Here is a 51,937-nt window from a genome sequence, read left to right as displayed (position 1 = left end):
ATATTAACATTATTTATTGTTTAAATAAAACCTCAAATCCACATGATCCTATACTATTATTTCAATATCTATCTCAGATTTACTTGGATAACTATTTATTTGACATAACATATCTATATTTTCTACTGTGCGAGTTTTTGATCAGTGCTATTATCTATTTTTTAGCACCCTCTACTATTCCTTTAGCAGTCGAAACCTTAAATATTGTTTTCAGGAATATCTCAAAATCAAGCTTGAATGATTTCTTTTCCACATATTCACCATCATATTGAGCTTTGATTGCATCAGACAGTTCATCTCTACCATTAATTTGTGCCAGTCCTGTTAAACCTGGCTTTATATTATTGGCACCATACTTATCTCGCTCATCAATTAAATCAGTTTGATTCCATAATGCCGGTCTAGGACCAATGATACTCATTTCCCCCCTAAAGATATTTATAATCTGAGGTAGTTCATCCAGACTATATTTCCTAAGAAATCTTCCCGCTTTTGTTATAAACACTTCTGGATTTTGTAACAAATGTGTAGGCATATCACTTGGGCTATCAGTTTTCATTGTCCTAAATTTCAATATAAAAAATTCTTTCTTATATAATCCAATTCGCTTTTGCTTAAACAGCACTGGTCCTTTTGAATTCATTTTTATCCATAATGCGATTATCACAAAGAAAGGCCACAAAAATAGCATTGCAACTACCGAAAATAAAATATCTATTAATCGATTTAATACAGTGTGCATTAGTTATATCTCCTTGCCTAAATTATCCCATATAAAAGAAGAGTGATTCTTAATCACCCAGCCATACCTTCCGCTAAATTCTTACCTACTTGTAATTGCGCCTCAAAGGCAGCTCTATATTGACTAATAATATCAGTGCTATAGCCATTAGCCTTTAGTTGTTGTTCGGCATCAGCAACTATGCTATTAAAGCTTGCTGTAAAAGAGGATAATTGTGCAAGCCCTTTTGCCTTAATACTTGCTCTCGAAGCTTCATCTTTTGCAGATACATACTCCATTGCAATACTTACTAAAGTTGATTCACTTTGAGATTTCAGTGCATTCAGTTTTGCTTCAGTAGCACTTGTAATACTCTCGTACGACACTTTGCCTATATCACTTGAACCGCCGGCTTGGGATGGTTTCATTGAAGCCGCTGGCTTTGGCTCTACGTTACCTTCAGAAGTACTATTTTGTTCTTGATAGGCCTTCGAAGATGCTGTAATTGTTTTAGCCTTCTGATCCCATTCTATGACGTTGCCTACTGATTCAGATAGGAAACGAAGTGGAACATATAACGTTCCATCTAGAATGTAACTAGATTGACTTGTAGGAAGCGTTTTGGCAGCACCATTAAAAGAAAATCTTGCTTCTACAGGTTGTAGATTTGTACTCTTCGACGATGTATTCTGACTAGTTCCTACATTCATTAGATACTCTTTAATCACTACCAATTCAGTACTCGTTGGTTCCGCTACTGTAACCTTGAGATTCTTTGCATCCCAACTCACACTCTTTTGAAGTGCATAAGACATGAATCGTAGCGGAACATAGGTTGTATTGTTATACATGAATACTAACTGCCCTGATGGCGGAGTCATGCTAACGCCGTCAAATACCATTTTTACATTCATGTTCTGTACTTTGATTGAGCCAGACTGAACAACAGGCACTGCCACAGATGCAGCTGAGGCTGATAAAGGCGCAAATGCTGTTAATGGAGCTGCTCCAATCAGCATTAGCAGTAGTAACGCTGTTGCGGGTATTCTTACTTTGGCCATTACTGTTCACTCCCTTGTTGTAAAGCCTCTTCTTCTTCAATAACCTGATCCTTGGTTTTGCCTTCACTCACACCATACTTCTTCGCTATTTGGGACAGCTCATTGTATTGTTCATCTGAAACTTTACCAAGAATAATACTGCGAGCTTCACGTTTCTCTTCAATGGTTAAGCCACCCGATGCAAGTTCCTGCAATCGTTTGATATCAGCTACACTAAGTTGGCCTAATACAATAGATGCTACATCTGCCTTTTCTTTCACCGTTACATTTTCTTGTATGTGTTTAGCTTTATCCGTAGAAACCTGAGCCGAATATCCATCCAGATTCTTATCTTTAGCAGGAGGCACTGTACTGGTTGGCTTAGTCGTTGGTGAAGCAATGGATTGAGTTGACTTTGGAGTAGCTTGCTCACTTGGACTAGTGGAAGCTTCTTCTGTAGCTGCCGGTTTGGCACTCTCCGAGACAACGCCTGGTGTAGGTTCAGCAGTTGCGGTCTCTAATGGAGCACTATCAGTACTTACAGGTGTCGAAGTTGGATCGGCAATTGCGACTTGATCAGTAACTGGAGCAGTATCATCAGACTCCAAGTCCAAGCCTCCAGCCATTGAACTCATCAGTCTATCTACTGCATAATTAGCAGCGAATAATCCTCCAACCGCTAATACTATAACTACCGACAGAGACCATACCAGTATTTTTTTCCATTTTTTGTTAAACATAGTAATCCTCCGTAACGTATTTGTTAGCTAATCGCGGCTTGGGCAACGGGCTGCATCGGAACAATCTGATTGATCACTTCACGGATCGCGCTTGGCTCGTCAGTCAAGACACGCTCCAAACGTTTGAATTCCAGTTCGAGCTGGTTCTGACTGATTACATTCGGTTTACCAATGAAAATACGGTCATGCTGGGTAGAACCCAGATTCTCTTCGTCCGTCAGTAGTTCCTCGTACAATTTCTCCCCTTCTCTTATTCCCGAGAAGGTTATATCGATATCCGTATAAGGTTCATAACCGGATAAAGTAATTAAGTCTTCTGCCAATGTCAGAATCTTTACCGGTGCACCCATGTCTAACACGAATACTTCGCCGCCCTTGGCATACGATCCCGATTGAATGACCAACTGAACCGCCTCTGGAATCGTCATGAAATAACGCACCATCTCTGGATGCGTAACTGTAACTGGCCCACCAGCAGCTATCTGCTTCTTGAACGCCGGGATTACACTACCACGGCTACCTAAGACATTCCCGAATCGTACAGCAGAGAATTTAGTCTGGCTCGTGGTGTTCAAGCTCTGTACATACATTTCTGCAATTCGCTTGGTTGCTCCCATAACACTTGTGGGGTTAACAGCTTTGTCTGAGGAAATCATAACGAACCGTTCTGCTCCGAATCGATCCGCACAATCCGCTACATTCCGGGTACCGAATACGTTATTCTTGATGGCTTCAGATGGATTGCGCTCCATCAAGGGAACGTGCTTATGTGCTGCCGCATGAAAGACAACATGCGGTCTGTAGTTGCGAAATACGTCCATCATCCGATTGCGGTCCTGAACATCTGCGATTACAGTAATAATCTCCAGCTCGGGAAAGCTCTGGCGCAGCTCCATCTCAATCGTATAAATACTATTCTCACCATGTCCTAGCAGCAATAGCTTGTCTGGAGCAAATGGAGATACTTGCCGGCACAGCTCGGAGCCGATCGAACCTCCTGCACCGGTAACCATAACCGTCTTCTTATGTACGTAACCGAGGATGCCGTTCAGATCGGCTATGATCGGTTCCCGTCCAAGCAAATCTTCTACACTGACATCTCTTAGTTTCTTAACGGATATCTTGCCAGCGATCAGATCGTTCAGTGCTGGAATGATCTTCAGTTTGGCTCCGGTTGTCTTAGCCAGATTAATAATATCCGAAATTTCCGTTCTGGACACGGACGGCATAGCAATGATAATCTCATGAATATCTTTCTCTTTGACAAGCCGGGGAATGTCATATCTGTTGCCCAATACGGGCAGCCCCAGGATGGACATATGGTATTTGTTCTGGTTGTCATCGATGAATCCAATCAACTTGGTCTGAGCAAAAGAAGGCCCCATCATTTCCTTGGCAATCAGCATCCCGCAATCTCCGGCACCTACGATGAGAGCGTGTGTCTCGGTATCTTTGGAGCTAATCCGTTCATACCGAAAAAATCTCCACAGAAAACGGGTACCGCCTACCAACACCAGGATGGTTTCCATGGTCCGGACACCTACCCCAAGAGGAACACGTGCAGGGAGAATTAACAAAGCGACAGCATAAGAAATTACCGCGCCTACAACAATAGCCTTAAGAATAGATACTATTTCTCCGATACTGGCATATTGCCACATCCGCCGATATAGACCGAAATAGACCAAGCTAGCACCTATAGCAATGGTCGAGATGAGCCCGAACTGGAGCATTTGTACCATATACTCATGAGGAATGCCGTCATAGAACCTGAACATATACGATGTTGTAATACTGAACCAGATGATCACCAGATCGATGAGGAATAACATGAATACCCTGGATTTCGCTGTCATTTTTAGTGCCTCCAAAAATAACATATTTCTTCATACTTGAAAGTCAATTCCCGTAGTAATAGTAGTAATATCCTTCACTGGCTTTGCGCTTCACATTGTTCAATACAACACCGAGCATCTTCGCACCTACACGATCTAGGTTGGCCTTAGCCTTGACAGCAATCTCCCGCTTCACCTTGCCATAGCTGACCACCATAATGACTCCATCACTCTTGGAAGCGACAATTTGCGCATCCGTAACAGCCAAGAGCGGCGGAGTATCAAATAAAATCATATCATAACGTTGGCGCAGTTCCTCTAACACAGCACTCATCCGGTTGGAGGACATCATTTCTGCCGGATTAGGAGGGATTGGACCTGATGTCATAATGAAGAGGTTAGCTACACCCGACTCCTGAACAACTTCTTCCAGATCAGCTTGCTGTGACAGTAACGAAGACAATCCAAAGCGATTACTTAATGAAAAGGTCTTATGGGCTGTCGGTTTACGCATATCCCCATCGATTAACAGTACTTTCTTATCTGCTTGGGCATAGGCCGCTGCAAGGTTAGCCGTGACTGTAGATTTCCCCTCTTCAGGGCCGGAGGAGGTAACCATAATAATCTGAATCTGCTTATCCACCGATGAGAAGTCAATATTTGTACGTAGTGCCCGGAAGGCTTCAGATACAGGTGAACGCGGATTCGTCACGGTAATCAGATGGCGTTGTTTACTTGGCTGCTGTGACATGTTCGAGTTCCCCTGCCTTTCTGTTCAGCGTCTGAGCTTGAGATTCAGTTGCTTTGGTCTCTTCTTGTCCAAGTCTGGTAATCATCGCGATTGTTGGCAGACCCAGATACTTCTCAATATCTTCTTCAGTCTTCAAGGTATCATCCATATATTCCAGCAGGAAGGCGATACCCAGACCAATCATCAAAGAAACGATAAATGCAATGGCCAGGTTCATTACCACATTAGGTTCTACAGGTCCCGGAGCTACCGGAGGATCAACCTTGGCTTCGTTCAGTATGGATACGTTCTGAACATTGAACAAAGATGGAATTTCCTGCTTGAACACAAGTGAAATGGCATTTACGATTTCTGCGGCTCTCTGGTACGAATTATCTCGAACGACAAGTGTCATCACCTGCGTATTATTGACGGAACTCACGTTGACCTTTTTGAGCAAATCTTCCGCAGTAACATTGAATTGCGGGTAGTTCTTGGCTACGACATCCAATATAGCTGGTGTCTTGATAATTTCCTTGTACGTGTTGATCAATTGAATATTAGTGTTGATCTGATTCAGATCAAGCTGCCCTACCGTAGACTGCGTAGGTGTCTGATTGACGATAATTTTGGTTGATGCTTCATATACCGGATTCTTGATATACAAGCTGTATACTCCGGCAAGAATACAAACTACAACCACGATGCTTACAATCATCCACAGTCTCTTCCTGACAATCTGGAAATAATCGCGAAGATCCAATTCTTGTGCTGACAAGTGAAATTCCCTCCAAGCTGATTCTGTAATATTCCATCCTATACACAATGAACTTGTGAATCCGGTACGCGTTCAACACTAAAGTTAACCTAAAAGATGTAGGCGTACTTAGTCTCTTATTCGCAAGTTCAGTGTATATAAGCTAAAAAAGTGCCCCCTCTCACCTATACGAGAGGAGGCTCTCCACTTGCTTATTGTTGATTCTTACTTGAAGTTAATTGTACGATAGATGATTACAGCTGCTTCTGCGCGGGTAGCTGTGTTGTTCGGGTTGAACTTACCAGCATTTCCGATTACCAGGTTGTGGCTGGCTGCAAAAGCTACTCCGTCTTTCAGGGAAGCTGCGATCTTCGCTGCATCCGAGAATTTAGTCAGAGACGAAGCATCTCCTGCAGTAGCTCCAGAGTTAACCGACTTAACTGCACGGGCAATCATAGTTGCCATTTCAGCACGGGTAATTGTAGCATTCGGATCGAACTGGGAAGCACTACGGCCAGTTACGATACCCTTCTCAGCAGCAACCGCTACATAAGGAGCGTACCAAGCTGTGGAAGCTACATCGTTGAAGCTTTCAGTTGCTGTGCTGTTCTCCAGGTTCAGAGCACGAATCAGCATCTTCGAGAATTCAGCGCGGGTAACGTTGCTCTTCGGAGCGAACTTGCTGGCGCCAACACCTTCAATTGCGCCTTTAGCAGCTACAACTTGAATTTGTCTTCCAGCCCATGCTTGTACACTTGCAATGTCACTGAAGTTCACTTTGTTCTCCAGTACTGCATAAGAAGAGAAGGTATCACGTGGTTCAACGATGAATTCACCGTCAACTACGCCACCTTGGAATTGAAGGTCTTTGTAAACGATCTTGGTTACGGACAGCAATTCCTTGTCAAGGGAAGCTGCATTCACCAAAGGAAGCTTAATAGCCAAAGGCTGTTTGAAAGTTGTTGTCTTCACGCCACCAACAGTCAGATCGAAAGTGTAGACTTTCGAAGCCAATTTCAAGCTTGTCAATGAAGTTACTGTAGTGTCAGCTTCATTCGTAACCGTCAATGTTACTGCATCGCTGAACTGGGATACCGGAATCGTAACAGTCAAGCCATTGAAGGTTACTGCAATGTTAGCGATGCCTTTTGCCTTAGCCGCTTCAATGATAGCTTTGGACAGTGGAACTTCTACAGTCTTAGCATTCACTGTACCAAGGTTCAAAGTGAGTGTAAGGCCAGTCTTTCCAGGGTTCGCAGCAAGCAGTGCGTCGAAAGCTTTGATCACATCGGCGTCAACCAATTTCAATGTTGCTTTGTCGCCCACAACACTTACCAAACCAGAAACGTCATACACACCCGGAGTAGTTGTCGGATTAGTGATTACGCCACCGCCAGTACCTCCGCCGCCAGTGCTTCCACCGCCAGTAGTCAATGGATAAGCACTCAGGTAAGCCAGAGCAAGGGCTTTTGCTGCAGGTCCAGCAGATTTGATCTCTGTATTCACATTGTCAAAAGTTTGCACGAGGTCATCCGCAGTGATGCCCAGGTTATATACCGCACCACTAACTGTCAATGCACCCGTGCCAATTCTGTGTTCAAGAACCTTGTATACAGCATCCTTAACCAGAGTTTTCCGTGAAGCAGGATTTTTGTAGATGTTAATCAGATCTGTAGTCGACTTGCCGTTCAGCAATGCGCGAAGTTCTGCTTCCACGCCGTTAGAAGCGAAGAAAAAATCAAGAATGTCGTCGAAGCTCAGCTCTGTTACTCCAGCTGCAGTGGCAATTTTGTTGAACAAGGCAACGTTATCCTTGTCGGAACGAATATTCTTCAGTACGTCGGTATTATTCGCATACACATCGTAAACTACGCTGGAAACGCTTTGGAACAGTTTTAAGGAAGTTGCTTTTTCATCAGGGCTCAGTTCAACCTTAAGTTGAATCTTACCCAAAACCGGAGCAAAGATGCTTTCAAACTTATCTTGTTTAAGGCCCGCTACTTCATTCTTATAGTTTTGCAAATAAGTCACATCTGTTGCGCTCAACTGTGCGTAGATTTTCTGAATCTCCGCCTTCACATAGGTATGACTAGTTGCTGCTGCTGCGGTTCCTACAAACCCGAGTTGTTTTGCCAAACCTTCGCTGCTAAAAGGAAAACCTGCAAAAGATGCTGCTGCCATGCTAACTGCTAATGATGATACTGCCAGTTTCTTCTTCAAAGTCACTTTTCATCCACCTCTTTGTATGTAGTTATAATTCTAGTACTACTGCTACTGCTAGTGTAGATAGAGTAGCAACCCTAAGTCTACACTATTCTGATAAAAAATAACAATAACCCAGTAATCCCCATTCTACCATTAATCTCTAGCAAGGTCACCCTTTACGAGAAAAAAATCCGAACAATTTATGAAGTTTGGTGTAAGACTGGGTATATTCTGCTCGAATAATCTCCTCATTGTCGATAATTCTTTGTGAATTTTGACGAAAAAAGTCGGATGATGTTTTTCCCAGTTCTTTGGATAAAACCTCGTAGGCCTCGCTCAGGCCAAAAGGGCGGTGCCGGTTATCATGTGCGTCAGAGGCGATCATATGTACAGCATTCTTCCGGCACAGGTCCAGCGACAGCTTCTGCAACTTGCTTCCGAAGGTTCCCGCCAGACTCTGGGCAGTCAACTGCCCCAATGCACCGAGCTCTATTAATCTGATTAGTCTGGAAGGATCGGCCGCAACCTCGGCATTGCGCTCCGGATGGGCAATGACAGGTACGAAGCCTTGAATAATCAGCTCATGACAAGTCTCCTCCATCGTGCGAGGTACGCGCGAAGAAGGCATTTCCAGCAAAATATACCGCGAGCCCGCCAGTGTCAGGAGTTCCCCACTCTCCAGATCATTCAGCAGTTCACTATAAAGGCGGATCTCTTGACCAGGAAGGACCTGCAGCTGATAACCGGCCTGCCGGAGTTTCTCATTCAGTTGTGCTACAGCTTGTCCTATACCTGGAGCCGGGTTCAAGTACACCCCGTTGGCATGATGAGGCGTGGCAACAACAGTGGTAATCCCATCCTTCTCAGCGTCCTGCGCCATGGCAAGAGCAGACTCCCAATCGGCAGCACCGTCGTCCATAAAGGGTAGAATGTGGCTATGGATATCTATCATATCTTTTTTATCGGCCCCTCTTGTTCATATAGTTAGAGATTGCTCAAAAAAATACAACCATTCCACTAGGAAATGATTGCTAGTTCCTGACACTCAATTGTCATCTACGCTTCCCATTCAAACAGCTTGCGGGTGACATGTGCAAGTCTTTGATCTATCTCGTGAATCTCTTCATCTCTATATAATCGATTGCGTTGATCCAGCAAACTATCAATCGTCACGCGCAGGCTCTCAATCTCCCGCTCAATCGCATCAGACTTGTAGAGACGCATCATCTCCACCAGGGAGTGCTTGTGCTGATAGACCAGCTTGCTGCCCAGTGGGGTAACTTCAGAGATTCTGCGTACTGAACCATTCTCATACACATAGACCATGGTGAAGCCCTGATATATTCGATTTACTGTTCCGCTCCCTTTGTAAGTAACGAACAGCTTGCGGATTGCGTTGTTCAGATGCGGGTTCACAATGGTACAGGACAGGGCACATACATAGATGCTGCCTCTTTGCTGAAAAGATAAATGAACCTCCTCGCCCCCCGCTTCCTCCAGGACGATCTCCTGTTCTCCACCGCCCAGAATTTTCACCCGGTGGCTGATGAAGCAGGTATCGGCAGTAAGCAGAAATTGTTTCATCTGAAATTCCGTCATTTGCAAAGTCGCCTTCACATATTCTGTAGCCAATCTCTGAGCCATGACCATCCCTCAATTCTGTGTAACAGCCTTTAGCATGATTATACAATGAAGAGCCGTGGGTTTCTCATCAGGAGGAACAGGATATACGCCGATATTTCATCTTATAGCGGGAGATACGGATAAGAGCTTCACATTACATATGTATTCCTCACTATTCTGTGAGTAATACGCGCTGATCCTATAGATTACGCATCACGCAGCTGACCTTTAGGCTTCGGAGGGTTCTTCCGGTTGTGGTTCATTTCCACCATCTTCAATCTCCGGGTCAGCTAACGGCCCCTCTTCAGAGACCTGATTATAGCGATCTATAAGCTCCCACAGTTCATCCTTGCCAAGTCCAATCTCTGAAGAAAAGGAAATGAAATTGTCCCCCGGCAGCACACCAAGCTCCTGCTTCATGATCTTGATATGCTTGGGCCAGCGGGTCTTGGGAATCTTGTCTGCTTTGGTTGCTACTACGCATAGCGGCAGGTCATAATGCTTCAGCCAGTCGAACATCATCTTGTCATTGCCGGTAGGCGGATGACGGAGATCCACAATGAGCAGAACAAGCTTCAGCGTATCACGCTCAGCCATATATTTCTCTACCATTTTGCCCCATGAGGCGCGTTGCGTCTTGGAGACCTTCGCATAACCATAGCCAGGAAAATCGACAAAATACATGCTCTCATTCACACGGTAATAGTTCATATGCTGCGTCTTGCCCGGTGTAGAGCTGGTGCGGGCCAGATTCTTGCGGTTAATCATACGGTTGATAAGGGAAGACTTCCCGACGTTGGAGCGCCCTGCCAGAGCAATCTCCGGCAAGGCGTCAACAGGGTATTGATCAGGGCCTACGGCGCTGATGATAAATTCGGCATTGTTAACTTTCATAGGACTTCCTTTCTAATGCACACTACTCGGCGCTTCACTGCTAATTTCGTTGTGGTGCTCGACAAGCGCATGCTTCAGCACTTGATCCATATGGGAGACCGGCACGAACTCCACATCACTGCGGACGCTCTCAGGGATATCTTTCAGGTCGCGTTCGTTGTCCTTCGGCAGAAGGATTTTTTTGTAACCGGCACGGTGGGCGGCTAGCGACTTTTCCTTCAATCCGCCTATCGGCAGAACCCGTCCGCGCAGCGTAATCTCGCCTGTCATCGCCACATCCTTGGAGACATAACGTTTCGTGAGTGCGGAGATGAGGGCTGTAGCAATGGTGATCCCTGCAGACGGGCCATCTTTGGGAATGGCACCTTCGGGAATATGAATGTGAATATCGTTCTTCTCGTGAAAATCGGGCGCCAGTCCCAGCTCCTCGGCCTTGGAACGTGTGTAGCTGAAAGCGGCCTGTGCCGACTCCTTCATCACATCGCCCAGCTGTCCAGTCAGGGTCAGCTTGCCGGTCCCCTGAACTACTGTGACTTCGATCAGTAGCGTATCGCCGCCAACCTCCGTCCATGCCAGTCCGGTAACCGTACCGATCTGATCCTCCAGCTCCGCCATTCCGTAGCGGTACTTCGAGGCACCCAGATAATCCTTGATCTCTGCCGGAAGAATGCTAACCTGCTCCTTCTCACCGGATACAATCTGCTTCGCGGCCTTGCGGCACAGCGCGGCAATTTGCTGTTCCAGATTACGAACCCCGGATTCACGGGTGTATTCGCGGACAATCTTCAGCAAGGTATCGTCTTCAATAGACAGCTGCGCATCCTCCAGACCGTGGTTCTCACGCTGCTTCGGCAGCAGGTAGCGGCTGGCAATCTGCAGCTTTTCCAGTTCTGTATAGCCGGGAATGTATAACATCTCCATACGGTCCAGCAGCGGACGTGGAATGTTATGCACGGTATTGGCTGTCGTCACGAACATGACATTCGACAGGTCAAACGGCAATTCGACAAAATGATCGCTGAACGTATTGTTCTGTTCCGGATCCAGTACTTCAAGCAGGGCTGCCGACGGATCGCCGCGGAAATCCGCCGCCATTTTATCGATCTCATCCAGCAGGAATACAGGATTGATGCTGCCAGCAGTCTTCATCCCTTGAATGATCCGGCCCGGCATAGCCCCGACATAAGTACGTCTATGACCGCGGATCTCGGCTTCGTCACGCACGCCGCCGAGAGAGATGCGAACGAACTTGCGGTTCAGCGAACGGGCGATGGAACGCGCGAGCGAGGTTTTGCCGACACCCGGAGGACCTACCAGACAGAGAATCGGACCCTTCAGCTTCTTGACCAGCTTCTGGACGGCCAAATACTCCAGCACACGCTCTTTCGGCTTCTCCAGACCATAATGGTCCGCATCCAGCACCTGTTCCGCCTTCAGGATATCCAGGTCATCTTCCGTTGACTCGCTCCACGGCAGACTCAGCAGCATATCGACATAATTGCGGATCACTCCGCCTTCAGCCGAGCTTGCCGGCATTTTCTCGAGCCGGTCGATCTCCTTCTCAATCTTTTCCTGCACGCGTTCAGGCAGCTGCTTCTCTTCCATCTGACTGCGTAATTCTTCGGCTTCGCCTGCCCGGCCTTCTTTGTCCCCAAGCTCCTTCTGGATCGCCTTCATCTGCTCGCGGAGATAATATTCCTTCTGGGTCTTCTCCATCTGCTTCTTCACCCGCTGGTTGATCTTGCGTTCCAGCTCCAGCACTTCACGCTCATTGTTGAGGATATCGAGCAGCTTCTCCAGACGTTTGCTAACATCGATCGTCTCCAGAATCTCCTGCTTATCCTTTATCTTCAGCGCCAAGTGGCTCGTAATGACATCCGCAAGCCGGCCAGGTTCTTCGATATCGGAGACAGCAGCCAGTGTTTCAGGTGTGACTTTTTTGGAGAGAGTGATGTAATGCTCGAACTGGTTCAGCACGGTGCGCATCAAGGCATCACTCTGCTGATCCACATCCTCTTCCTCTGGAAGCACGCGGGCCATGACCTCGTAATACTCCTCATTATCCGTATAATGAATAATCTCAGCGCGCTCCACACCCTCCACAAGCACACGGATCGTTCCGTTAGGAAGCTTCAGCATTTGCCGCACATTAGCGACTGTACCCACCCGAAAAATATCTTCTTGTCCCGGCTCCTCTATATTCACTTCCGACTGCGAGCAGAGGAGAATCAGGTTATCTTCAACCATAGCTTTTTCCAGCGCCCGAACTGACTTCTCGCGTCCCACATCCAAGTGAAGAACCATGCTGGGATATACAAGAAGACCTCTAAGCGGCAATAAAGGAAAACGACGACCTTTGGATTTGCTTTGTATCATCGCTTTCGCACCTCCCATGGTTCTCAAGTAGTGTCATATGTTTCATTCTAACAAAAGCGGCATCAAAACACCAACAGGACGCACACCGCTGCAGCTTCCAGTCCAACCGTTCCGCGCCGTCAGACCTGATTTATTATTCGCTACTTCTTCCCTGAATATGTCTTCTCTGCTCTCATGCAAAAAACAGGCCTCTGACACACATCGTTATGTGTGAAAAAGGCCTGCTGGTATATCCCCACGGTCCCGCTGAAGAGGAAAGAACTGCAGGCTTCCCCTCGCACAGAGGATCAGCCCTTCGCACTGTCACCACTGGCATCTGCTTTTAACATCGATGGCGACGCAGAGAAGGTCTCCCCGGATACGGCCGGCAGGCGCACATCCGCCGTTTCAGCCCCGAACAAGTGACGAAAAACCTCTTCAACCGTCTCCATTGGAATTACCCGCAGTGGTGCAAGGTCGGCAAACAGCGACTGCCAGTTCTCTTTTGGAATCAATACAGTAGTGGCTCCCGCCTGAAAGGCTGCTTCAACCTTGGCAATCACTCCGCCTACCGGCTTGACCCGCCCATGAATGCCAATCTCTCCGGTGATGGCTACTGTATTGTCCACTGGCAGGTGCCGGATCGCAGAAACTATAGCCACAGCCATCGCCACCCCGGCAGAAGGGCCGTCTATCGGTGTTCCCCCTGGGAAGTTAACATGAATATCATAACGGTCAGGCTCCAGATTCATCGTCCGGAGAACCGTCAGCACATTATCCACGGAGCCCTTAGCCATGCTTTTACGCCGGATGGTCCGTGATCCACCACGGGTCTCTTCTTCGTCTACTACTCCAGTCACGTTAATTCTGCCTTGCCCGTTCCTGGCCGGTTCTGCCGAGACCTCAATCTCCAGCAGTGTCCCCATGCCCGGCCCGTATACCGCAAGTCCATTGACCAGCCCAATCTGAGGCGAGGATGGAATCTTTCTTTCGGTTCGCATAGGCAGCTGACTGCTGCTGGCCACCCATTCCACTTCTGCCGCACTCAGGGTATCCCGCCCTTCCGTTAACGCAAGTCCTGCGGCCAGTTGGATCATGTTCACCGCCTCACGTCCATTAGTGGCATATTGCTGCACCACCTCAATGGCTTCGGGACTTGGCTTCAGCCCGATCTTCTGGATCGCATCCCGTCCGATCACGGCAATCTCCTCCGGCAGCAGCGGCCGGAAATAGATCTCCATGCAGCGGGAACGCAGCGCTGGTGAAATTTCATCCGGTGAGCGCGTGGTGGCACCGACCAGGCGGAAATCGGCCGGCAGGCCATTTTGAAAAATATCATGGATATACGCAGGAGTATTGCTGTCCTCGGAATTGTAATAAGCACTCTCCAGCAGCACCTTGCGGTCCTCCAGTACCTTAAGCAGCTTGTTCATCTGAATCGGATGCAGCTCGCCGATCTCATCCAGGAACAGAATCCCGCCATGCGCCTTGGTAACTGCCCCTGGCTTGGGCTGCGGCACACCGGCTACCCCCATAGCCCCGGCCCCTTGATAAATCGGGTCGTGCACCGAGCCAATAAGCGGATCGGCAATCCCACGTTCATCAAAACGGGCGGTAGTGGCATCAATCTCCGTAAATTTCGCATCACTTTTGAAGGGGGAGAGCACATTTTTCTTTGCTTCCTCCATTACCACACGTGCAGCAGCAGTTTTGCCGACGCCTGGGGGCCCATAAATAATGACATGCTGCGGGTTGGCACTGCACAAAGCTGCCTTCAGTGCACGCAGTCCGTCCTTTTGTCCGACAATATCTCCAATGCTGGCTGGGCGTGTTTTCTCCGATAGAGGCTTAGTGAGGGAGATCATCCGCATTTTCCGCAGCTTGTCGAGCTCCTTGCGCGATTCGCGGTCCACCGCCGTTTTATTGGTCTTCTGTCCCCGCAGCAGATTCCAAAAATAAACGCCGATGACCAGCGCGAAAAAGAGCTGCACAATCATCAGCAATATACTTAATTCCATAGGTCATCCTCCTGTTCGCTACAGTCTACCTGTCCTGTATTTGGCTACTACTAGGTAGTATAGCCTTTTCGGTCATTCGTAAACGCCCATAAAGGGATTTATGAAAGAATAACGAAACTGCGCTGGTCCGATAGGTAGGATGTATCTTTCTAATGGACAAGAGCGTGATGATTTGGCTGGCTGCGGTAGGGGGCAATCTGATTTTTAAAGTTTTGAGCTATGCGGATTCGGCTATGTACATCTCCTGGTGATTTAGATTTCGGTGCCCCGTACAAACCAAGAAGGAGTTTGTGGTGGAGGTGCTCTCGGGGTATCTTCATAGTCCATATTGTTCCTCCTACTCAAATAAAAACGTCCCCTCCCACCACCGGATGATCCGGGGCATGAGGGGACGTTCTTCGTCACCAGATTTGTATGCAATTCACAAATGGATGGAATGAATAATAAGTTCCGAATCGATCACTGTTCTGAGTAGCCCACTTGCACAGTTGGAGCCAGTCCTGCATGCTTGCGGCCCGGAATTTCACCGGTTTCTTCAAAATGAACGACAATGGCGTCGATTTCCTTCTTGAGCTCCGATACCAGATCTGCTTCAGGAACCTTGCGAATCATCTGGCCGTAGCGGAACAGCAGACCTTCACCGCGCGCACCCGCAATCCCGATGTCCGCTTCACGAGCTTCACCCGGGCCGTTAACCGCACAGCCTAGCACAGACACCTTGATCGGTACCTTGAGCTTGGAGATATACTCCTCCACTTCATTGGCGATAGAAAAGAGGTCAATGTCCAGCCGTCCGCAAGTTGGGCAGGAAATCAGCGTAGGAGCGTTGGAGATCAGACCGAAGGTCTTGAGCAGTTCACGGGCTACCTTCACTTCTTCAACCGGATCGGCACTGAGCGAGATCCGCACGGTACTGCCGATACCCATTGAGAGCAGCGCACCGATACCCGCCGAGCTCTTCACGGTACCGGCAAACAATGTGCCCGACTCTGTAATCCCAAGATGCAGCGGGTACGGAATGACTTCCGCTGCTTTGCGGTAAGCTTCAATCGCCATAGGCACATCAGAGGCTTTGAGGGATACGATGATATCATGGAAATCGAGTTCTTCCAGGATTCCAATATGATACAGGGCACTCTCCACCATTGCATCAGGAGTCGGATAGCCGTATTTCTCCAGGAGATGACTCTCCAGAGAACCGGCATTGACACCGATACGTATCGGAATACCCTTATCCTTACAGGCTTTAACTACAGCTTCGACTTTGTCGCGCCGGCCAATGTTCCCCGGATTGATGCGAACCTTGTCTATGCCGTTCTCAATCGCAAGCAGTGCTAGCTTATAGTTAAAATGAATATCCGCTACCAGCGGGATGTGAATCCGTTGCTTAATCTCCTTGATTGCCGCCGCAGCTTCTTCATTGTTGACCGTCACGCGCACAAGCTGACAGCCCGCTTCCTCCAGCCGCAGAATCTCGGCCACAGTTGCTTCAACATCAGCTGTTTTGGTTGTACACATGCTTTGAATAGCAACCTCATTGTTTCCCCCAATAATTACCCCGCCAACATTGACGGGACGGGTCTGGTGTCTCAAGAACATGGTTTTCTCCCCCATAACGATCAAAGCTCCACCCTCCCCGCGCCATACAGGCGGTTGTAAGGTGGAGACAATGACTTGTATTGTAAATCACTTGTATGGAAAAGGAAGGCGCTTAGGCGCTTTCCTCTTTTTTCTTATCTTTCTTCAAGCTCAGCTCAGGCAGTGACTTCTCCTGTACAACCTGCTCTGTAATGACACAGTCCTTGATGTCATCACGTGAAGGAACCTCGTACATTACATCAAGCATAATGCTCTCAATAATGGCGCGCAGTCCACGGGCTCCCGTGTTGCGTTTGATGGCTTCCTTAGCGATAGCTTCCAGAGCGAGCGGCTCAAACTTGAGTGCTACATTGTCCATCTCCAGGAGCTTGATATACTGCTTGGTGAGAGCATTCTTCGGTTCAGACAGAATACGAACCAATGTGTTCTCGTCAAGCGGTTCCAAAGTCGAGATAACCGGCAAACGGCCGACAAACTCAGGAATCAGACCGAACTTAAGCAAATCTTCCGGCAATACCATAGACAGATATTCGCCCGTCTTCAGATCTTTCTGACCTTCAACTGCTGCGTTGAAGCCGATGACTTTTTTGCCGATACGGCGTTTGATCATTTGTTCCAGGCCGTCAAAAGCACCACCCACGATGAACAGAATGTTCGTGGTATCGATCTGGATAAATTCCTGATGCGGATGCTTGCGCCCACCTTGCGGAGGAACAGAAGCCACAGTACCTTCAAGAATCTTCAGCAAGGCCTGCTGCACACCTTCACCGGAAACGTCACGGGTAATGGACGGATTCTCGGATTTACGTGCTACTTTGTCAATTTCATCAATATAGATAATGCCTCGTTCCGCTTTTTCCACATCATAATCGGCAGCCTGAATCAGCTTGAGCAGAATATTCTCGACATCCTCACCGACATACCCCGCTTCCGTGAGGGAAGTGGCATCTGCGATAGCAAAAGGAACGTTAATAATCTTAGCCATAGTCTGCGCCAAAAGTGTCTTACCGGAGCCTGTTGGACCAAGAAGCAGAATATTGCTCTTCGTCAGTTCAACATCTTCGATCTTGCTCTGGCTGTTGACACGCTTGTAGTGATTATACACGGCAACGGAGAGAGATTTCTTCGCTTGCTCCTGGCCAATAACGTATTGATCAAGAATGTCGCGGATTTCCTTCGGTTTTGGAATATCCTTCAGATCCAGCTCTTCCTCATGACCGAGCTCCTCTTCCACGATTTCCGTGCACAGCTCGATGCATTCGTCACATATATAAACGCCCGGTCCAGCTACAAGCTTGCGAACCTGCTCTTGAGATTTGCCGCAAAAAGAACATTTCAATTGCCCTTTTTCATCATTAAATTTAAACATCTAAACACCCCTTTAAGATTTGATCGGTGAAGAGAGCACCTGGTCAATAAGCCCGTATTCCTTCGCTTCTTCCGCGCTCATAAAGTTATCGCGGTCTGTATCCCGTTCGATTTTTTCAAGGGGTTGACCTGTGCGATCCACATATATTTGATTCAATTTCTGTCTCGTCTTGAGAATCCAGTCGGTATGAATCCAGATATCGGATGCCTGCCCTTGAACGCCGCCGAGCGGTTGATGAATCATCACTTCGCTGTTAGTCAGCGCATATCTCTTGCCTGGAGCCCCTGCCGTAAGCAGCAACGATCCCATACTTGCCGCCATGCCCACGCAGATCGTCGAGACATCCGGTTTGATGTATTGCATCGTATCATATATACCCATGCCGGCTGTCACAGAACCACCGGGCGAGTTGAGGTACAGGTGAATGTCTTTTTCGGGGTCATCTGCTGCCAGGAACAGTAATTGGGCAATGACCAGATTGGCGACATCATCGTCAATCGCACTGCTTAGGAAGATAATGCGGTCCTTCAGCAATCTGGAATAGATATCGTATGACCGTTCTCCCCGACTTGTTGATTCCACAACCATTGGTACCAGACTCATGCCACCAACCTCTTTTCTCTGTACAGATTAGTCTTTCCGTTTCAAAAATATTTTAACACGTTCAAGGCGCTATGTCATTTTTTCACTGCTGCAGATATCGCATTGTTCATGTGCATGCCATTATAGCGCAAATCCCATGAGAATGCCAATTCCTATGACTGTGATTATGTATTTGATATCTACCTCCGCCGATAAAAATAAGGCACGTAACAGAAATTACGCGCCTTATCTATGTTTATGGAGGCCGCCTTGCTTGGCCGTTCTAGTTGGAATGCAGTTCTCGAAAATGATTACTCAGCGCTAGCTTCTTCTTTTGCAGCTTCTTCAACTGCCGGAGCTTCAACTTCAACACTGTTCTCTACGAGGAAATCAATAGTCTTGCGCAGCGAAATTTCATCGTTCAGGCTGCTCAGGGAACCATTGGCCGCCAAGATGCTGCGGATTTCTTCAGGAGTACGTTTGAAGGATTCTGCCATGGAAGCGAGTTCCGCTGTTACTTCTTCTTCAGAAACCTCAATGTTCTCAGCCTTCGCGATTACTTCCAGCACCAGGTTGTTGCGTACGCGTTTTTCGGCGTCGCCCTTCATCTGAAGCTCAAGATCTTCACGAGTCTGGCCGGAGAAGCTAAGGAACATGTCCATGTTCATACCTTGCTGGCGAAGACGGTTATCAAAATCGCGAACCATGTTCGCTACTTCACTTGCGATCATAGCATCAGGAATTTCAACATCAGCATTTGCTGCTGCTGCGTCAACTACCGCAGTTTCACGAACGCCTTTGAGTTCTTCCTGTTTGCGGGATTCCAGCTGTGCCTTCAGATCTGCCTTGTATTCTTCAAGGGTATCGAATTCACTTACATCCTTAGCGAATTCATCGTCCAGGGCAGGAAGCTGTTTGCGTTTGATTTCATGCAGCTTCACTTTGAATACTGCTGCTTTGCCTGCAAGGTTCTCAGCATGGTAAGCCTCAGGGAACGTTACTTCAACATCCTTGAAATCTCCAGTGGACATACCTACTACCTGTTCTTCGAATCCTGGAATGAAGGAATTGCTTCCCAGTTCCAGCGAATGACGTTCAGCCTGGCCGCCTTCGAATTGCACGCCATCTACAGATCCGTCAAAGTCGATCACAGTAATGTCGCCGTTAGCTGCTGGTGCGTCTTCCACAACAACAAGCTCAGCATGACGCTCTTGCAGACGTTTCAGTTCAGCATCCAGCTCTTCTTCAGTAACTTCTGCTTTCTGAACTGGAACTTCTACGCCTTTGTACTGGCCCAAAGTCACTTCTGGCTTCACTGTAACTTTTGCTTTGAAGATGAACGGCTGGCCTTTGGCGAACTGCTCGATATCCACTTCAGGACGGTCTACAGGGAAGATGTCGGTTTCTTCAACCGCTTCACCGTAAGCTTCAGGAAGAAGAATGTCGATGGCATCCTGATATAGGCTTTCTACACCGAAACGGGATTCAAAAATCGGCCGTGGCACTTTACCTTTACGGAAACCAGGTACATTCGCTTTCTTAACTACTTTATTAAAAGCTTTGTCGAGCGCTGCAGCTACACGTTCTGCTTCTACTTCGACTTCAAGAACTCCAAGGTTCTTCTCTATTTTTTCCCAGGTTGCTTTCATATTATACTTTTCCCTCCAAAAATAGGTTACATGTTTTCTTAAAAATAATCACGTAATTCACGCACAGAATAACCATTATATTATATACAACATTGATCTATTTATCAAGTAGAGAACTCTTAACAAATCCTTTGAGAGAGCGGTATGCCCCTTCGAATTGAAAGCGCATGCTGCCTGTGATTCCGTACATGGCCCGCGTTTCCTCCTCCTGACGGGTTCCGTTCAGGCTCTCAGACACCATCTGATGCAGCGCACCTGCCCAAATATCTAGCTGCGCGTCCTCTCCCTCAAGAAGCTTGCGGTATTCATCCGAACCATAAATTGACATCATGAACTGACCCCACAGCTCCTGGGCAAAATAATACAGTGTCGGCTCATGCACCTCCGCCTGCTCAGCTACCCGTTCCAGCACCTGGGTCACCTGAGGCGGGAATTCTTCATTGGCCAGCGGTACCGTTTCGATCTCAATATAGGACAGCTCACCGGAACGCAGCAACCCGACGGTACCTTGAGCTCCGCGTCGGCGGAGTGTCTGCAGGGTCCTGAACTGCAGAAGCGGATGAACCGCGGTCTGCTCCAGCCAGCCGGTAAGCGACTCGTCAATGTGACCACCTTCGAGGTAGGACAACTGCTCCAGCGCTAGAATCGTCGCCTCCGACAAAGGCTCGTGCATTACCTTGTGCAGCAGCTTGTTAGGATAATCCGCGTCCTCTTCAAGCTTGGATTTAGCCAGTATCCGGGCCATGTCTTCTTCCTTCAGATCCTGCTCGCCCGTAGAGTTCTCCGAATTGTCATCTCCGTTATGAGCCGCATAGGGGAAGGCTGCCTCCAGCCATTCCAAAAGTGACTGCCATTCCTCGTAGTGCCGCTCTTCCTGTCCCTGGCATTGCAGCAGAAACCGCAGCAGTTCCATCGCTTCCCCGTAACGTTCACTCTCCAGCATTACCGTCAACTGAATCTGATAATAATCCAGCGTCTTCGGAAACAGTACGATATTCTCTTTGGCGGGGGAATTCGAATGATTAATGAGGGCACCTCCTTTTCTCCGAACCATGATCAATTGTAGATTATAGCATATCCCACCGCTGTTTCAAAAAAACAAGTTGAAAAAGTTATCTATATATGATAACATAATTTTTGCTTGCTTTTCAGTGTCACATCATGTCCCGGTAGCTCAGCCGGATAGAGCATGCGCCTTCTAAGCGCACGGTCGGGGGTTCGAATCCCTTCCGGGACGTCATAGAACAGCCTCCCTTCGGGGAGGCTGTTCGTGCGTCCGGGGATGAGAACCCCAAGGTTGGTTCGTTGGAGCCTATGCCCCCTGAGCACACGCTTCGCAATCAGCCGGGTTTTGGCTGCATCCTTTCCGGGACATTACACAACAGCCTCCCTTCGGGGAGGCTCAGATTGTCGAGAAACCCAGGTCATTTTTACAACCTTGGGTTTCTTTTTACGTTCAGGCAGAAGTGAAATCGGGTAAACGAGGGGATTACCCCCGCTTTTCCAGGCGATCCAGGTGGATCGCCATCTTTTTCATGTTCTGCACGGCAGCCGTCATCAGTGCCTGTTCCCTGACGTTTGGAAGTCCGCGCAAACGGCAATAGCGAAACCCATGGAGCTATTTAGCATCCGCGAAGCTTCGCTCAATCGTCTCTTTTCGTTTGCGGTATAACTTCTTACCGGACTTACTTAGCCGGTTATTCCGCACCCATTCCTTGCTGTCCTCCCACACATGCCGCGTCACCACCTTTCGGTGATTACGAGACTGCGTGCATTGACCCAGCAACGGGCAACTTTTACACCGTTCTGGATCGGAAGCATACTGCCGGTAGCCCTTGCGGTCTGTCGTTCGGTAATTCAATTCATGACTCGCTGGACAAACATACAGATTTCGCTCGGCATCAAAGGTAAACTTCCACTTTGGAAACAATCCTTGCTTGGGATGAAATCTTCGGTGAGCGATTACCGCAAAAATCTTTCGGCTTTGTAGTCCTCGGCAAATGGGCGTCGTTAAATAACCCGAATCAAGTGCAACGGCTTCAACGTTAAATTCAAATCGTTCTTGCTGGCGATCCAAACGCGACAAATACGGCACGGAATCATGGACGTTTCCGGGCGTGACATGCACATCCGTTATGAGATTGTATTTCGTATCTACGGTTCGGTGGTCCAGATAAAAGAAGCCTTCGGGTTTGCCGTCGCGAATCATGTATCCACTGTCGGGATCGGTTTTGCTCACTTTAATTTCCTTTTCTTCATTCACTTCCTCTCTGGGTTTTAGGGCTTTTTTCCATGCACCTTTCGGTCCTCGGCCACGGCAGCGTTGAGCTCGTCCACATAATCTTTTGTGTTTTGCAAAACCATTTGTTTAGTGTACTGGTGCTTATTCGCATTGGCTTTGACGTGGGTTGAGTCCGTAACAAGGACACGTCCGCCAACCATTCGGTGTGAAATCGTTTGGAGAACAATTTCATCGAAAATATCCTGGAAGATGTCCGTATCTTTAAAACGGGTCCGCCGGTTCCAGCTAATGGTCGTATGGTCTGGAACCTTCTCCGTCAATCCCAGTCCTAAAAACCAGCGGTAGGCCAAATTAGTTTGGATCTCCCGCTCCAATTGACGTTCGGAACGAATACCGTAAAAGTATCCCAGAAAAATCATCTTAAATAAGATCACCGGATCGATGGCAGGCGTCCGTTATCTGCGCAGTACAGGGGTCGAACTTTCTCATCGATAAATGAAAAATCAATATACTTATCTATTTTGCGGAGCAAGTGATCTCCGGGGACTAAATCTTCGATGGAAACAAATTCGTAGGATTGTTGTTTTTCTCGGTTGGGACGTAACATTCAACACACCATCCGTTCTATAAATAGTTACCTATATTATACAACATTAACGCGGTGTCGTTTTAAATTAATTGCATATAAATCAGGCTGTCGAGACTTTCTCGACAGCCTGAGCCTCCCTTCGGGGAGGCTATTTGTACGTGTTCCCAATTTATGTGTTATGCGGACTCCAGAGTCGCTATTTGCACAATAGCACTGTTTTCGGGGTGGTTGCGGACTGGAGAGACGTTAATCTGGCTGAGGCAGCACAAAACGGGGGAATTCCGCTCCAATAACGGCTTCTCTGTCCGCAAGTGTCTGCCAAAGGGTTTTCCCAGTAAATAGTGTCTACTGTGTCCGTAACATTGGAGATTGGAAAAGTCTTGTACCCATATAGTTGAACCGGGAGATTCGGGTTCAAAATCCAGAAACAGATGCTCAGAGCCGTTAGCAGCCTTGAGCATCTGTTGTGTAAGCCGCGAGCACCTAAGGAAAGGCCAGCTTGCCCATAATAGTCTGCCGCTCTGCACCTGTAGCGGACGGGAGATTATTCGCCACTCCGTGCATAAAATCATTGCCCAGCAAAGCGAAAATAATAGCTTCCTTCGCATCATCATTGTAGCCTAGTTCGCCTGAGGTGAGTACCTTCTGCTCCGGCAGCATTTCTTGCAGCATGTCCAGCAGTACAGCATTATGAGCGCCGCCTCCGCTGACAATGACCTCGTCTATCCGGCATAACGGGAACACGTACCGGTTGTAGCCTTCCGCTATCGTCCGCGCGGTAAAGGCTGTAGCCGTTGCTACGATATCCGCATCGGCTAGACATCGTTCTCTCGCCTTGGCGGCAAATTCCTCGGCGTAGGTTTTGCCGAATACCTCACGGCCTGTAGACTTCGGAGGCTTCAGCCCAAAGTACGGATGCTGTATCATTTCCTCTACAAGTACCCAGTCTGCTGTCCCCTGCATTGCCCAGGTTCCGCCATCATCGTAAGACCGTTCACCGCCGCTCAGCAGGTATACGACCTGATCAATGACCATATTGCCGGGTCCGGTATCAAAAGCGAACACATCTTCCGGCCCCGCTGCCGGTGGCAACGCCGTACAGTTGCCGATACCCCCAATGTTCTGCAATAATCTCCCCTTGCCGGGATCGCGGTACAGAATCAGGTCTCCGTAAGGAGCCAGCGGTGCCCCCTGCCCTCCCACCGCCATATCTGCCGGACGGAAATCTCCGACAACCATGCATCCGGTCCGTTTCGCAAGCACGGACAAATCGCCGAGCTGCAGTGTGGATCTGATAAGATAGGGGTCCTGAATATCCGGCTGCGGAATATGCCATACGGTCTGCCCATGCGAACTAATCAGGTCGATCTCCTTCATCTCCATTCCGGCATTGCGAACGGCCTCAATGGCTGCCTCAGCGAAACGTTCCGCCAGATACACGTTCATGCCGCACACCAGATCAACCGATGAATGCTGCACTGTGCACAGCTCCTTAAGCCGCTCCCTGAGTTCATCATCATATGGAGTGCTGAAATAATGCAGCAGCTTAACCTCAGCCTGTAGACCGCTTCCTTCTATAGAAACGATCGCGGCATCTATGCCGTCCAGCGAAGTGCCGGACATCAGTCCAACAACCACAGAGCTCGGCTTGTGGTTCCAGAGCGGGCCAATCATGATCCCATCCCCCAGCCAGAAGGATATTCCCCGCCAAGTGAAACGGGCAATTTGCCCTGGAACGCAATGTGTCCGAGGAGCGCTTGGGCTGCGCTCTCCAGCGCAAGCGGGCGGCTCTCATAAGTTGCGGCGTAAGCCTGAACACCCGGCATAGCCAGCAGATCGTATGGATTGCGCAGGGCTACAATCACGAGCGGCTTTCCAAGACCAAGCAGCAGCTCCACCAGCTCAATCTGCCCGGCATGAAACTGGGCATTGTACGTGCCAACGACAATCTGCACGACTTCCTCTGCACGTGCTTCCTCCAGCAGCTTTGCCGCATAAGTCCCGATTTCAGCAGCAGGAACCACACGGTCAATGCTGTCCAGCCCGTGTCTTGCGAGCATTGCCCCCAGCCCGGGTGCGGCTGAGAACGATTCATCGACAAGCGTTGCCACCACAGGGGCAGCCGTAATCACCAATGTCCTCCCAGTCTTCTTCAGGGGAAGGATAGAACTGTTATTGCGAACCAGCGTTATGCTGGCTTCACTGATACGCCGTGCCACTTCAAGATGAGCCGCAGCTCCAAGATCAGCAAGCTCCCCGCTGAAATCCGAGTTTCCTGCAGCAGCCGTAGCTCCCCCAACAGCACCAGCCTTTAGTCCGACAACCGCTCCTGTACCAGGATCATCGCTTACTGCACCTAGAGCACCATCTTTCCTCGCAGTTTCCGCGCCTGCGGCGATCACTCCCCGCTTCACCTTCAGCGCTAGCAGCCGCCGGACGGATTCATCAATCCGCGCTTCACTGATGCGGCCAGCCGTTACCGCACTGCGGATCGCCTCCATCGCTGCGAGCTGTCGGTCGGCACGGTGGCTGACCAGAACCATATCCGCGCCTGCTTCAACAGCCAGCACCGATGCCTCCACCGTTCCGTAGTGCTCGGCAATAGCATTCATCTCCATACAATCGGTCATAATGATCCCCTGATACCCCAGCTCTTCACGCAGCAGTCCGGTCAGCACCGTCTTGGATAGGGTAACCGGCAGCTTCTCGCGCTCAAGTGCCGGAAAGTAAATATGTGCCGACATCATGGCATCCACACCTTCGGCGATGGCTCTGCGGAACGGCACCAGTTCCACCTGATCCATCCGCTCCCGGCCGTGCGGGATCATTGGAAGGTCAAGATGTGAGTCAACGTCAGTATCGCCGTGACCCGGAAAATGCTTTGCTGTAGCGGCAACGCCCGCTTCTTGATAGCCGCGAATCATCGCCGCGCCATAATCAGCCGCCAATTCCGGCGACTCTCCGAAAGAACGGACTCCAATCACCGGATTCTGCGGGTTGTTGTTGACATCCAGCACAGGGGCATAGTTCAAATTAATGCCCATCGCGGCCAGCTCGCGGCCACTGATAAGTGCCGCCTGGTAGGCATCTTCCAGTGATCCGGCAGCGGCGATCGCCATCCCGCCAGGCATAAGGGCGATGCCGCCGGTAATCCGGGCAACCATCCCGCCTTCCTGGTCCATCGAAATCCAGAGTGGAGCCTTGCCCCCTTCGGCTGCAGCCTTCTGCAGATCCGCAGTCAGCAAGGCAACCTGCTCCGGCGACTCCACATTGCGGGCAAAATAAATCACACCGCCAATACCGTTGTCAGCCACAAGCTTAAGCACTTCATCCGATGCCGCAGTTCCATCGAATCCGCACATCAGCATCTGGCCGATTTTATCGTTCAGACTCATTGCGGCGACCGCCGCATCAAGACCGGTTTCCAGCCTTGCCACTTCACGCCAAACGATTGCCATCACTGCGCCTCCCCAAATTCAGTTATCTGGTTACGATTTAAGAATATAAAAGATAAGGCTGACGCATAGCCAGCCACTTAGCACTGTCACTTCGCCATTCCTCAGCAATTGCCTGCAATCCTTCCACTGTGCCGATAGAGCGGCGTACCTCCTCTCCGCCAGTCAGCAAATCAATGAAATATCTCGTCCTGCCCTCCGGCGGAGTGAGCCATTCAAAATACTCAGGATACAGCGTGCTCACCTCATGCAGCAGAGTAAGCCCTGTGTGCACCGGCTCATACCTCTGCGGGTCTGTCACGAACAAGCGCACCCCACCGCATAATTCACCCTGATGCTTCGAGAACGCCGGTGTTGCATGCAGGGGATGGAAATGCACACCGGGAAGTTCATGCTTCCGCATCGCTCCAGCAAGACAGGCGCCATCCAGCCAAGGTGCTCCAATCCACTGGAACGGAATCGTCGTCCCGCGTCCTTCCGACAGATTGGTCCCCTCAAAAAAGCAAGTGCCGCCATACACCCGCACCGTCTCGATAGTCGGCATGTTGGGCGAAGGCAGCATCCAGGGCAGCCCCGTATCCGTAAATTCCATTTCCCGGGTCCAGCCCTCCAGCGGAATCACATCCAGATCACAGTGAAGACCTTTCCTGTCATTAGCCATCCGCGCGAATTCGCCAATCGTCATTCCGGTACGGATAGGCATGGTCCATGCGCCAACCATAGATTCATAGCCTTCCTGTAAAAACCCTCCCTCGCAGCCAATGCCGCCAAGCGGGGACGGCCGGTCCAGCACAAGCAGGCTTATGCCATGCTCTGCACAGGCCTCCATAACATACAGAAGTGTCGACAGATACGTATAGAACCGTACCCCCAAATCCTGGACATCAAAAACAATGGTGTCCAAGCCCTCCAGCATATAAGAAACCGGCTTCTTATGCTCCCCATACAAGCTATAGACGGGAATGCCCAGCACAGCATCGAATTCATCCCCGAACCTTACTCCAGCCTGATGCTGGCCGTAAATCCCATGTTCACAGGCAAAAAGAGCGGTAAGCCTGGAGGAAGCAAGCCCTCTGCAAACCTCCACCGTAGAATGAAAATCCGCTGTGATGCCTGTTGGATTCGTCACCAGCCCAATCCGCCGTCCGTCCAGCAGGGGATGAGAAAAGCCTGCGGCAAGCCGGTCCGCTCCGCTGCGGACAGCCCTCCTTACAGGAGCCTGCCTTCCGCGTAAAACCTGGCCGTCACCGGAACGCTGGTCCGCTCCATTGCTTCCCTTTCTGGTCATATCAGCCTGCCTTCCGCATAGGCCGCACTTGTCTCAGGAACACCATCAGCTTCGGCATCCTCGTCAGGGTGAAGCACATTATAGGCCGCTTTATGCAGATAAACGGCAAGCATGCCATTAAACAGCGAGGCAAAACCAACAACCGTAACCACGAGCATTACACCAACGACCAGCGCTTGAAAGAAGGCACCGATGGTATAGGCAGGATAGCGGAGAAAGAGCTTGACACTCTCCCCCATGGCCTTGAAGATACCCAGCTTATTCTGGAGCACCAGCTCCAGCGTATAGAATTGGGAGACAAAGGACATTGCTACAAAATAAGTCTGAAAAATGGCTATCGTCCAGTTCACCACTCCGTCGCGGCCGCCGTAGAACCACCAGGTGGACCCTAAAATCAGCACCAGCAAGGAGCAGAACAGGCCGAACACGACGGCTGGGACAAAGCCCTTGCGGGCACCCGACAACATCTCTTTGACCGACAGCTTCTGTCCTTCCGTTCTCCGGTGATACGCATAGAATACGCCATAGAACAAAGGCATATATAGAAGCGGAATTAGGATAAACGCCAGCGCCATAGGCGTGAAAATCACCACCGGCACCAGCATGGCTGAGCTGGCCAGACTAAGCAGTGTGATAGGCACAATCTCCCTAAATGACTCCACTCCCGTGCTGACTAATACCTGATTCAGTTTCTGCATGACTTGTCTCCTCCTTCTGTGATTTGATCCGCTGCTTTACCAATCGATTCTCTCTTCCGTTGCCGGATCGAAATAACGCGCTTTGTTCAGATCGAAGATGAATTGCTTGCTGAGATTGCTGTATGCCTTGGTTTCCGGATGGACCTTCGCGGTAACGGTTCTGCTGCCTATTCTGAAGTAGACCAGATTCTCCGAGCCGAGATGCTCGACAACCTTGATATGTGCCTGCATCTGATGTTCTGTGGATACACCTGGTGCGAAATCTTCGCCATAAATATGCTCCGGGCGGATGCCAAGAATAATTTCACGCCCGTTGTAGCTCTTCAGCCCTTCCGCAGCATCTTGTGACAGAACGAATTCCGCTCCGTCAATCCGGATACGGTCTTCTTCCACCCGTGCATCAATGAAATTCATGGCCGGAGAACCAATAAAACCGGCCACGAACATATTCCGGGGGTTCGCATACAGCTCGGTTGGAGAAGCCACTTGCTGAATGACTCCTTTATTCATGACCACAATCCGTTCACCGAGCGTCATCGCCTCCACCTGATCGTGGGTCACATACACAATGGTGGCGCCGAGGCGTTTGTGCAGTTCACCCAGCTCAACCCGCATCTGAATGCGGAGCTTGGCGTCCAGATTGGACAGCGGCTCGTCGAAGAGGAATACCTGTGGATCCCGCACAATAGCCCGGCCCAGCGCCACACGCTGACGCTGGCCTCCGGACAGCTCGCGCGGCTTGCGTTCCAGCATGTCGTCAAGTCCGAGAATCGCTGCGGCCTCCTGGACCTTTTGCTCAATATAAGCCTTCGGCTTCTTCAGATTCTTCAGGCCAAAGGACAAATTCTCACGGATCGTCATATGGGGATACAGCGCGTAATCCTGAAAAACCATTGCGATATCGCGGTCCTTGGGATGAAGATTATTGACGATGCGTTCGCCGATCACAATATCCCCGCTAGTCTGCTGCTCCAGTCCTGCGATCATCCGTAGCGAGGTGGTTTTGCCGCAGCCTGAGGGGCCTACGAACACAACAAATTCTTTATCGTTAATCACAAAATCGGAACCCGCCACCGCCGTAAAGGTCTGCTTGTTCTGATCGTTAAATTGTTTGCGCACATTCCGGAATTCAACTCGTGCCATTGCTCTTCCCCTCCAAAAATAGAATTTCTGCTATAACTCAGCCTTTGACGGCTCCGATAGTAATGCCTTGCAGGAAGTAGCGCTGCAGAGAGAAGAATAAAATCAGCATCGGCAAAGCTCCTACGCTCGCCCCCGCCATAATGGCCCCAAAATCCGTCGATTCCGCGAACACGAAGGATGCCAGGCCCACCTGTATGGTCCGCATCTCCGTAGAGTTCGTAATCAGAAACGGCCAGAAGAATTCGTTCCAGGAAGCGACGAATGTGAAAATCGCCAGTACGGCAAGCCCCGGCTTCGCCAGCGGAAGGATCACCTTCCAGAAGATCCCGAATTCACTGCAGGCATCGATCCGCGCCGCATGAATCAGCGAGGTCGGCAGCGAAGACATGTACTGCTTCATAAGAAAAATGTTGCCGACCGTAATGGCCGTAGGCAGGATAATTGCGGTATAGCTGTCTCCGAGATTGAACACATTGACGATCAGAATATAGAGCGGAATCAGCGTGACCTGGGCCGGGATCATCATCGTACTGAGCAGCACCCAGAAAATCGCGTTGCTTCCGGGAAATTTCAATTTCGCAAAAGCATAGCCCGCAAGGGAAGCAAAAAATACATTGGTAACCGTCAGCACCGAGGAAATGAACAAAGAGTTGAGCAGCCAGCGCCAGGCCGCTGTTTTGGCGAAAAAACGTTCATACGGCGCAAATGAGAAGGCCTCCGGCAGCATGCTGGGACGGAAACTGGCGGTGGCCGCCGAGTCCTGCACAGAGCCGACAAGCATCCAGTACAGCGGAATAATGGTCACAATGCTCCACACGATAAGACACGCAGCCGCGATCAGCAGAAAGATGGTCTTTGATCTGGTTTTCATAACAGGTTTGCTCCTTCCGCCCTAATACTCGACGTCACTCGAGAAGTATTTAAATTGAATGACAGAGACCAGGATAATCAGAAAGGCCAGCACAAACGACTGCGCGGAAGCCAGGCCAAATTCATAGAACTGGAACGCCGTCTGGTAGATCAGATAAGCAATCGTTGTTGTCGCAAAGTTAGGTCCGCCCTGGGTCATCATATACACGGAGATAAACACCTGGAAGGAAGTAATAACTCCCGTTACGAGCAGATACAGCGTGGTCGGTTTGAGCAAAGGCCAGGTAATCCGGGTGAATTTGGTCCAGCCGCTGGCATGGTCAATGTCCGCCGCCTCATACAGCGATTTCGGAACTCCACCCATCGAGGCCAGATACAGGATGATTCCCGCTCCGTGCGAGCCCAGCCAGTTCATGAGGATCAGCGAGAACAGCGCGGTTTTGGACTGCCCCAGCCAGATCACCGGGTCCAGGCCAAACCATTCCAGAAACCGGTTCAACAGCCCGACATTCGTCGGATCAAAAATCGCCAGCCACACGATGGATATCGTTACGCCCGAGGCGACTGCAGGCAGGTACAAGGTGGCCTTGAAGAAGGTCTGCCATTTGGTTTTCATCTGATAAATCAAATAAGACAGCACAAAGGTGATGATGATATTGACGGGAACCGTGCACACCGTAAAAATGACAGTATTGCGCATCGATTTCCAGAAGGTTGCATCCTGAAACAGCCGTTCATAATTATCGAAGCCGATCCAGGTCGAGTTCATAATGTTGTACTGCTGAAAGCTCATGATCAAAGCCGATACCACCGGATATAGTGTAAACACCAGAAACAGCAGGACCGGTGCCAGGATAAACAGGTAGGCCCAGCCGTATTCACGCCATAATCTGCCGGCGGAACTGCGCACCCGGTTTGGCGCGATTGTCGTCATCCCTTATCCCTCCTCTATTCAGAGAGGACGCCCTATCCGCAATCTGAAGGACGCCCCCGATAAAAGAACTATTTGCCCAGCATTTGGCTGCCTTTACTCTTGAAGTCTTCAGCAACAGCTTCCGGCGTTTTCTCTCCGGAATACAGCGCCTGCATGTTAGGAGTGACTACCTGTTCTTTAAATTGCTTCATTTTGGCGGCAATGGCTGTATCGAGTTTCAAGGTTACAGGCATCGCCATATTCTTGGCCATGATCTCCGATGCCTTAATGGTTTCTTCTGTGCCAAGTGCTTTGCCTGCATACTGTTCTGCCTGGGATTTGCGTACGAATGGCAACACCAATTCATTGGAGGAGTTTCCGGCTTTCGCCCCGCTCAGGTAATCCAGGACAAGGAAGGTATTTTTGGCATGCTGCTCGCCTTTGTCGTTCTTTTGTTTAAAAGCAATGTAGCCTTCTGCTCCCATAGTAGTTTTCGCAGGAGCATCATCCTTATGGGGAACCGGGAGCAGGACAAAGTCGATCTTCTCACCTTTGACCGTACCGGCGTCAATATCCTTGTTGCGGTTCTGAATCATGACATCATAGTAGGGAATAGCCTTGGAGATTATAGCCGCTTGTCCGGCATAGAACATATCGGAACGTTTGGCTGGAGCAATTGCTGAAGTCTCTTTGGGTAAATAACCTTTATCCAGCAGGCCTTTGATGAAGCTCAGCGTACCCAGGATACGGTTATCGTTCCACTGGAAAGCACCTGATTCGTCCAGGACATCCGGCATATTATTGTTGCGGGACAGCATCTCAATGAAATCGAGCGAGGTTCCGTCTGTGACCAGCGGGTATTGGGTGGAGCCGTCCGGGAGTTTCTTGGTCAGCTTGGCAGCCGCCGCTTCAAACTCAGACCAGGTCCAGCCGTTCTGCTGGATGGCAGCCCAGTCAATTCCGGCTTCTTCGAGAATGCGCTTATTTCCGCCCCAGCCCCATTGGAACTGGTACAGCGGAAGGCCATACTGTTTACCGCCTATTTGTGCGAGCGCAAGTGTTCCCGGCAGGTAGTCATTTTTGATCTCATCGGTCATGAACGGGTCGAGATCCAATGCCAGTCCGGTGTTGACATAAGTGCCATCTACACTGTGAAAATACAGATCAGGAGGACTGCCGGCGTTCAGGGCAACATCGAATTTCTTCGGACCCTCTGCCCAAGACAACACTTCCGTCTTAACGGTGATGTTCGGATGTTCCTTCTGGAAATCAGCAACCAGTCCTTTGAGCTCATCCTCGTAGGTACCATGAACCGGATAGGTCCAGACCGTAATGGTGTCCTTGGCATCCGGACGGTTTGCTGCCTCCTTGCCTCCGGAGTTGCTGCAAGCGCTAATCAGCATCATGACCAGAACCAAACCCAAGCATAAACTTTTCTTCATTATTGTCTCCCCTTTGTTTTCCAGGCTATAGCCGTTTGATATGTTGTCTGCTTCTCTCCAAATAAGTAACGGACTGCTCATAATTCCGGCTCGCAACAGCAAGATATAGAATATCAATCAGATTAAGCTGGGTGATCCGGGAAGCCATCGCTCCGCTGCGGATTTCATTCTCGGTAGCGGAGGTGCACAGCGGGATGTCTGCGCTCTTGCTCAAGGTAGAGCTGCCATACTTGGCAATACTGATGACAGTCCCTCCATTTTCTTTGACAATAGAAGCGGCCCGGATGACCTCTTTGGTCTCTCCGGAGTATGAAATACACACAGCCACATCTTCTTCCGAAGCTGTGATCGCGCTCGTAAGCTGAACATGAGGGTCGGCAAAGGAAAAGCTGGTCTTATTAATCCGCAGAAACTTCTGCTGGGCATCCATCGCAATCAGATTGGAAGCGCCCACGCCGAAAAAATAGATTCGCTTGGCGCGGTCAATGGCCTCCACGGCCCGTTCTACCATGTCTTCATCCAGAATCGTCAGCGTGTCCCGGATCGATTGAATATTATTATTGGATACGTTCTGCATGATCGCCGCAATGGTATCATTCGGGCGGATTTCCTGATAGCCGATGATTGCCGGATCTCTGCCCTGCAGATCCCCCGCCACCTTGATCTTCAGATCCTGATAACCCTTGAAACCAATAGTCTTGCACAACCTTACGATGGCCGCCTGACTTGAACCACTCTTCGCTGCCAAATCCGCAATTGAGAGTTGAATCATCTCATCCGGGTTCTGCAGGATATAAGCAGCAATCTTGTGTTCAGAAGGACTTAATGCATCATACATTTCCCTTAGTCGAATTAATCCGCCGTTCATTAAATCCAAGCACCCCCTCATGTAATGGCCGACCTTACACAAACACTGCACAAATTGATGTTAGATAATATAACTTGTTCCGTTTGCTATTCTCCCAATTACTTGGAATGAATTCATTATATGAGCTGTGAAATAAAATTTCAACAACTTTTTTATTTGTGAAATTTTGTTTTACTTTACGGGCCGATTCTCATATAATTAGGAAAAAATCAAAGTGGTGAGTGATCGATGAAAGTGTACTTAGGCCTTGATGGTGGCGGCACAAAGACCGATGCATCCGCTTTGAATGAGGCGGGAGAGCTACTTGCACGCTATATCGGCGGCCCCTCCAATCCTCATAGCGCGACCTTAGGTGTAGCGCTTACAAGAGTCATGTCAGCTATTGACGGATTGCTGGAACGTTTGCAGACAGACGTAGCTGACATGACTTCGATCTGTCTTGCAGTGTCAGGTTTTTCGACAAAGGAGGAACAAGCCTGCTTAAAGAACGCTGTTCTTCAGCATTTGTTGAAGCGCGGAATATCCATCCCGGTATTCATCCAATCTGAAGGACAAATATCATTGATGGCTGCGCTGGGCAACAGCTTCGGAACACTGATTATTTCGGGGACAGGCTCGATCTGCTATGGCTACAGCCCGGATGGCTCCTGCCATCGTACAGGCGGATGGGGGCATCTTCTTGGGGATGAAGGCAGCGGCTACCGGATTGGACTCCGTGCAGTCCAGACCGTAATGCGCAGCCATGACGCTGCTCAGCCTCCTACCGTAATGACCGGTATGATTATGGAAGAATACTGTTTACAGCAGATCACTGATTTGAAGGAATATATTTATCATCCTTCTCATACCAAAGCTAAGATTGCCGCCTTCTCGAAGCTCTGTATCGGAGCGGCTGAAGCCGGGGACCCCGCCGCAACTGCCATTCTCTCTGAAGAGGCGGAAGCTCTTAGCGATACGGCGGCTGCGCTGTTGCGCCAAAACCCGGTGCTGATGACGCTTCCTGTAGTCCTCAGCGGTTCGGTCTTCAGGTATTCTCGCGTTTTTTATAGACTCTTCTGCCAGCGTCTGCTGAAATTCAGCAGTGCCCTGGAGATTGTGGATGGGAGCCACGGAGCTCCGCCGTCCACGGGGGCGGCAAGGCTGGGGAAGCTGCTGCTGGACGAAACGGACGGGAAATCGAAACATTACCACAGACAACAATAGACAGACAGGAGGACGAAACCTCATGAACGATATTTTAGCGAATTTGATGACAGAGCAGCCCAACGATAAGACCACGGATATCGACAGCCTCAGCTCTGCTGAAATTATGCAGTTGATTAACAATGAAGACCGCCTCGTCGCGGAGTGCATCCAGGGCCTGATCCCGCAGATTGCCAGAGCGGCGGATTATATTGTATACGCCTTTCGGACCGGCGGCAGACTGTTCTATGTCGGTGCCGGAACCAGCGGGAGAATCGGTATTCTGGATGCTTCGGAGTGCCCGCCCACCTACGGCACCCCTCCCTCCATGGTGCAGGGACTTATTGCCGGCGGTTTCCGGGCGGTTAAAGATCCGGTGGAAGGTGCGGAAGACAGCTTGGAATTGGGCGCACAGGACATCGACGAATGTGCTGTAACCGATAAAGATGTAGTGGTCGGAATCGCTGCCAGCGGACGCACCCCCTATGTACTGGGAGCGATGAAACGGGCTGGGGAGCTGGGAGCCGTCGTCATTGGGCTATGCAATAACACGGGTACACCAATGGCCGGGGTCGGCAAGCTGACGATTGAAGCCGTAGTAGGACCGGAGGTTGTTATGGGCTCCACGCGGATGAAATCAGGCTCGGCACAAAAAATGATCCTGAACATGCTGACGACAACCGCCATGATTAGAATCGGTAAAGTCTACCGGAATCTGATGGTCGACCTGAACCCCTCCAATGAGAAGCTGGTCTACAGGGCAAAGCGTATTATTGAGCTGGCGACCCATGCTTCTGAGGAGCAGATTGAGGCCGCGTTTACGCTTGCTGAAGGTCATGTGAAAACAGCCATTATTATGATTCTAAGTGATGTTGATGCTGGCGAAGCACGGCGGCGGCTTGCAAAAGCGGATGGATTCGTGCGTGAAGCATTGCAGTAGAAGCGCAGACGGGGGAATAACAGCAGATTGTATAGTGAACTTCTGGCGCAGCAATAAACAGCCTTCCTTCAAGGAGGGCTGTTTATTTGTCGGAAAGTGGAACTGGCAGAGCGAGGCGAGGTGCGCGGCTCCCCTCTGCCGGCATTCACTTGGATTCCATCTGTAATTTCAGCATACGCACCGTTTCGGCGTCAAAATTCATATTCTCTACAGGCTCGGTGATTTCGGTCGTATACCGGTCTACGGTAATTTTACCATGATACATTTTGCGTACGGTAATGCTGTGCTTGGCCTTAAGCAGGGATTGCGCGCCGCTCTCACCTCCGACGTAATAAGCAGAAATACTGCCTCCCGACTCCAGCTTGGAGCCGCGGCAGACGGAAAATGTCTTCAGAAACGTAATATTTCCTGAGGAAAACAACTCGCTCTGCACAATTCCATCTCTATGAATCAGAATGTCTCCATTCGATTTCAGTGTGCTGTTCTGGCATTTGCCGATATTGACCTCTACTTTGGACTCCTGCATCCGGGCCACACCGGAATGCAATTCTTCCAGCATCACGATCACTCCGCTCAGCGAAGCTTCCGTCAGGAAATCCACCAGTTGAATCGGCTTCAAAAACAGATTCAGGAAATGCAGTGTCTGGCCCAAATCCTGATGATAATTGGCCTGAACGGTTGTCAGTACCGAGAGCAGTTCCTTAATAATCTGCGGAATCTTTTGAAACTTGCTCTCTAGCAGCAGCAGCACTGCTTGTCCGAAATTCACACTTTGATTGCGGCTCTGCACCGCCTGGTTCAGCAACCAGACCGCCTTTTGCAAATTTCTAACCTCATCAATCAGCTGTTTGGAACAGTTATAGATCCGGTTGTACATTACGCCAAAGTACCCCGAATACAGGTTACTATTGACCACATTCCCTTTGACCACAATACTGCCGGTAGCTGTAATTGTAGAATTATAAATACTTCCGGCTACATACACATTACCCAGGGACTCAATAATCATATTGTCTTCGACATCCCCGCGAATCACCACATCTCCTGAGAATACGATATTGCCTGATTTGATATTCACGTTGCCGGGAACGAGGTAGGAGGTACAGATATCGAAACTTTTGATTTTGTCACCTGTGACTCTTGGCCTTCCTTCATACAGTGCCCGCACCTCGTTATTAATCAGCAGCACAGTGTTATTCCTAGCGAGCACAGTAATGTCATTCGGGGGAGGCGGGTAGAGAATTTCTCCATAGACATCATAGCCGGGAATCCCCTCAGCAATCGGAATCTTGCGGGCGATAACCTGCCCTCTGATCGCTGACGGAATACGAAGGTGGCTGCGGTAGTCTACCTGGCCTTCGATTTCATTAAATTCATTCTCAATGGTTTCGGAAAAAAACAAATCCAAACGTGCATTCTCCCCGGGTACAGCCGCTCTTCCTTTGGATGCGGGAATGGGCTGATAGGTGGGATTCTGCAGTTCTCCATGTATGCCGGAAATGTTCAGATTCTGAATGATTCCCCGCTGCTCAAAATCGACAATAATCTGATTCAGCCCCAGTTGGCCGGTTACCGTCTCCAAATCAATGGAAGCATCGACTTTAAGCACACTCGAAGAATATTGATTGTTTAGCCGCCAGCGAAATTTCTTTGGGGAATATAGAGTAAAAAAAGCCATCAGCCGGTCTTCTGAAATGGTAATTGCATACAAGGGAGGCTCAGACAGCTCCCAATCGATAATATCCTGCGACGTAACAGGGGTCGGCTCTTCAATGGCTTGTCCATTGACATGGATCACGACGGGAAGAACGGCCGAGATCACGGCTGGCGTTCCGCCCGGGAGGGGGTCCTGAACGAATATCTTGTCTGCTCTTACTAACAGACGCCCCGATAGTTCATCATCAGGAGTCCCCTCACTAATGAACGATTCTTTAACAAGAAACTCATGTTCACCATCATTAGGTGTAAGCTCCAGCGTATTGATCAACTTGTTCAGATCCTGCTCGGACATACGTTTGGGCATCTTACGCACCTCCTTATAAGGTACAACTGATGAAAGGGGGATTCGTATGGAAATGGGATTGCTTTCATTTTAGTATTATTTACAATTTTAAGCAATTAACAATTGAGCATAAACAGAAACGGATGCCCCCTTTACCCAGGTCGGCATCCGTTTCTGTATTCATTAGAACGTATAAATGAGAGATCTGCTGCCGCTTAGCGTCCCCGGCGGCGTCCGAGCCACAGCGGGAACCGGAAGATGAAATTAATCAGCAGTACCACGAACACAAGCACGGCTGCGGACTTGTCGGCAATCTGCCGCGCATCCTCAACGATGGCCTCTGACTGTACATACCACAGATGAACAGCCAGTGTCTCGCCTGGCGAGAACAGATTGAAATCCCACATCTCGCCGGAAGTGCTGAGGCCCGCAGTCAGAATAATAACAGCCGACTCCCCGAAGGCGCGTCCTGCCACCAGACAGACACCGGTCACGATAGCTGGCATGGCTACCGGCAGCACCACCTTGCGGATAACATGGAACTTGGTCATTCCCAGGGCATAGCCTGCTTCACGGATCTCTCCGGGAACGGCGCGTACCGCTTCTTCCGTAACGCGGGCCAGCATCGGCAGATTGAGCAGTGCCAGGCTGACACCGCCGCCGAGAATGGTCAGTCCGACGTTAAAGTATTCGGCAAAGATCGCGAGACCCAGCAGCCCGAATACGATGGAAGGAACCGACGATAGCGACTCCACGCAGATGCGCAGCGCTCCGGTGAACTTATTATCCGGCGCATATTCCGCCATATAAATTCCGGCCCCGACACCAATCGGAATCGAAATCAGCAGCGAAATGAACAAAATATAGAAGGAGTTGAACAGCACCGGGCCAATACCGCCGCCAGCGTCCATTTCCTCCGGCTGCTTGATCAAGAAGTCTGGTCTGAGCGATGGCACGCCTTTGCTTAGAATGGTGAAGAGCAGCCAGAAAATCAGCAGCATGACCAGAGCGCCCAGGGTGTAAAAAGCAATGGTTGCCAATTTGTTGTTACGTTGTGAACGGGCCGAATGGCGTGTTCGGGTAAAATTCATGCTGCATCCCCCCTTTTCCGGCCTAATATGCGGATGATAAGGATCAGCACAAACGAAATCAACAGCAGCAGAAAGGCCATCATGTGCAGCGCATAGTTCCAGGTGGAGTCAAATTCCACATTAGAAATCTGCATTACGATGTTACTGGTCAGTACGGATGAGGGAGTGAACAGGGTTTTGGCCAGCTGAGGCGTATTACCGATAACCATCACAACTGCCATTGTCTCTCCAACCGCACGGGTCATGCCCAGAATAATGGCCGAGATAATGCCTCTATTGGCTGCGGGCAGAACTACACGCATAATCACCTGCAGACGCGTGGAACCAAGGGCATAAGCGGCATCCCGGTATTTGCGCGGAACGGCAATGATGGCATCATCACTGATCCGGCAAATAGTAGGCAATACCATCAAAGCCAGGACAAGCGCTGCCGCAAGCAGGCCGTCTCCCAGCCCTTCCCCGCTGACTCTGCGCAGAAAAGGCAATAGCACGGTCAACCCCAGATATCCATAGACTATAGAAGGAATCCCGACAAGCAAATCCAGCACCGGCCGGATAAAGCCCTTGAGCCATTTCGGAGCGATCTCCGCACACAGCACAGCCATTCCTACCGACACGGGAACCGCAATGAGCAGTGTCAGGGCCGTCAGTGATAATGTATTAACAATAAAGGCAGCGGCGCCAAAGGCTTCCTCTTCCGGGCTCCAGTTGAATGAGAAGAAGAACTCAAGCGGCGAGAGATGAGCGAACAGAAGCAGCGCCGTTTTGCCGATGAATACAATGACAAGTCCAAGCACCAGACAAAGTGCAAGGATACTGAACAGAAAATAATAACGGAACATGGTGTTGCTGAATAAATGCCTGTTGTGGCGTTTGGTGCTTATACTGCTTTCTGCAAGACTGCTCTTCTGTGCCCGCGATGCCAGGTTCTGGACCGGTGCCCCCATACTTTCCCTCCTGTAAGCGGCCACCCCCGCATGAACTCCGGAGCTGGCCGCTGTTACCGTTCAATATATGTTCATGATTCTAAAAGACTTACCATTAACCCTTCATTGCGGAAATCGGAATGAATTTCAGCTTCTTCAGGGAACCCTGCTGGAACTTCTTGCTTTGTACATAATCGATGAATTCTTTGGTTACGCCGCTTGGCTGGCCTTTGGTCATATAATATCCGTAAGCCCAAATCTTGTAAGATCCATTGATAACATTATCTGAAGTTGCTTCAACACCGTTGAATTTCACAGCCTTAATGTCGCCACCACTTACATAGACAAGGTCGATATAGCCGATAGCGTTAGGGGTTGTAGCAACAGCAGTTTTCATATCGCCGCTTGATCCGGTTTCTTTATAGTTTTTCTCTTTCTTCGTGATATCCCCGCCAGCCAGTGCCTTAGCCTGATAGTTAACACGTGTACCGGAACCGAAGGCGCGGGTAACGACTACAATGTTGGCATCCGATCCGCCGACATCTTTCCAGTTGGTGATTTTCCCAGAGAAAATGCCTTGCAGCTGTTCGGTAGTGAGGTTATCTACACCTACATTTTTGTTAACAATGGTGGCAAAAGGAATAACGGCTACTTTGTTAGCTACTTGTCCTTCAAAAGCCTTGAAGCCGGGAACGTCCATGCTTGCATCCCAGTCGCATGCGCCGATATCGGCAATCCCTTTCTTCACAGCTTGTGGTCCAGTGACAGAACCTTTACCGGAAGCAGCGATTTTGACTTTCGGATGAAGCTTCTGGAATTCCTTGGCTGCCTGCAGCGTCAGCGGAAGCAATGCGGTGGAGCCGTTGACTGTAATTTTCCCCTTAAGTGAATCTGCAGCAGCCGCGATTCCGGCAAAAGATGCAGTTACCGCGATAACCGCGGTCAAAGCTGTAACTGTGAATTTTTTGAAAATCTTCATGAATAATTTCTCCTCTCGGCGATTCCGCCGTTATATGATGTGGGTGATGCCTCAGTCGTTTATTTGGAGAGCTGAAGTGCTTTGCCGCCCTGGATTAGGAGCACTTTGCCGTCGCTGACAACAGCAAGCTTGCTGCCATCTTTGGATACGGCTACTTCTGATACATCTTCGGACGTATGGAACAGCACTGTTTTGCTGCCGCTGGCATCAATGGAATAGATAGAAGTGCTTCCGTCCGCTGCTGTACCGGAGACGATCAGACCTGTGGATACCCCAGTTGACCATGAAGGTTCAACATCAAGAGCGATGTTCGTAATAGTTCCGTCCACTGCGATGAATTTCAGGGTGTTGGCTGCATTGCCATCCGGATCTGCACTCAGGTACACGACTCCGCCATTAGCCAGAATTTCCGGATACAACTTATTGTCCAGCGCTGTAGTCAGAGCTACAGGCTTCGCATCTTTGGTAGCGAGATCCAGCTTATACAGCTGCTCTCCGGCTTTGCTGAAATCTACAGTAAGCGAATCTTCTGTACTGTCAGCATCATTTTTGGCGACCCCGGTTACGTTAACAATGTAGACAACACTCTTGGCATCAGTAGACAGACGCAGTTCCGATTTATTCTCCACTTTATCTTCAAGCAGTGCTTTAACGGCACCAGTCTCTACCGAGATTTGAGCGATCTTCTCCTGCTTGTCACCCTGGATGAAGTAGATGGTCTTGCCATCTTGCGACCAGACCAGATCCGTCTTCACGCTGGTATCCGTTCCAAGTGTCGAGATGGCTCCGCTGGCAAGGTTGATCAGCTTCAGCTGGCCTGTCTCATCGGTGAACGCGCCCCAGTTCTGATCTACGGAAACTGCGAAATCCAGTGCGCTTTCATTGGAAGAGAAAACCTCGTAGTCGCCAGGGTATGTGCGGAATTTGAACAGCTGTGCTGTTTCGGAATCGCTTTTGTTCGCAATAATGCTTCCATTGGCACTCCAGTGCAGCGTATCAAACTGACCTTCCGGACGGGCAAAGCTCAGAATCGTCTGACCTTCAGCCTGCAGTTCTCCGCCAAGTGAAGTAACCAGCTTCGTCAGCTCTACATACGTTTTACCGTTATAATCGACAGGTGCGATGGTGAATTGTTGTGCCACACCATCTACTTGATAGCTTTTTGAGCCTGCTTGAATGACTACATTATGTAATCCCTTGCTGTCGTTCAATTGAAAGCCTCCGCTGCCTAAGATCAGCTTGGCGCCAAGCTCCCCTGCCACTTGACTTAGCGAATACAGCTTATAGCCTTTGCTGTCAATAGTGCTAAGGGTCACTGGCGTTCCGTTCACAGTCCAGGTGGTGCTGCCTTCTTTGACTGCTGAGGTCTTAACGGCGGCAGCATTAGCACTGCTGCTTGTTGCCAAAATACTTCCCGCTCCTCCTGTTACGAGAAGTGCTGAAGCCAAAGCCGCGCTGAACCATTTTCTATTTCCCAATTAGATTCACCCTTTTCCTATAGGTAACTGCTAATGTTATTTTCATCTACGAGTGTCAATTCTGTTCGAGAGGAATGTTATGGAAATATTAACTGCACAAATAAGACCGCACCTGAGCAATCAAGGTCGGCCTTAAGGTAAATTTTAGGTTAAATACGTTAATTCTCAATCCATGTTACGATAATTTCGGTACTGCCGGGATTCGAAGCCGAGCTGGTGCCTATAATAGAATAGGAATATGCATTAGGGACCTTGCCACTAATAATCATGTTTTTCCTGTCCACAATCTGTGTCCCGAGTTTCAGCGATTTGTCATTCACATACTTTTGATAGGTGCTGCCGAGTTCATCCATGCTTTCCCGGGTTTCATAGATCAGCATGGAGGACTTTTTTCCGTGGGCTGCCTCACCCTCAGTAAATGTAATACCCGCACCGGCTGGAATCGGTAAATCCCCGGGAAGATACTGTGACTTGTCTACGCCTTCTTGCGCCAAAGTGCGAAAATGCCCTTCACCCGTCTCACTTCCGGGATTGCTGCATGCACCAAGTCCTGCCGCGGCCACCCATACCAGCAAGCCCAGCACAACCTTTCTGTAGGTCATTTTCCAGCCCCTCTTCTATGGAAAGTTTATTATTAGTATATTTACTGATACCCATAATTACCCTAAACTTCCACAGATTAAAACTCCTTTTTGGTTAAACTTTAAAAAAATCTTTTCATTAGGGTTTCACTGCTGAAAAAGCAATTTACATCTGTAACGGATTGATTTAGAATAATGAGTGAGTACTCACTCATATCCATGGAATCGAGGAGATTGACATGAACCAAGTGAATCCTGTGATTGCTGTAACCCATGTCCACCGCGCATTTGGCAGCAGAGAGGTGCTGAAGGATATTACACTTCAGGTGGAGCAGGCCGAAACCTTCGGTATCCTTGGCCCTTCCGGCTCAGGTAAAACTACGCTCGTGAAGCTGCTGACCGGCATTGATGAAGTTACCTCAGGGGAAGTGAAGGTGCTGGGTACCCTTGTGCCCAAGCTCTCCCTGCTGCAGCAAATCGGCTATATGGCGCAGTCGGATGCACTTTACACCGAGCTAAGCGCCAAAGAAAATCTGGAATTCTTCGCGTCCCTTTATGGACTAAAGGGCGGAAACCGTGTCCGGCGGATCGCCGATGTGATGGAGATTGTAAATCTGCAGGAGCATCTGCGTAAACGCGTGGATCAATATTCCGGCGGAATGAAGCGGCGCCTGTCGCTGGCGATCGCCTTGTTGCATGAACCGCCGCTGCTCATTCTTGACGAGCCTACGGTGGGCATTGATCCGGTATTACGCCAGTCTATCTGGAAAGAGCTGCGTGCATTGAACGGAAAGGGTACCACTATTGTGCTGACTACCCATGTGATGGACGAAGCGGAAAAATGTGACCGGCTCGCGATGATCCGGGACGGGCAGTTGCTGGTCGTGGATTCTCCGAAGGGTCTGCTGCAATCTGCAGGCGTTGCTTCGATGGAAGACGCTTTTCTATATTATGGAGGTGCCCGGCGATGAGAGTACGCGCAATTACCCTGCGGATCCTGCAGCAATTCATTCATGATAAAAGAACCATGGCGCTCATGTTCATCGCCCCGCTACTCGTGCTCAGCCTGATGAGTCTGGTATTCAATGGAAATGCCTATGAGCCAAAGATCGGGGTCTCCGGTGGTGCGATCCCTTTCACCAGCGCGCTTGAAGCGCAGAACGCGAAGGTTGTTCTATACAAATCAGCGGACCTCGGCAAAGCCGACCTTCAGGAAAGTGAGCTGGATGCCCTCGTTACTCTAAATGGAACTTCACCCGAGGTTATTCTTGAGGGCAGCAATCCGACCGCAAACCGGGCGGTGATGATGGCTGTGTCTGCAGCCATCCAGAATTTTCATCCGGCAAATGCGGGACAAGGCCAGATGAAACCGCAGATCAGCTATCTGTACGGCGCTGAGGATATGAAGACCATTGACCGCTTTGGTCCGATTATGATTGGTGTATTTATCTTTTTCTTCGTCTTCCTGATTGCCGGTGTTTCCTTCCTGCGGGAGCGGACTACCGGAACACTGGAGCGTCTGCTCTCCACGCCCCTGAAGCGCTGGGAGATTGTGCTTGGCTACGTCTGCGGGTTCGGTATCTTCACCGTGTTCCAGGCGCTGCTGATCTCCTGGTTCTCTATCCAGGTGCTCGGCATTATGATGGCGGGGAGCTTCGGCTATGTGCTGCTGCTGACCCTCCTGCTCTCGATGTCGGCTCTGACTTTGGGCACGCTGCTCTCGGCATATGCCGCCAATGAGCTGCAGATGATCCAGTTCATTCCGCTGATTATTGTTCCGCAGATTTTTCTGAGCGGGCTGTTCCCGCTGGATACCCTTCCCCTGTGGCTGCAGCGTGTGGGACTGGCAACGCCGATCTATTACGGCTCGGAAGCGCTGACGAATATCATGATCCGCGGCAAAGGCTGGAACGCCATTGACCTTGATGTCTACGCGCTGATTGGCTTCTCCCTCCTGTTCATGCTGCTCAATGTGCTGGCTCTGCGCAAGCATCGTAAAATGTAAACTTTAATTTTCCTGTGATAGACTATATTGAAGGAAAAGTTTTGGGAGGACAACCGCATGCAAAAGAACAAAGCGGCAGAGCAGCAAGGTCAGGAAGAGTGGATCGCGGAGCTGCTGACCCTCAGTGAAGAACAAAAGATGACACCCAAGCAGCTGGCCATTCTGCAGGCGGGAATTGAGATTTTTTCCGAGAAGGGCTACGCCGCTGCCTCCACCAGTGAAATTGCCCAAAGGGCGGGAGTGGCAGAAGGTACCATATTCCGCTACTACAAGACCAAAAAAGAGCTGCTGCTGTCTATTGTAAGCCCGGCTATGGCCAAGATGATCGCACCTTTCGTGCTTCGCAATTTCGGCGGAGTGCTGGATGTTCCTTTTGAGAGCTATGAAGCGTTCCTGCGGGCCTTTATGGTGAACCGCCTGGAGTTCGCCCGCAAAAATTTTAAGATCCTGAGAATATTCGTACAGGAAATCCCCTTCCAGCCGGTTCTCCGGGAACAGTTCATTGAAAATGTTATGAACAATATACTGGAGCGGGTAACGAATATCACCGATCATTTCAAAGAAAAGGGCGAGGTGGCAGATGTCCCCACCTCTTCAATTATACGCTTCACCATCTCCTCCGTAATCGGGTATCTGTTGGCACGCCTTCTGCTGATGCCGGACAAAGACTGGGATGATGAAGCTGAGATCAACCTGACTATTGAGTTCATGCTGCATGGGATCAGCGGTCCGGCAATACGGCGTGAGAATCAATGAACAGAAAATATTGTTAAAACCAATTTTGTCAAATATCCGTCCTATTTTTTGGCACCTGTCGGCCAATCGAATTAAGCACATCGCCCGCGACCCACGGCCATCCTCTACCTGCAGATCTGCGGGCCCAGGATGGCTTTTTCTATTCCTGCTTTGAAGGCGTACGCATGTTCTGCTAATATGGAAGCTATAGTAATTCAGCAATTAAGGATATGCTAGAAGGAAGTGATCATGCGGTGAGTTTTTATGTGCCGGAACGGGTAATCAGGCTGCTGTGCGGCAAGGCAGCTTTTGAACGGGGCTCAGAGGATTATGAAGCTGGAAAGGTCCGGCTGGCCGCAGTAGAGAATTATGAGGGACTGGAATATTCGAAATATCAGGCTACTGTCTACGGACTGGAGCCTTACGATATCACGCTTACCATAGACAGCGACGGAGACGTGAACGGCAAATGCTCCTGTCCCGCGTATTCCCACGGTGGACCGTTTTGCAAGCATATTGCCGCAGTTCTGGTATCTATCCTCTATACCGAAGAAGACGTGGATGGACAATCATCTGGAATGGAGCCGGATGAAGTCCGCAGCAATCCACAAAACGTAGCTGATGACTCAAATGACCGGTTTCTTGTAAGCAGTATGCTGGGTTTGTTCGAGAACAACCGCCAACGCCCGAGCGGCGCTGGAGCTTATGTAGATGTTAGAATCCCGCTGGAGATGGAATTTATCTGCAAACCCTTTGCCTATAACTTTGGCAACCGCATGCTCGGCCTTGAACTGAAAGTAGGCCCCAAACGCCTTTACATTGTCCAGAAAATAAGAGCGTTTCTGGAACGCGTCCACCGCGGTGAACCCTTTGAATTCTCCAAGCATTTCATGTATGACCCTACCCTGCACTGCTTCAAGAAGGAAGACAATGCCGTGCTGCTGAAGCTGATCGAGATTCTTCTGAATGAACGGATCTACCAGGGCAATGCCGCGCCCTATTCCTCTTATTCAGGAAGTATGGGCGGAGAGCGGGTGCTGGCCATTCCGCCTTTTTTCTGGGAGTCACTTCTGCCTGTTCTAGGGGCATCCTCTTCTGTTCATTGGCAGGCTGGCGACACGGTCACCGCAGGCATTCCCATTGAAAACGGGCTCCCTAAGCTTAGTTTTCAATTTGATGAGGCTGAAGAAAAGGGCTACCGGCTGGACATTACAGGACTGGCACAACTTACGGTCATGGAGGATTACGGGCTTGTGCTGTCTGAAAGCAAGCTGCTGAAGCTGCCGGTGCAGGAATGCATACGTCTGTCTGAACTGAAGAGAATGCTGGCCGAGTCCAGAACCAACGGGATCGTTATCGCTCCAGGACAGATGGAAACTTTTATGGACAAAGTGATTCCCGGCCTCAAGAAGCTGGGACAGGTTCATATCGCTGCTGCCATTGCTGACCGGATTGTACAGACGCAGCTGCAAGCCAGGCTCTATCTGGACCGGGTGCGGGACCGGCTGCTGGCCGGGCTTGAATTCCAGTACGGAACGATTGTCGTCAATCCGCTGGAGGAGCAGATGCGTGACCGCGGCGATGAAGTCATCCTCATGCGGGATAGTGAAACCGAGCAGCGGATTCTGGATCTGATGGCCCATGAGTCTTTTGCCCGAACGGACAGCGGCTATATTATGAACGACGAGGAAGGGGAATATGACTTCCTGTACCATACGATTCCATTGCTGGAGCCCTTACTGCAGGTATACGCGACCACCGCCGTCAAGTTGAGGGTGCCTACCGGCACCTACATCCCCAAGGCCAGCTTAACGTGGAATGAAAAAACCGACTGGCTTGATTTCAAATTCGGTATGGACGGCATTCCCGAATCAGATATAGTACTGGTGCTGAAGTCCCTGCAGGAGAAGCGCAAATATTACCGCCTGCCGGACGGGGCGCTGCTGCCGCTGGAAACCGCCGAGTTCCAGGAAATTATCGCACTCATTAATGAGCTTGGAATGGGGACTGCCGATATCCCTGGCGCAGAATTCTCTCTGCCTTTAATCCAGGGGCTTCATTTGGATGCCGATACCGGCAAAGGAGGTACCGATGCTATCCGCATTGGACGCTCCTTCCGCCGTCTTCTGGCGAACATGCACAGTCCGGAGAATCTTGACTTTCCGCTTCCGGAGACACTGGCTCCGGTGCTGCGGGATTACCAGCAGTATGGCTTCCAGTGGCTGAAGACGCTGGCTCACTACCGTTTCGGGGGTATCCTTGCAGATGATATGGGTCTGGGTAAAACGCTGCAAAGCATCGCTTTCCTGCTCTCAGAGCTGGAAGATATCCGCAAGACCGGGCTGCCTGCGCTTATTGTTGCACCTGCCTCGCTGCTCTACAACTGGCAGAATGAACTGAAGCGCTTCGCTCCGCAGATCCAAGCGGCTATCGCCGACGGGAACCTGACCGAACGGAGCCGGACGCTGCGGAATGCGGCAGGCTGTGATGTTGTAATCACCTCCTATCCGCTGCTGCGCCGTGATGTCGAGCTGTATGTTAAGCGTTCTTTCCATACTCTCGTCCTGGATGAAGCGCAGGTCATCAAGAACCATGCAACCCAGACGGCACAGGCGGTAAAAGCATTGCAGGCGCGTTATCGCTTCGCCCTTACCGGAACCCCGGTTGAAAATGCGCTGGAGGATCTCTGGTCGATCTACGGCGTCGTGTTTCCCGGACTGTTCCCGGGCAAAAAAGCCTTTCACGATTTGCCCCGGGAGACTGTCGCCAGGCGGATCCGCCCGTTTCTGCTGCGCCGCCTGAAAAGTGATGTACTTAAAGAACTGCCGGAAAAGATCGAGTCCCTTCAGGCCTCCGAGCTGCTGCCGGAACAGAAAAAGCTGTATGTTGCCTATCTCGCCAGGCTGCGGAAGGAAGCGCTCAAGCATCTGGACAGCGATGAGTTCGGCAATGGGTTCGGCAATGGGCGAATCAAGGTGCTTGCCGGACTTACCCGTCTGCGCCAGCTGTGCTGCCACCCTGCACTTTTTGTGGATGGCTATACGGGAGGATCGGGCAAATTCGAGCAACTGCTGGAGATTATCGAGGAATGCCGCAGCTCTGGCAAGCGTATGTTGATTTTCTCGCAATTCACCGAGATGCTTGGGATGATCAGCCGCGAGCTGGGCTTGCAGGGGATTTCACATTTCTACCTGGACGGCCATACTCCTGCTTCAAAGAGGGTTGAACTGTGTGGACTTTTTAATGAAGGAGAAAGGGACCTGTTCCTCATCTCGCTCAAAGCCGGGGGGACAGGCCTGAATCTGACCGGAGCAGACACCGTCATCCTCTATGATCTGTGGTGGAATCCCGCTGTCGAGCAGCAGGCCGCAGACCGGGCACACCGGATCGGACAAAAGAAAGTAGTGCAGGTGATCCGGCTGATTGCTCAGGGCACGGTAGAAGATAAAATGTACGAGCTGCAGCAGAAGAAGAAAAATCTGATCGATGAAGTCATCGAGCCGGGTCAGGAAGCCTTATCTTCCCTAACGGAGCAGGATATCCGCGAAATTCTGATGATCTGATCCACATCAGGAACTAATCATCATTTCCTAAATAACAAAGCAGGGACCTCCTCTCGTATACCGCCGGAAGGTCCCTGTTTCTGTTCTCATTTTCTAATTTGATTTCGTATTATGCCTCCTGACTTGTTTTCTCGTGTTCCACTACACGATGTGCTCCGACCAGCTGACCAGACGATTGTTTGCCCCACACGGATATTCCAACAGTCTCCACATCTCCAGAACCGGTTGTAAACACAAACTCGAAGGCATCCAAATCAGCAAAATAATTTCTCGTCACAACTTCATCGGGTCCGATATTAATCACTTCATTTACATACAACGTTCTTGTTGTGCCAAGCACATACCCTTGAATGGTTACAGTGACAGCACCTACTGTATTTCTGCATACCATTTTCACCGTCACCAGCTGTGTGGGTCTAACCCCCAGAACCGCATTGTTCTCCAGGGGTCCAGTTGATAAAATAGCCATCTTGTCCCACTCCTCCTTTCTTGTATTCACCATTCAGTCTATGAAGCTAAGACTCTTGCAGTGTTTGATCCTAGTCGCACAATATATTCATATTCGAGCAAGCGGCTAACCGTGTGGACAGAAGACAGGCTCCATTCACCGATAGCAGCGCAAGAGCATAGAGTGTAGAAATAGATTGTTTTATGGAAGAAGGGAGATTCCATGCCCCCTCCTGGAAAGGGGAAAAAGACTGGTGCCAAAAAACAACCGGCTAATCCCAACAAACAAATTCCAAAAGGATTGGAATACACAGTGGCTGTACTGCTGCTGACCGGTAAACTGCGGGTAGATTCTATCCAGATGTATACCGATGCTTCCCTGTTCGTCAGTTTGACGGGAAAGTATAAATCCTTGGGCGATTTAAGCTCCGGCAATGCTAACAATGTTGATAAGCTGCTCAGCTTCCTGGATGATAATAGCAGCTTGACCTTGAACGAAATCATGACCGCCCTGAAGAAAAAAACCGATAACTCCTGAAGCCCGGAAAAATGACGAAAGGGAGGCGCATTGACGGATGGACAGCTTTGACGGAGAGGACTTTGCCGGCGGTATTCTGCTTGTAATCGTAATTGCCCTGCTGATTTACGGCTCGACAGACATTAAAAATCTAACGGGTGCACCCGCTGCGGATTGATCGGTTATTCTCCGGCGCCCTGATGCCTGGTTTGGCCTCACCACAAAATGGCTATTGCTTTCTTCCAAAAATTCGCTATACTGATAAAAATCAATCCACATTCGATGAACGGGAAAGTAGTGATCCAGGACCCTAGTCCCCAGCGAGCCGGGAGAGTGTAAGCCGGTACAGATCCTGTCATGAAGCGCACCCGGGAGATGGACTTCTGAACTGGCAGTAGGAAGCCCCGGCTGAAGGCCGTTAACCTGTGAGGTGGCTGAACCCGGTGTTCGGCAACGAGAGTGGTACCGCGAGCGCTTATGCCCTCGTCTCTTTTAGAGACGGGGCTTTTTTGTGTTTGCCGGACCCCTGGATTTGCAGCTGTAGTGCATTTTTTAAGGAGGGAATCCCATGTTAAGTCAACTGATTAGCAACCATTTGGAACAAAGTGTAAACCAAGTAATCCGTAGTCTCGGGGCAGAATCTGCAGAACCGGTAACCGTTGCCCTGGAGCAGCCTGCGAATGCCGATTTCGGTGATTATTCAAGCAACATTGCCATGCAATTGGCCAAAAAACTGCGCAAAGCTCCCATGACCATCGCCGGACTGATCACGGCAGAGCTTAAGCAAATGAGCATTACCGGAGGATTGTTCGAACGCATCGAGATCGCCGCTCCGGGATTTATAAATATGTATATCAACTGGCAGGAATGGGCGGGCTATTCCTTTGAGCTGCCTACGGGCAGCGGGGAAAAAGTGATTGTCGAGCATACCAGCGTCAATCCGAATAAGTCTATGCATATAGGCCACCTGAGAAACTCCTGTATCGGGGATGCGCTGGTAAGAATTTTACGGAAAACAGGGTACAACGTGGAGGTCCACAACTATGTGGATGATCTGGGCAATCAACTGGCGGATACGGTAGTGGGCTTGCTTCATGTGCCGCTGGCCGGAGAGCATGTCCGTTTCGGGGATTACTGCTGGGATATTTATGCCGCCATCAACAAGGAGTATGCACTGCAGCCGGAGAGAGTCCATAAACGGACGGACATTCTCCATGAACTGGAGGAAGGCCACGGCAATACGGCCTGGCTCGGCCAACTGGTTGCAGAACGGATCGTAAAAGAGCATGTCGCGGAGATGGACAACTTCGGAATCGGGTATGATCTCCTGGTCTGGGAGAGCAGTATTTTAAAGGGAGGCTTCTGGTCATCCGCCTTCAGTCTGCTGAAAGAGACCGCAGTATTCGTCCAAGAAACAGAGGGTAAGCTAGCAGGGTGCTGGATTCTGAAACAACCGGGGGCTGACGGGACGGAGAGCGATTCGGAGGATCATCAAAAGGACAAGGTGCTGGTGCGTTCTAACGGAATTTTGACCTACACTGCCAAGGATATTGCCTATCATCTCTGGAAATTCGGATTGCTGGACAAGGATTTCAGCTATAGCGAATTCAACTCGGGACTGTGGACAACTGGTTTAACTGGAGGTCCTATGGCTTTTGGCAAGGCGGACAGAGTGGTCAATGTCATCGACTACCGGCAGGAGTACCCTCAGGCGATGGTGAAGCAGGCACTTGAAGTACTGGGGTATGGGGAGCAGGCAGAGAAGCTGAATCATGTCAGCTACGGTGTAGTTTCACTCAGTCCGGCTTCCGCCGCTGAGCTTGGCATCGATACTTCAGAGGGCAAAAGCTCCTACGCCATGTCCGG

At 49.9% G+C, this 51,937-nt stretch carries 41 protein-coding genes, 1 tRNA gene, 1 pseudogene and 1 other annotated feature (1 of these 44 running past the window's edge); of the genes and pseudogenes, 9 read left to right on the top strand and 34 right to left on the bottom strand.

Features of this window, described 5'->3' with window-relative positions; all coding sequences use genetic code 11:
* Positions 1–154 precede the first annotated feature (154 nt).
* The 17 genes from A3842_RS04925 to A3842_RS04845 form a co-directional block, all read right to left on the bottom strand.
* Positions 155–742 (bottom strand): sugar transferase, encoded by a 588-nt coding sequence (locus A3842_RS04925; RefSeq protein WP_074100639.1) that lies wholly within the window; start codon positions 740–742, stop codon positions 155–157.
* A gap of 53 nt (positions 743–795) precedes the next feature.
* Positions 796–1,782, bottom strand: a complete 987-nt coding sequence (locus tag A3842_RS04920) for a copper amine oxidase N-terminal domain-containing protein (protein ID WP_074100638.1) — start codon at positions 1,780–1,782, stop codon at positions 796–798.
* Positions 1,782–2,501 (bottom strand): hypothetical protein, encoded by a 720-nt coding sequence (locus A3842_RS04915; RefSeq protein WP_074100637.1) that lies wholly within the window; start codon positions 2,499–2,501, stop codon positions 1,782–1,784. The genes A3842_RS04920 and A3842_RS04915 overlap by 1 nt, the downstream gene beginning before the upstream one ends.
* Positions 2,502–2,524: 23 nt before the next feature.
* Positions 2,525–4,357 (bottom strand): polysaccharide biosynthesis protein, encoded by a 1,833-nt coding sequence (locus tag A3842_RS04910; protein WP_074100636.1) that lies wholly within the window; start codon positions 4,355–4,357, stop codon positions 2,525–2,527.
* 43 nt (positions 4,358–4,400) lie between these two features.
* The gene (locus A3842_RS04905) at positions 4,401–5,087 is read right to left on the bottom strand and encodes a CpsD/CapB family tyrosine-protein kinase (protein WP_074100635.1); all 687 of its coding nucleotides are present in this window, start codon (positions 5,085–5,087) and stop codon (positions 4,401–4,403) included.
* Positions 5,068–5,844 carry a YveK family protein gene (locus A3842_RS04900; RefSeq protein ID WP_074084207.1) on the bottom strand — a complete coding sequence of 259 codons (777 nt, stop codon included), beginning with the start codon at positions 5,842–5,844 and terminating at the stop codon, positions 5,068–5,070. The genes A3842_RS04905 and A3842_RS04900 overlap by 20 nt, the downstream gene beginning before the upstream one ends.
* Positions 5,845–6,048: 204 nt before the next feature.
* Positions 6,049–8,004: an S-layer homology domain-containing protein gene (locus A3842_RS04895; RefSeq protein ID WP_143186158.1), complete on the bottom strand. Its 1,956-nt coding sequence runs from the start codon at positions 8,002–8,004 to the stop codon at positions 6,049–6,051.
* A 193-nt stretch (positions 8,005–8,197) separates the two neighbouring features.
* A complete protein-coding gene (locus A3842_RS04890) occupies positions 8,198–8,980 on the bottom strand; it encodes a tyrosine-protein phosphatase (protein ID WP_074084205.1) in 783 nt (260 codons plus the stop codon).
* 104 nt (positions 8,981–9,084) lie between these two features.
* Complete coding sequence (locus tag A3842_RS04885; protein ID WP_074084204.1) at positions 9,085–9,672, bottom strand: non-ribosomal peptide synthetase module; 588 nt, start codon at positions 9,670–9,672, stop codon at positions 9,085–9,087.
* Positions 9,673–9,879: 207 nt separating this feature from the next.
* Positions 9,880–10,545 carry a ribosome biogenesis GTP-binding protein YihA/YsxC gene (gene yihA / locus A3842_RS04880; RefSeq protein ID WP_074084203.1) on the bottom strand — a complete coding sequence of 222 codons (666 nt, stop codon included), beginning with the start codon at positions 10,543–10,545 and terminating at the stop codon, positions 9,880–9,882.
* Positions 10,546–10,557: 12 nt separating this feature from the next.
* A complete protein-coding gene (gene lon, locus A3842_RS04875) occupies positions 10,558–12,921 on the bottom strand; it encodes an endopeptidase La (protein ID WP_074100633.1) in 2,364 nt (787 codons plus the stop codon).
* A gap of 287 nt (positions 12,922–13,208) precedes the next feature.
* Positions 13,209–14,918 carry an ATP-dependent protease LonB gene (gene lonB / locus A3842_RS04870; RefSeq protein ID WP_074100632.1) on the bottom strand — a complete coding sequence of 570 codons (1,710 nt, stop codon included), beginning with the start codon at positions 14,916–14,918 and terminating at the stop codon, positions 13,209–13,211.
* A 459-nt stretch (positions 14,919–15,377) separates the two neighbouring features.
* Positions 15,378–16,517 (bottom strand): flavodoxin-dependent (E)-4-hydroxy-3-methylbut-2-enyl-diphosphate synthase, encoded by a 1,140-nt coding sequence (gene ispG, locus A3842_RS04865; protein WP_074084236.1) that lies wholly within the window; start codon positions 16,515–16,517, stop codon positions 15,378–15,380.
* 112 nt (positions 16,518–16,629) lie between these two features.
* The gene (gene clpX / locus A3842_RS04860; RefSeq protein ID WP_020430248.1) at positions 16,630–17,886 is read right to left on the bottom strand and encodes an ATP-dependent protease ATP-binding subunit ClpX; all 1,257 of its coding nucleotides are present in this window, start codon (positions 17,884–17,886) and stop codon (positions 16,630–16,632) included.
* A 12-nt stretch (positions 17,887–17,898) separates the two neighbouring features.
* The gene (gene clpP / locus A3842_RS04855; RefSeq protein ID WP_025708435.1) at positions 17,899–18,489 is read right to left on the bottom strand and encodes an ATP-dependent Clp endopeptidase proteolytic subunit ClpP; all 591 of its coding nucleotides are present in this window, start codon (positions 18,487–18,489) and stop codon (positions 17,899–17,901) included.
* A gap of 290 nt (positions 18,490–18,779) precedes the next feature.
* Positions 18,780–20,117, bottom strand: coding sequence for a trigger factor (gene tig / locus A3842_RS04850; protein WP_074084200.1), 1,338 nt, complete (start codon positions 20,115–20,117; stop codon positions 18,780–18,782).
* Between the two features lie 97 nt (positions 20,118–20,214).
* Positions 20,215–21,171: a hypothetical protein gene (locus A3842_RS04845; RefSeq protein WP_178381921.1), complete on the bottom strand. Its 957-nt coding sequence runs from the start codon at positions 21,169–21,171 to the stop codon at positions 20,215–20,217.
* 109 nt (positions 21,172–21,280) lie between these two features.
* On the opposite strand from A3842_RS04845, the gene A3842_RS04840 reads away from it, so the two are divergent.
* Positions 21,281–21,354: transfer RNA gene (locus A3842_RS04840), tRNA-Arg, on the top strand.
* A 252-nt stretch (positions 21,355–21,606) separates the two neighbouring features.
* Here the strand turns inward: A3842_RS04840 and A3842_RS31440 are convergent.
* The 10 genes and pseudogenes from A3842_RS31440 to A3842_RS04785 form a co-directional block, all read right to left on the bottom strand.
* A pseudogene (locus A3842_RS31440) lies at positions 21,607–22,966 on the bottom strand (IS1182 family transposase).
* A gap of 465 nt (positions 22,967–23,431) precedes the next feature.
* Positions 23,432–24,622, bottom strand: a complete 1,191-nt coding sequence (locus A3842_RS04825; RefSeq protein WP_074100631.1) for an anhydro-N-acetylmuramic acid kinase — start codon at positions 24,620–24,622, stop codon at positions 23,432–23,434.
* The gene (gene nagZ, locus A3842_RS04820) at positions 24,619–26,406 is read right to left on the bottom strand and encodes a beta-N-acetylhexosaminidase (RefSeq protein WP_074100630.1); all 1,788 of its coding nucleotides are present in this window, start codon (positions 26,404–26,406) and stop codon (positions 24,619–24,621) included. The genes A3842_RS04825 and nagZ overlap by 4 nt, the downstream gene beginning before the upstream one ends.
* Before the next feature lie 37 nt (positions 26,407–26,443).
* Positions 26,444–27,691 (bottom strand): exo-beta-N-acetylmuramidase NamZ family protein, encoded by a 1,248-nt coding sequence (locus tag A3842_RS04815; RefSeq protein WP_083609479.1) that lies wholly within the window; start codon positions 27,689–27,691, stop codon positions 26,444–26,446.
* A complete protein-coding gene (locus A3842_RS04810; protein ID WP_074100629.1) occupies positions 27,688–28,389 on the bottom strand; it encodes a hypothetical protein in 702 nt (233 codons plus the stop codon). The genes A3842_RS04815 and A3842_RS04810 overlap by 4 nt, the downstream gene beginning before the upstream one ends.
* Positions 28,390–28,425: 36 nt before the next feature.
* Positions 28,426–29,532, bottom strand: a complete 1,107-nt coding sequence (locus tag A3842_RS04805) for an ABC transporter ATP-binding protein (RefSeq protein ID WP_074100628.1) — start codon at positions 29,530–29,532, stop codon at positions 28,426–28,428.
* A gap of 37 nt (positions 29,533–29,569) precedes the next feature.
* Positions 29,570–30,403, bottom strand: a complete 834-nt coding sequence (locus A3842_RS04800) for a carbohydrate ABC transporter permease (RefSeq protein WP_074100627.1) — start codon at positions 30,401–30,403, stop codon at positions 29,570–29,572.
* Between the two features lie 21 nt (positions 30,404–30,424).
* A complete protein-coding gene (locus tag A3842_RS04795; RefSeq protein ID WP_074100626.1) occupies positions 30,425–31,336 on the bottom strand; it encodes a carbohydrate ABC transporter permease in 912 nt (303 codons plus the stop codon).
* A gap of 68 nt (positions 31,337–31,404) precedes the next feature.
* Positions 31,405–32,757 carry an ABC transporter substrate-binding protein gene (locus A3842_RS04790; RefSeq protein WP_074100625.1) on the bottom strand — a complete coding sequence of 451 codons (1,353 nt, stop codon included), beginning with the start codon at positions 32,755–32,757 and terminating at the stop codon, positions 31,405–31,407.
* 25 nt (positions 32,758–32,782) lie between these two features.
* Positions 32,783–33,625, bottom strand: a complete 843-nt coding sequence (locus A3842_RS04785; protein WP_074084192.1) for a MurR/RpiR family transcriptional regulator — start codon at positions 33,623–33,625, stop codon at positions 32,783–32,785.
* A gap of 228 nt (positions 33,626–33,853) precedes the next feature.
* Here A3842_RS04785 and A3842_RS04780 point away from each other — a divergent pair, with 228 nt between their 5' ends.
* Positions 33,854–34,828, top strand: a complete 975-nt coding sequence (locus A3842_RS04780) for a BadF/BadG/BcrA/BcrD ATPase family protein (protein ID WP_074100624.1) — start codon at positions 33,854–33,856, stop codon at positions 34,826–34,828.
* A gap of 22 nt (positions 34,829–34,850) precedes the next feature.
* The gene (gene murQ / locus A3842_RS04775) at positions 34,851–35,747 is read left to right on the top strand and encodes an N-acetylmuramic acid 6-phosphate etherase (RefSeq protein WP_074100623.1); all 897 of its coding nucleotides are present in this window, start codon (positions 34,851–34,853) and stop codon (positions 35,745–35,747) included.
* Between the two features lie 145 nt (positions 35,748–35,892).
* Here murQ and A3842_RS04770 read toward each other — a convergent pair whose 3' ends face one another.
* The 6 genes from A3842_RS04770 to A3842_RS04745 all read right to left on the bottom strand — a co-directional run bounded on the left by A3842_RS04770 (position 35,893) and on the right by A3842_RS04745 (position 42,825).
* Positions 35,893–37,770, bottom strand: a complete 1,878-nt coding sequence (locus A3842_RS04770) for a FapA family protein (RefSeq protein ID WP_074100622.1) — start codon at positions 37,768–37,770, stop codon at positions 35,893–35,895.
* A 194-nt stretch (positions 37,771–37,964) separates the two neighbouring features.
* Positions 37,965–38,840, bottom strand: a complete 876-nt coding sequence (gene pstA / locus A3842_RS04765) for a phosphate ABC transporter permease PstA (protein WP_074084188.1) — start codon at positions 38,838–38,840, stop codon at positions 37,965–37,967.
* The gene (pstC, locus tag A3842_RS04760; protein WP_074100621.1) at positions 38,837–39,787 is read right to left on the bottom strand and encodes a phosphate ABC transporter permease subunit PstC; all 951 of its coding nucleotides are present in this window, start codon (positions 39,785–39,787) and stop codon (positions 38,837–38,839) included. Before pstC ends, pstA begins: the two co-directional genes overlap by 4 nt.
* 94 nt (positions 39,788–39,881) lie before the next feature.
* Positions 39,882–40,745, bottom strand: coding sequence for a phosphate ABC transporter substrate-binding protein (locus A3842_RS04755; RefSeq protein ID WP_074084186.1), 864 nt, complete (start codon positions 40,743–40,745; stop codon positions 39,882–39,884).
* Between the two features lie 59 nt (positions 40,746–40,804).
* Positions 40,805–42,223, bottom strand: coding sequence for a TolB family protein (locus A3842_RS04750; RefSeq protein WP_143186157.1), 1,419 nt, complete (start codon positions 42,221–42,223; stop codon positions 40,805–40,807).
* A gap of 158 nt (positions 42,224–42,381) precedes the next feature.
* On the bottom strand, positions 42,382–42,825 hold the full coding sequence (locus A3842_RS04745; RefSeq protein ID WP_074084184.1) for a hypothetical protein: 444 nt from the start codon (positions 42,823–42,825) through the stop codon (positions 42,382–42,384).
* A gap of 218 nt (positions 42,826–43,043) precedes the next feature.
* On the opposite strand from A3842_RS04745, the gene A3842_RS04740 reads away from it, so the two are divergent.
* The 4 genes from A3842_RS04740 (at position 43,044) to A3842_RS04725 (ending at position 49,107) form a co-directional block, all read left to right on the top strand.
* On the top strand, positions 43,044–43,775 hold the full coding sequence (locus tag A3842_RS04740; RefSeq protein WP_083609478.1) for an ABC transporter ATP-binding protein: 732 nt from the start codon (positions 43,044–43,046) through the stop codon (positions 43,773–43,775).
* Complete coding sequence (locus A3842_RS04735; RefSeq protein ID WP_074100618.1) at positions 43,772–44,809, top strand: ABC transporter permease; 1,038 nt, start codon at positions 43,772–43,774, stop codon at positions 44,807–44,809. The genes A3842_RS04740 and A3842_RS04735 overlap by 4 nt, the downstream gene beginning before the upstream one ends.
* Positions 44,810–44,866: 57 nt before the next feature.
* Positions 44,867–45,565, top strand: coding sequence for a TetR/AcrR family transcriptional regulator (locus tag A3842_RS04730; protein ID WP_074100617.1), 699 nt, complete (start codon positions 44,867–44,869; stop codon positions 45,563–45,565).
* A 233-nt stretch (positions 45,566–45,798) separates the two neighbouring features.
* Positions 45,799–49,107, top strand: coding sequence for a DEAD/DEAH box helicase (locus A3842_RS04725; protein ID WP_074100616.1), 3,309 nt, complete (start codon positions 45,799–45,801; stop codon positions 49,105–49,107).
* Between the two features lie 109 nt (positions 49,108–49,216).
* On the opposite strand, the gene A3842_RS04720 is transcribed toward A3842_RS04725, so the two are convergent.
* Complete coding sequence (locus A3842_RS04720) at positions 49,217–49,576, bottom strand: hypothetical protein (protein WP_074084179.1); 360 nt, start codon at positions 49,574–49,576, stop codon at positions 49,217–49,219.
* Between the two features lie 201 nt (positions 49,577–49,777).
* Between A3842_RS04720 and A3842_RS04715 the strand changes: the two genes are divergently transcribed.
* Together A3842_RS04715 and A3842_RS04710 are read left to right on the top strand one after the other, a co-directional pair.
* Positions 49,778–50,092, top strand: coding sequence for a hypothetical protein (locus A3842_RS04715; protein ID WP_074084178.1), 315 nt, complete (start codon positions 49,778–49,780; stop codon positions 50,090–50,092).
* A 252-nt stretch (positions 50,093–50,344) separates the two neighbouring features.
* Positions 50,345–50,565, top strand: a binding site (T-box leader).
* 74 nt (positions 50,566–50,639) lie between these two features.
* Positions 50,640–51,937: the 5' portion of an arginine--tRNA ligase gene (locus A3842_RS04710; RefSeq protein WP_074100615.1), read on the top strand. It continues 565 nt past the right edge of the window; 1,298 of the gene's 1,863 nt are visible here — the first part of the coding sequence; it begins with the start codon at positions 50,640–50,642; the stop codon falls past the right edge of the window.

Source organism: Paenibacillus sp. P3E (assembly GCF_001909045.1).
Taxonomy (GTDB): Bacteria; Bacillota; Bacilli; order Paenibacillales; family Paenibacillaceae; genus Paenibacillus_AQ; species Paenibacillus_AQ helianthi.
Note: the sequence above shows the minus strand (reverse complement) of the source record. Positions and strands in the feature narration are given on the sequence as shown.

Excerpts from the sequence above, each read along its gene's own strand:
- A3842_RS04925 (WP_074100639.1), bottom strand. The coding sequence starts at position 742 with ATGCACACTGTATTAAATCGATTAATAGATATTTTATTTTCGGTAGTT.
- A3842_RS04920 (WP_074100638.1), bottom strand. The coding sequence starts at position 1,782 with ATGGCCAAAGTAAGAATACCCGCAACAGCGTTACTACTGCTAATGCTG.
- A3842_RS04915 (WP_074100637.1), bottom strand. The coding sequence starts at position 2,501 with ATGTTTAACAAAAAATGGAAAAAAATACTGGTATGGTCTCTGTCGGTA.
- A3842_RS04910 (WP_074100636.1), bottom strand. The coding sequence starts at position 4,357 with ATGACAGCGAAATCCAGGGTATTCATGTTATTCCTCATCGATCTGGTG.
- A3842_RS04905 (WP_074100635.1), bottom strand. The coding sequence starts at position 5,087 with ATGTCACAGCAGCCAAGTAAACAACGCCATCTGATTACCGTGACGAAT.
- A3842_RS04895 (WP_143186158.1), bottom strand. The coding sequence starts at position 8,004 with ATGGCAGCAGCATCTTTTGCAGGTTTTCCTTTTAGCAGCGAAGGTTTG.
- A3842_RS04890 (WP_074084205.1), bottom strand. The coding sequence starts at position 8,980 with ATGATAGATATCCATAGCCACATTCTACCCTTTATGGACGACGGTGCT.
- A3842_RS04885 (WP_074084204.1), bottom strand. The coding sequence starts at position 9,672 with ATGGCTCAGAGATTGGCTACAGAATATGTGAAGGCGACTTTGCAAATG.
- yihA (WP_074084203.1), bottom strand. The coding sequence starts at position 10,545 with ATGAAAGTTAACAATGCCGAATTTATCATCAGCGCCGTAGGCCCTGAT.
- lon (WP_074100633.1), bottom strand. The coding sequence starts at position 12,921 with ATGATACAAAGCAAATCCAAAGGTCGTCGTTTTCCTTTATTGCCGCTT.
- lonB (WP_074100632.1), bottom strand. The coding sequence starts at position 14,918 with ATGGAATTAAGTATATTGCTGATGATTGTGCAGCTCTTTTTCGCGCTG.
- ispG (WP_074084236.1), bottom strand. The coding sequence starts at position 16,517 with ATGTTCTTGAGACACCAGACCCGTCCCGTCAATGTTGGCGGGGTAATT.
- clpX (WP_020430248.1), bottom strand. The coding sequence starts at position 17,886 with ATGTTTAAATTTAATGATGAAAAAGGGCAATTGAAATGTTCTTTTTGC.
- clpP (WP_025708435.1), bottom strand. The coding sequence starts at position 18,489 with ATGAGTCTGGTACCAATGGTTGTGGAATCAACAAGTCGGGGAGAACGG.
- tig (WP_074084200.1), bottom strand. The coding sequence starts at position 20,117 with ATGAAAGCAACCTGGGAAAAAATAGAGAAGAACCTTGGAGTTCTTGAA.
- A3842_RS04845 (WP_178381921.1), bottom strand. The coding sequence starts at position 21,171 with ATGGTTCGGAGAAAAGGAGGTGCCCTCATTAATCATTCGAATTCCCCC.
- A3842_RS04825 (WP_074100631.1), bottom strand. The coding sequence starts at position 24,622 with ATGATTGGCCCGCTCTGGAACCACAAGCCGAGCTCTGTGGTTGTTGGA.
- nagZ (WP_074100630.1), bottom strand. The coding sequence starts at position 26,406 with ATGGCAATCGTTTGGCGTGAAGTGGCAAGGCTGGAAACCGGTCTTGAT.
- A3842_RS04815 (WP_083609479.1), bottom strand. The coding sequence starts at position 27,691 with ATGACCAGAAAGGGAAGCAATGGAGCGGACCAGCGTTCCGGTGACGGC.
- A3842_RS04810 (WP_074100629.1), bottom strand. The coding sequence starts at position 28,389 with ATGCAGAAACTGAATCAGGTATTAGTCAGCACGGGAGTGGAGTCATTT.
- A3842_RS04805 (WP_074100628.1), bottom strand. The coding sequence starts at position 29,532 with ATGGCACGAGTTGAATTCCGGAATGTGCGCAAACAATTTAACGATCAG.
- A3842_RS04800 (WP_074100627.1), bottom strand. The coding sequence starts at position 30,403 with ATGAAAACCAGATCAAAGACCATCTTTCTGCTGATCGCGGCTGCGTGT.
- A3842_RS04795 (WP_074100626.1), bottom strand. The coding sequence starts at position 31,336 with ATGACGACAATCGCGCCAAACCGGGTGCGCAGTTCCGCCGGCAGATTA.
- A3842_RS04790 (WP_074100625.1), bottom strand. The coding sequence starts at position 32,757 with ATGAAGAAAAGTTTATGCTTGGGTTTGGTTCTGGTCATGATGCTGATT.
- A3842_RS04785 (WP_074084192.1), bottom strand. The coding sequence starts at position 33,625 with ATGAACGGCGGATTAATTCGACTAAGGGAAATGTATGATGCATTAAGT.
- A3842_RS04780 (WP_074100624.1), top strand. The coding sequence starts at position 33,854 with ATGAAAGTGTACTTAGGCCTTGATGGTGGCGGCACAAAGACCGATGCA.
- murQ (WP_074100623.1), top strand. The coding sequence starts at position 34,851 with ATGAACGATATTTTAGCGAATTTGATGACAGAGCAGCCCAACGATAAG.
- A3842_RS04770 (WP_074100622.1), bottom strand. The coding sequence starts at position 37,770 with ATGCCCAAACGTATGTCCGAGCAGGATCTGAACAAGTTGATCAATACG.
- pstA (WP_074084188.1), bottom strand. The coding sequence starts at position 38,840 with ATGAATTTTACCCGAACACGCCATTCGGCCCGTTCACAACGTAACAAC.
- pstC (WP_074100621.1), bottom strand. The coding sequence starts at position 39,787 with ATGGGGGCACCGGTCCAGAACCTGGCATCGCGGGCACAGAAGAGCAGT.
- A3842_RS04755 (WP_074084186.1), bottom strand. The coding sequence starts at position 40,745 with ATGAAGATTTTCAAAAAATTCACAGTTACAGCTTTGACCGCGGTTATC.
- A3842_RS04745 (WP_074084184.1), bottom strand. The coding sequence starts at position 42,825 with ATGACCTACAGAAAGGTTGTGCTGGGCTTGCTGGTATGGGTGGCCGCG.
- A3842_RS04740 (WP_083609478.1), top strand. The coding sequence starts at position 43,044 with ATGAACCAAGTGAATCCTGTGATTGCTGTAACCCATGTCCACCGCGCA.
- A3842_RS04735 (WP_074100618.1), top strand. The coding sequence starts at position 43,772 with ATGAGAGTACGCGCAATTACCCTGCGGATCCTGCAGCAATTCATTCAT.
- A3842_RS04730 (WP_074100617.1), top strand. The coding sequence starts at position 44,867 with ATGCAAAAGAACAAAGCGGCAGAGCAGCAAGGTCAGGAAGAGTGGATC.
- A3842_RS04720 (WP_074084179.1), bottom strand. The coding sequence starts at position 49,576 with ATGGCTATTTTATCAACTGGACCCCTGGAGAACAATGCGGTTCTGGGG.
- A3842_RS04715 (WP_074084178.1), top strand. The coding sequence starts at position 49,778 with ATGCCCCCTCCTGGAAAGGGGAAAAAGACTGGTGCCAAAAAACAACCG.